This window comes from Bifidobacterium sp. M3-N-101 (assembly GCF_023656805.1).
In the GTDB taxonomy this organism is placed as follows: Bacteria; Actinomycetota; Actinomycetes; order Actinomycetales; family Bifidobacteriaceae; genus Bifidobacterium; species Bifidobacterium breve.
Genome location: NZ_JAMOKQ010000008.1, coordinates 57,672 through 115,342 on the forward strand (window position 1 = coordinate 57,672; position 57,671 = coordinate 115,342).

Below are 57,671 nucleotides of genomic sequence, written 5' to 3' on the forward strand. Positions count from 1 at the left end.
CCGTTGCGTCCGCAGAATGCCTTCAGCGCCGCGGAGGAGTTCATGTAGGTGACCGGGATAATCTGCTGACGACCATCGGAATCCGGCTCGGTGCCGCAGATCTCGCCGAGCTGATCCCAGCATTCCTGCACCTGGTCGATGTTTGCCATGTCGGCCATGGAGCAGCCGGCGGACAGGTTGGGCAGGGTCACACTCTGTTCGGGGGTGGAGAGGATATCGGCGGTTTCAGCCATGAAGTGCACGCCGCAGAACACGATATGGTCGGCGTCCGGGCGTTCGGTGGCGTTCTTGGCCAGCTGGAAGGAGTCGCCCACAAAGTCGGCATGCTTGATGATTTCGTCACGCTGGTAGAAGTGGCCGAGGATCAGCAGTTTGGAGCCGAGACGCTGCTTGGCGTCGGTGATGCGCTGCTGCAGTTCCTCGTCGGAGGCCTTGCGGTATTCGTCCGGCAGCACCTGCTGGCGCGGCGCGTTGGCGGGCAGATGGTCGAGCATCGAGGCACCGGGACCGTAGCTGGGTGTGGTGGTGTCGAAGTGCCACGGGTCCTGGGTCAGTCCTGCGTCGCAGGTGCTTTGCGCGCCCAGCTTGGCGATGATCTCGTCAACGGACGGCGCAGCGAATAGTGCGGTCATAGTGGTTCCTTTCCTATATACGTCTGTGATGTCGGCCCGAAGCGGGTCGGCGGGAAAAATCAGATGCGCGCGGATGGGATCAGCGCGTCGAGAGCGTCTTCACGCTCGCCTTGTCTGGACAGTTCCACGATGTCGTCGCCATCGGATTCGTGGGGCGTACCGTTCTCGACAGGTCGTTTGGGGATGTAGCGGTAGATGGTGGCCGGTCGTTGGCGGCCTTCGCGCACCTTCTCCCCGGTGTCTTCAAGATCGCCTGAGGCAAGCATTTTGCGGCGGAAGTTCGCCAAGTCGAGGGTTTCGCCGCCAATCGCCTCATAGACGCCGTGCAGTTGGCGCAGGGTGAACGTGGGGCCGAGCAGTCGGGTGGCCACGTCGGAGTATTCGATTTTGGAGCGCAGGCGGAGCAGCGCGTAGTCGATGATCTGGCGATGGTCGAACGCCAGCCCGGGCAGTTCGTCTTCGGGGAACCATCGTACGTTGTCGCCGTCCTCGAAGCCCGCGGCCTCGGTCTGGCCGACGAGCGCCCAGTACACGACGGATACCATGGGCAATCCGCCATGGGATCGGGTCGGGCCTCCAAAGGTGTACAGCTGTTCGAGGTAGCGCGGGTGCAGGTCTGTGGTCGATTCGAGGGCCGTGTAGGCGGACTGTTCCAACGACCGGTCGGAGCGCAGGTCACCGCCGGGCAATGCCCAGCAGCCCAGGAACGGCTGACGGACGCGCTTGACCAGGGGCAACCAGAGACGGGAATGGGCCGAGTTCGCGGCGTTGCCGGAATCGGCGGCACTGTTGCCGGTATCGCCTTTCGGGCCGAGTGCCAGAATCACCACTGACACACCGACCTGTGGCGGTGCGCTGCGGCGCTCGGACACATTGCCGAATCCCATGCCATGCCTCTTTCCATACCGGGTTGTTCTCCTTGTATTGAGAGCATAGCACTACTTATAGTCACAATGACCATAAATCACATATTGGATGGTCTAGCGCACGAATATTGGTCAGGTAGCGGGCCCCGATCGCTACGAAATCACGTCCGTGTCTTCCGATTTCGACTGTGTCATCTCGGCGACGGACGGGAGGAACGGCGCTAGGGAGGGTAGTTCGTCGAGACTCTTCAGGCCCATTTGGTCGAGGAAGAATTCGGAGGTGACCAAAAGGGCCGCGCGGGATTCGGGGTCCACGCCGTCTTCCTTGATAAGGCCGCGTACCATGAGCGAGCGAATCACGCCATCAGAGTTGACACCGCGGATCGCGGCCACTTGGGCTCGGGTGACGGGTTGGCGATAGGCCACGATGGCAAGCGCCTCCAGTGCGGCCTGACTGAGTCTCGCAGTCTGGCCGTCGGTGACGAATGATGAGACGACCGGCTCGAACGCGGCGCGACTGGAGAACTGCCAGCCACGAGCGGTGCGGCGCAGTTCGAAGCCGCGCGGGCGGATGTCACGGGATTCATCGCCCTCATAGTCATCGTGCAGGGCTTGCAATGCCTCTTCGACTGTGTTGCGGTCCAATGCCACAATACGGGCCAGCTCGGTGGCGGTCTGAGGCTGGTCGGCGACCATCAGAATCGCTTCCAGACATGCGGGCAGCCCGCCAGGAAAAACGTCTACTGTGAAATCCACGTATTCGGGGCGTGTCTCCTCCGCTCCCCTCACCGCGGCCTTTGCGGATCCAGCCGTCGATTCCGTATCCGCCATGTGCTCGGTTGCATTCGTTGTATCAATCCGTTCAGTCACCAGTCGCCGTCCTTACGCAAAATCACCTTCGGAAATGTTCACGTCGCCCATCGTTTCGTCTACGCTGGGTACCCACCTCAGATGCAGTTCGGCAAACGGACCATCTTGCTGATACTGCAGCACACCTTGTTTGAAGAACACGAGCACGGCCATGAACCGAGCCACCACCTCAATACGAGAGGTGCAGTCCCGGGTCAATTCGATGAACGACATCGACTGGTCGCCCTTGGATTCCCATGCCGCGATCAGCCGGTCGCGCACCACCAGCGATTGGGCCCGCAGATCGACCAGCGGCACGTGCAGCTGATGGATCGATACTTCGGAGGCGGGCGCGTTGGCGATGACCTGGGCGGCCAGTTGGGCGAGTTCGAGCGGAGTCAGCGTCCATACCAGCTCAGGCAGCATGGCGGCAATGCCCTCATCCATGGCCGCCGGATGTGGGAATCGGCCGGAGTTGGCGGCGATACGCGCCCGGAAGTCACCGGCGGCCTGCTTGTAGGCGCGGTATTGGAGGAGTCGGGCGAACAGCAAATCGCGTTCGCGCAGCGCTTCAAGGCTTTGCTCGTCGTGCTGGTTGTCTTCGCCGCCGGGCAGAATCGCCACACTTTTGGCCTCGACCAGAATAGAGGCGATATCGAGAAAGGCGCTGGCCTCATCCATGTTTTTTGTGAAATCGAGCCCGCGCACGTATGTCAGGAATTCCTCGGTGATCGAGGAGAGAGAAACTTCGGTCAGCTCGAGTTTGTTGTTGGCGATCATGCCGAGCAAGGCATCGAACGGACCGGAATAGGCTTCGAGGTTGACTTGGAAGCCGGAGGTGGTGGATCCCTCCGTGCTGATTTCGGCTTCCGCAGAGCTCCCCTCAGCCTCGCTACGCGAGCCAGCTTCTCTCAGAGAGGAGAGCCGAGAAAGGGAAGTCTCATTCATCGTTTATCGAAACAATCGTTACGCCACGATGCCGCGAGCAATGAGCTCACGTGCCACCTCACGGTATTCCTTTGATGTCTTGTGCTCAGGGGCATAAACCACCACGGGCGCGGCGGCAACCGTGGAATCAGGCAGTTTGATGGAGCGGGAGATGAACGTGTGGAACACCTTTTCGCTGAACGCCTCGTAAATGCGCTGGCAGACCTCTTCGCAGTGCAGTGTCTTGGTGTACATAGTGATGAGCACGCCGTCCACTTCCAATGCGGGATTGATGCGGGACTGCACTTTTTCGATGGACTGCATAAGTAGGGCCACACCACGCAAGGCAAAGAATTCGGCGGCCACGGGAATGATCACGCCATCAGCTGCGGCAAGCGCGTTCACGGTGAGAAGGCCGAGCGATGGCTGGCAGTCGACGATGATGAGATCGTATTCCGACTTGAGCTTGCGCAGCACGCTGTTCAGGATCTGCTCTCGGCCCACTTCGGTGACCAGTTGGACCTCGGCGGCGGACAAATCGATGTTCGCCGGAATCACATCGATGTTCTCGAATGCGGTGTGCTGCACCACATCATGTGGGTCCATGGAAATATCGAACAACGCGGTGTAAATCGTGTTCTCCACGGTATTCGCGTTGATGCCCAGTCCAACAGTGGCGGCACCCTGCGGATCGAAATCGACGATAAGCACACGGCGGCCATACTGGGCCAACGCGCCAGCAATATTGATGGAGCTGGTGGTCTTACCTACGCCACCCTTCTGGTTGCACATGGCAATGACGCGCGCCGGACCGTGCTGTTGCAGTGGTTCGGGTGCGGGGAAGGTTTCGTATTCACGTCCAAGCAAATCGGTAGGCATACCGTCTACCTTATCAATATCCATGTTCCGGGGTGGTGTAACGACATACGCTTCGTCCATGGGCAGCGTGCCTTGACGGAATGCGCCGTCTTGCCCGTGGTCGCCACGCCGATCTGCCATGCCTGAACCTCCGTCGAATCCTGATCTCACCTGACCAGCGTACTCTTATCCGTTCGCCAATATCGCCGCAAACACGTTGCTTCGACATATCGCGGACAACCCGTCTCATCACCTCGCCAGACATCGGTCATCGCGCCCGAGGATGGGCGGTGAGATAGGTTTCGATAAGCGCTTCGGGACTGACATGCGTATAAATCTGCGTGGTGGTGACGCTGGCATGCCCCAACAGTTCCTGCACGGTACGCACGTCCGCGCCACCCTGAATCAGATGGGTGGCGAACGAATGACGCAGGGTGTGCGGATGCAACGGCTTGGTGATACCGGCACGCTCCCCCGCCGTTTTGACCACCTCCCACACCGATTGCCGAGAGATTCGTCTGCCTCGCTTGTTCAGGAACAGCGCCCGACGCTCGGGAACCTTGACCGTCGACCTGTGTTCCAGCTCTTCTCGGCCCGCATTGAGATATGCCGTGACCGCTTTGCATGCAAAGCTGCCCAGCGGGACCAAACGCTGCTTGGACCCCTTGCCCATCAATCGGACGACTTTCTCATCGAGGTCGATATCGTCCATATTCGTGCCCACGGCCTCCGAGACGCGGCATCCGGTGGCGTACATGAATTCGAGAAGGGCCTTGTCCCGCAACACCACCGGGTCGGTGGAACCGCCGACGGCTGCGGCATCCAGCAGCCGGGACACCTCGTCAACGCTCAACACGTCCGGCAACACACTGGCCCCTTTGGGGGCTTTGACCGAAGCGGCCACATCCGCCGATACCGCATGCTGGGCCAAGGCAAAACGGTGAAATTCGTGGATGGAGGCCAATCGGCGGGCCTTGGTTCGCGCGGATTCCCCGTCCGCATCAAGTGCGGCGATATAGTCCTCGACATCCTGTTTGGCTATATCATCCGGCTTGGTGATGCCATGGGTCTGAAGCCAGGCGACATATGTATTGAGGTCGGATTCGTAGGCGGAGACGGTGGCGTTGGCGAGTCCCCGTTCGATGCCGATATGCACAAGGAACTGCTCCCGCAGTGTGCCGAATCCATCAACGCCCATAACGGCTCATATTACGCCATCGTTCTGTGCCGGCCTCAACGCCGTCCGAGACGTATCAGACGTCCGACGTTTTCCGCCGCGCGAATGAGATTCCTTGGCCCATCGGCAATGGCCTCGTTCAATGGCATGGCACCGGGAACAATGCCGAACACCGCATCGATGCCCACGTCATAGAGTTGGTCGATGCCTTCGCCCACATGTCCGGCAAAAGCGACCACACCGATATGCGGATTACGCTCTCGCACCGCCTTGGCCACTCCCATCGGCGTTTTGCCGAATTTCGTCTGAAAGTCAATGCCGCCTTCGCCGGTGAAGCAGTAGTCGGCACCTTCGGCGCGCTCGACAAGACGGACCGTGGAAGAGACGATATCCACGCCGGCACGCATCGTGGACTGGGTGAAGGCGAGCAGTCCCGCGCCAAGACCGCCTGCGCCGCCGGCTCCGGGCGTATGGGCCACATCGATGCCCAGTTGATCCTTGATCACCGCCGCATAATGGGCAAGATTATTGTCGAGTTGGGTGACCATCTGCGGCGTCGCGCCCTTCTGCGGACCGAATACCGCCGAGGCTCCGGTCGGCCCCACCAACGGGTTGGTCACATCGGAGGCGATCAGGATGCGCGTGTGCGCGATACGTGGATCGACGCCCGACACATCCACGGTGACAAGCCGGTCAAGGAATCCGCCACCACGAGGAATGGGATCGCCATGCGCGTCCAGAAAACGCACTCCCAGAGCTTCGGCCATGCCGGCTCCGCCATCATTGGTCGCCGACCCACCCACGCCGAGGATAATCGTGCGGGCCCCGTCATCCAGAGCATGCATCATAAGTTGGCCGGTTCCGTATGTGGTGGTGACAAGCGGGTTCCGGGTGCTTTCGGTAACGAACTGGATGCCGCTGGCAGCCGCCATCTCGATCACCGCGGTTTTGTCCTCATCTCCCGTGTTGCCAAGGATGCCATATTCCACCGTCGTCTCGAACTGCAACGGATTCAGCACCTTTGCGCTGCGCATATGACCTTGGGTGGCGTCCACCAAGGAACGAACCGTGCCTTCGCCGCCGTCGGCCATGGGCACCATCACATATTCGGCGTCCGGGAACACCCGCAGCAGTCCCGCGCGAATGGCCTCACCGGCCTGTTTTGCCGTCATGCACCCCTTGAAGGAATCCGGCGCGATCACGAATTTCATAGCTTCTCCTTTATTCATTACCATCCACGAACCAATACTCAGAACACCATGTATATCAAGGTCGCAACGCAGGTCATGGTCAGACCGACCAATGACTCGAACGGCACACTCTTCATGCGTTCGCCGACGGTCATCTTCATGGCCTGTGCCGTGACGTGGAAGTAGTTGCCGTGCGGCAGATGATCGATGACGGTTGCGCCGGCCTGCATCGTCACGGCGGCGGCCACCGGGGATACGCCAAAGCCGAGAATCGAGGATCCGAAGGAGCTGGAGCCGAGAATCACACCCGTGGAGGTCGAGGCGGTGGCGGCAGCCATCAGAATGCCGGCCAGAGGAGCGAGCAGCGAGCCGGAAACGCCCCAGGCCTTGATAAGGCCGACAATCTGCGTGGACAAGTCGGAATTCGTGATCAACCCGCCAATCGCGCCGGCGCCAATCAGGATGAGTACGACGTCGGTCATGCGTGCGAGCCCGGCCTTGGTGAAAGCCAGCAGGTTCTTCCCCTGCCTCATTGCGAACAGTCCGATCAGGGCGGCCAACGGGAGAATGTACATGGCATCGATCTGGAACATCGACAACACTTCGATGTGCAGCAGACTGCCGACCGGATTGATCAGCAGCAGTACCACGGCGACGACCGGGGCAACCAGAGCGCGGCCGATCGGCGGCAAATGGGCATCGTCGGTGTCGCCGGTATCCACCTCGGCAGCAGTAGGTGCCGCGCCATGCTTGCGCAATACCGTGGCCAGCAATACGGCCACCGCCAGACCACACAATGCCGGCACGACGCTGCCGATCATCACCTGGGAAGGCTGCACGCCGAACCCGGAAGCCGCGGCGATGGTGTTCGGGTTGGGAGACATGATGTTGCCCGCCTTGCCTCCGCCAGACAAGGCCACCAATAGCGCCAGCTTGGAGATGCCCAATCGATTGCCGACCTCAATGGCAATTGGCGCCACAATAAGCACCGCAACCGGGATGAACACACCTACCGCGCAGATAATCATCGTGGCGAACGCCAGCGAAAAGATCGCGAGGCTTTCGCCGAATTTGGAAACGATGGTTTTGGCGATGCGATTGGCGGCACCGGACTCCATCATCACACCAGCCAGAATGCCGGCAGCCAGCACACGCACGATGGTGCCCATAACGCTTTGGCCACCCGCCACAACGACGCTCACCGTCTGGGTCAGCGACGCTCCGCCGACCAGACATCCGACAATGGCCCCGAGCAACAGCGCATATGTGGCGTTGAGTTTTTTAAGAATCAGCACTATGGCCAATGCAAGGCCGAGCAACGCCGCCCACCATGCAATCGAAATGCCTTCTACCATCAGAATCTCCTTTGATTGTCTTACCGTTTCCGCACAGCGTCAGGGTGATGGACTCACGACGTCTCTTCATTGGAACGTAGTATAGAGACCATCAAAAAAAATCTATCTATACGGTCACGATTTATGTAATACACATTATTCTTGGAAAACACGAGCGTCACAATATTCCACAGAACGAACTTCCGTTTTCGCCAGCCATGCAATAATGTTACACAGAACATTTCGTGTATTGCCTAGAACAGACGAGGACGTCATGGACATAGACCCGCGCATAGCGCAGACCATTGTTGAGAACATCAAGGGCATTATCCGCTACGATATCAATTTCTTTGATGCGCACGGCAAAATGATCGCCAGCACCGACGCAACGCGCATCGGCACCTTCCACGATGCCGCGCGTCTTGCGGCGGAGCGGAAACGGACCGTGGCAGTGGATGGCGATAATCAGTTCATAGGCGCCCGCAACGGCATCAACGCACCGGTCATGTTCGGCGATTCGGTTGTCGCGGTCATCGGCATCACCGGCCAGCGGCACGAAGTCGAGCCATTCGGCATCATGATCACCAAAATGACGGAAATACTGATTCGGGAAAACGTCGAGCAGATCACACGTTTCGACCAACGCATGATGATGACGAATCTCATCAATTTACTGGTATCGCAGCACAACGATGAGGATCTCGTCTCCTATCTGTCTTCCACGCTCGATGTCGACCTGTCAATACCGCGATGCATCGTGCTCGGACGTTGCACCAATGCCGACGCCGACCACACCAAGCGTAACGCTCTGCTCAATGCGTTGGATAAGCGTTTTCCTTCAGGCAGCGAGTCGATATTCAGAACTTCGGCGCGTGGATTCTGCATATTATTCGCCATCACCGATCAAGTCGGCTCAATGGGTCAACTTGATGAACACCATATGGGAGTACTGTCCGATCTGCAAAAAGAGATAAGCCATGTCTTGGGACGCCCGATCAGCATTGGCATAGGAAGCATGGAAACGTCGGCGAATCAATATTGGCGCAGCTACCGACAGGCAACCGCAGCTGTGGAATGGCTCCGTTTCACCCATGGTGCACGAGTGGAGGAATACAGCAATATCGGGCTCGGCATGCTGCTGCCGGCGATGCAGCAATCCATAAGCGAACAGTTCGTGCAGAACATCTTCGCGGGTCTGGATGATCAACGAATCGACGCCTTCCAGACGGCGTTCAACGCGTACACCCGATACAACGGAAGCGTGAGCCGGGCCGCCGATAGCCTGTTCATCCACAAGAACACATTGCAGAACCATCTCAACGCCATCGCCGAGCAAACCGGCTACAATCCGCGCAAGCTCGATGACCACACCGTACTGGAACTGGCATTCCTTATCCGAAACTACCGCTCGTTCACCGGCGAAGACCCTAGCTGAGCATCGTCGCCGCGAATATGAAAAGTCCCGTCACCGATGGGTGACGGGACTTGACGTTCCATGACCGAAAGTCACGGAACAATGTCGTTCAGAGGCGGCAATCAGGCCTCAACCGGAGCGTTGACGTCCTCAGGCAGGGCGGCCTTGGCGGCGTCCACGATGGTCTTGAAGGTGTCCGGGTCGGAGACGGCGATCTCAGCCAGAGCGCGACGATCCAGCTCGATGCCGGCGAGACGCAGGCCCTGGATGAAGCGGTTGTAGGTGATGCCCTCAGCGCGGACGGCAGCGTTGATGCGCTGGATCCACAGCTTGCGGAAATCGCCCTTGCGAGCCTTACGGTCGCGGAAGTTGTAGTTAAAGGAGTGCAGCAGCTGTTCCTTAGCCTTGCGGTACAGGCGGGAGCGCTGGCCGCGGTAGCCGGAAGCCCTCTCGAGAACAACGCGACGCTTCTTGTGGGCGTTCACTGCGCGCTTGACACGTGCCATAATCTATTCCTCAGCTTTCTAAAGTCTTGTTTGTTCCTGTAAGCCCTAAGCTCACTTCTGCAGCAGCTGGTGCAGCTTCTTGGCCTGGCCACCGCGCAGCACGGCATCGGCGGACAGAGCGCGACGCTTGCGAGCGGACTTGTGCTCGAGGTTGTGGCGCATGGCGGAACCGGCCTGCATCACCTTGCCGGAGCCGGTGATACGAGCGCGCTTGGAAGCGGCGGAATTAGTTTTCATCTTCGGCATTGCTGCCCTCCTTGCTGGTTTGCTTCTTGTCGGAAGTCTTCTGAGAAATCGCGGTCTTCGCATCGGCCGCGGCCTGAGCCTGCGACTCCTGCTTGGCCGCCAGGCGAGCCGCCTGACGAGCCTGACGCTCGGCGCGGGACTCGGCGCCACGACGGCGCTGCTCGGACTGGGTATGCACCTTCTTGCCCTTCGGCGCGAGGGTCATGATGATGTTGCGACCCTCCTGCTTCGGCTTGGACTCAACGGTGCCGAATTCCTCGACATCGTCGGCCAGACGCTGCAGCAGTTCCACACCACCGATCGGGCGGGAGATCTCACGACCGCGCAACATGATGGTGACTTTGACCTTGTCGCCTCCGTTGAGGAAGCGGGTCACATGGCCCTTCTTCACGTCGAAATCGTGGTCGTCGATCTTCAGGCGGAAACGAATCTCCTTGATTTCCGCGGTGCTCTGGTTACGACGAGCTTCACGAGCCTTGATCTTCTCGTTGTACTTGAACTTGCCGTAATCGATGAGCTTGGCGACCGGAGGCTTCGCGTTCGGGGCCACCTCGACGAGATCGAGGTTTGCCTCCTTGGCCAGGTTCAGCGCGACGGTGGTCGCGATGACGCCCACCTGCTCGCCCTTCGGGCCGATCAGGCGTACCTGCGGGACGCGAATCTCGTCGTTAATGCGTGGTTCGTCGCTGATGATGACTCCAATCCTCTGCTTCAATTCCTTGGGCAGGGCTCCTTGATGAAATGCAATCAACGCTCGATGGTTCATGGCAAGCCGGAACATACGCATTCACGCACATGCACGCAGACATATCGTCATTCCTGATTGCGCTCATTCATCTGGCACAATCGCTAGGCTGTTTGCCTTGAACCCGAGGCCTTGAAAAGCTTCCAGGTGGGGGTGCCCCGCTTTCTTGATTTCTCAAGCCAAACGGAAAGTCTACCATATGCCCGGACATTGACGGGCCGTGTGTCGGGTTCCCTGCTGCACGGCGCGCAGCAGGCCGCCAATACCCTCATCTTTCAGAATCTGACGATACGGGCCGGCTTCCTCGGCGATGATTTGATCAATGGCATGCATGCCCAGCACTTCGACCGGCGCTTTGTCGTCTGTGAGAATGGTCGACGATGAGTCCGGTTCGCTCGTAAGTGGTCTCACGCAGGTTGAGTGCCTTGGAGGCCTGCTGCATGGAGTTCTCTTCGGAGCCGGAACCCGGCTTCTTGGCGAACAGTTCGCGGTTCGTGGTATTCGGCACGTCGGCCGTCAGCATGTTCCCATTGCCGAATTTTCTTCCCCGCAGGCCGCGCAACGGCTACAGTAGTCGGATATGAGTAAGGTATGCGTGATTTTCGGAGCCGGAGAATACTATGCCGGAACTCCCGTGGTGCCGGATGGCGCGTATGTGGTAGCGGCCGATGGCGGACTGGATCATACGCGCGAGCTGGGCATCGCCCCCGATGTGGTGGTGGGCGATTTCGACTCATTGGAAGGACGCCCGCCCCGCACCGACGTACGCACGATTACGCTGCCCTCGCTGAAGGATGACCCGGACATGCTCTCCGCCTTGAAAGTCGGCTGGGCGGCGGGCTGCCGAGAATTCCATGTCTATGGAGGTCTGGGCGGACGCATTGACCATACGATTTCCGGCATTCATCTCATGACCTTGCTGGCTGGGCACGGGGCAAGCGGATATCTGTATGGCGACGGACTGATAGTCACAGCAATCACGGATGGCAAGCTCTCCTTCCCCGCACACCCGGTACCCGAGGACGGACGAATGGTGTCGGCGTTCTCCCACTCCGATGTTTCAGTTGGCGTGAACGAACCAGGATTGAAATACGAACTCAAAGACGGCACGCTGACCAACACGATGGTGCAAGGCGTCAGCAATGAGTTCCGCGACGGCATAGATGCCGCCATCAGCGTGGAACATGGTACCTTGATCGTCACCTTCCCCATCGAAGTGGCATTGCCGCAGGTAAGCCGTTTCCATGAATTCAGTGGCGGCATCGGCAAGCTGGACACCGAAGTGTCCAAGCTGTTGGTTCGCTGACCGGACGTGAGCCCCAGCTTCCGTGGATTCACGCCGTCGGTTCAATACGGGAAACCGCATATCGGTTGCCGGCGATCCACAATGTGAGCGCTCACAAAAAATACGACGTTTTTGCTCAAAACGCACGCTCAGACATTGCCATGTGTACAGAGTCGGCATTACAGTAGCAACTGTTGGTAAACAATGGCCCGGTGTGCCAGAGCGCACCACGGGCACCCTACAAGGGAGAATTACATGACAGTTAAGATTGGTATCAACGGCTTCGGTCGCATCGGTCGTCTCGCCTTCCGTCGCATTTTCGAGCTGCAGGCTCGCGGCGGCCAGGCTGGTGACATCGAGGTTGCCGCCATCAACGATCTGACCACCCCGGCTACCCTGGCTTACCTGCTGAAGTACGACAGCACCCACGGCACCTTCCGTCATGACGACGGCACCCCGGTCGACGTCAAGGCCACCGAGGACTCCATCATCGTCGACGGCAAGGAATACAAGGTCTACGCCGAGAAGGACGCCAACAACATTCCGTGGGTCAAGAACGACGGTGTCGAGTACGTGCTCGAGTGCACCGGCTTCTACACCTCCGCTGAGAAGTCCCAGGCTCACATCAACGCTGGCGCCAAGAAGGTCCTGATCTCCGCCCCGGCCAAGGATGACACCACCCCGACCGTCGTGTTCGGCGTGAACCACGACATCCTCAAGGCTTCCGACGTGATTGTCTCCGCCGGCTCCTGCACCACCAACTCCATGGCCGCCATGGTCAAGCTGCTGGACGAGAAGTTCGGCATCAAGGCCGGCTTCATGACCACCATCCACGCCTACACCGGCACCCAGATGCTGCTCGATGGCCCGCGTGGCACCAAGACCGGCCGCAACCTGCGCGCCGCCGCCATCAACACCATCGCCCACTCCACCGGCGCTGCCAAGGCCATCGGCAAGGTCGTTCCGTCCGTGAACGGCAAGCTGCAGGGCCACGCCCAGCGCGTCCAGGTCCCGGACGGCTCCGTCACCGAGCTGACCACCGTTCTGAACACCGAGACCACCGCCGACGAGATCAACGAAGCCTTCAAGGCCGCCTTCTCCGACACCGACTACTACGGCTACAACGATGAGGGCATCGTTTCCTCCGACATCCTCGGCGACACCCACGGTGGCGTGTTCGACCCGACCCAGACCGACGTCAACACCATTGACGGCGTGACCCTGGCTCGCACCGTGTCCTTCTACGACAACGAGTACGGCTTCACCTCCAACATGATCCGTACCCTGCTGTACTTCGCTGAGATCTCCGAGTGAACCACTGCGGTCTAGGCCGCTACGGTTCGTTTGAGAACTAAGCTGTGAGACCCCCGCCTTGTGCGGGGGTCTCTTCGTAGTAGAACGGTAATCATGGCAAAGAAGAAGCACGATAAAGGCGCAGGATCCACTCCGGCGACCGTCCAGCTGGAAAAAGCGGGCGTCGAATTCCACGTCTATGAATATGAGCATTCCAACGATCACATGGACGATGGCTACGGCGTGGAAGCGGCCACCAAGCTCGGTTTCGACGAACACCAGGTGTTCAAGACGCTTATGGCGGACACCGGCTCGGAGCGTGTGGTGGGCGTGGTGCCGGTCAGCGGGCATATGGATTTGAAGGCTCTGGCCGCGGCAGCGGGCGCCAAGAAGGCTTCGATGGCCGACCCCAAAGTGGCTATGCGCGAATCCGGCTATGTGGTCGGCGGCATTTCGCCTTTGGGTCAGAAGACGCATCATAAAACCGTATTAGACGAAAGCGCATTGCAATTCGACCAGATTCTGGTCTCCGGCGGCAAGCGCGGCCTGTCCGTAGGCGTCAATCCGCAGGACCTGCTCAAGGTGTTGGACGCCGTCGCCGCGCCAATCGGCACGTGGTGACTTTGTCTTGGCTCCCCTCACAGAGGGGAGCCAAGGATGACTATTTCTTCCGGCGCAGCTCGGCAGGCAGCACGAAGTGCATGTTTTCCTTGATGGTTTCCACCGATTTCATGCCGGTGAAACCCTGATTGCGCAAAGTATCAATCACACCGGAAACCAACTCATCCGGCACGGAGGCGCCCGAGGAAATGCCCACGGATTCCACGCCCTCAAACCATGACGGATCAAGCTCGTTGGCATCATCCACGCGGTAGGCCTTGCCTCGCTCGCCCAAGCCCTCCTGAGCCACTTCCATCAGACGTACGGAGTTCGAAGAGTTGGCCGATCCGACAATCACCACACAATCGGACTGCTGGGCCACCAACTTCACCGCCGCCTGACGATTCGACGTAGCATAGCAAATATCAGAGCTCGGAGGCTCCTCAATCCACGGAAAACGAGCCTTCAACGCAGCAATGGTGCCGGCCGTTTCATCCACGCTCAATGTCGTCTGCGAAAGCAACACCAACTTGGTGTCGGGTGCAAAATCCAGCGAATCGACATCCGATTCATGCTCAATCAGATGCACATGCTCGGGGCTCTCCCCCACTACGCCAACCGCCTCATCGTGCCCTTTATGCCCGATGTAGACAATCTCATACCCCTCGCGCACAAAACGCAACACTTCACGATGCACCTTGCCTACCAGCGGGCAAGTAGCGTCCACCACGTGCATACCACGGCGCTGAGCCTCTGACTTCACCACCGGAGATACGCCATGAGCGGAAAACACCACCGGAATGCCAGCCGCAGCGGCCGCATCCGGAATCTCGCTCAACTCTTGGACGAATACCGCACCCTGGCCTGCCAAATCCTCGACCACATGCTTGTTATGCACGATTTGCCTACGCACATACACCGGTGGCAGACCATCCTCACGGTGGAGCTTCCCAGACGATTCCGCAGCCTTAAGAATCGTTTGCACGGTGAGAATCGCACGATCCACACCAGCGCAAAACCCGCGCGGGTCGGCGAGCACCACACTTTTGGTCATCGGAACCTCCTGAATGTCAACACTGTTCTCCAGTGTAAAGCAGGGACTACAGGAGGTTACTGCCAACCTCCTGTGCCAGAGCCCGTGCTCCGCCATCTTTTCAAAGAATCCCCGCGTTTTTCGCGTACGATGTGACACTCGCCACGTTCACCACCCGCAATGCTCTTTCCTGATACACGTGCCGACTCCATAGCCACCGCCAATCCCGCTTCGACAGCGGAAACGCGCTAGACTGAGGCCAGCGATAGCAGGAGCTACCGAACCATCCATCCTCACTACGGGAGTGATTCCATGACGAGCAAAACGCCACGCACCGGCAACCAGTATTCGATTCACCACGGCGACTACTCCGCTGTGATTTGCGAGCTAGGCGCGAAAATCCGCCGGTTCGACTTCAACGGCAAGGAAATCTTCTGTCCATTCGGGGTCAACGATCTGACCCCGACCTGCAACGGATACGTGCTGGCCCCTTGGCCAAACCGTATTGAAAACGGTGAATACGATTTCAACGGCAAGCACTACTGCGCTCCGGTCAACGAATATCACCCGGCTCCGCGCAACAACGCGAACCATGGATACGCCTACCACTACATGTGGAAGCTCGAATCGCTCACCGACAGCGCCGTGACGCTTTCACTGCGCTTCCCCAACCTGGACGGATACCCGTTCGATGTGACCGTGACCGTGACCTACGAATTGGGCGAAAATGGCATGACCGTGACCATCAATGCCCGCAATGATGGCGACGAGCCGGCACCTTGGGCTCTTGGCCTGCACCCGTGGCTTGCCAACGGCGAGCAGGGCGCGACTTCCGCCGAACGCGATGCCGACTCCGCCGCCTGCCATCTGCAGATCAAGGCCGCCAGTCATGTGACGGTGAACGAGGCGCTGATTCCCACCGGCACTGAACCTGTTGCCGGCATCTACGATCTGAACGATGGTCCGACGCTCGAAGGCCGCGCTTTCGATGACGCCTGGGTTGATGTGGAGCGCGCCGCCGATGGCACGACCACTACCACGTTCACCCGTCCTGATGGTATCGAAGTGAAGCTGATCGGCGACGAAACCATCAATGCCTGGCAGTGCTACACCGCCACGGGAGCTCCATTTGCCGAGCATCCGTACGGCATCGCCGTCGAACCGATGACCGCCCCGGCCAACGCCTTCCGCACCGGCAACCATCTGGTGACACTCGCACCCGATAGTGATTACACCACTGTGGTGCGTTATGAAGTAGCCCAGAAGTAATCCAGAAATAGCCCTATGAATTGGCTCTCCTCATTGAGGAGAGCCAATTTTGTTATCTATATACGCCGCGTCCCAACGCTGATGCGGTACGATTGCGAGCGGTAACAATACGCTTTCACAAAGGAGTGTGCACTATGGCTTTGAAGCCTCGCACCGGTAACCAATACGCCATCTCATCCGGCGAATGGAGTGCCGTTGTCACTGAGCTGGGCGCCAGCTTGCGCGAACTGAAATGGCGCGGCGAAGACATCATCGTCCCCTTCGACCCGGACAAGGTGATTCCCTGCTGCAACGGATGTGTGCTGGCACCGTACCCGAACCGCGTGACCAATGGACAGTATTCCTTCGACGGTGAAGACTATCAGATGCCGATCGACGAATTTGACCGTCAATCCTCCCTGCACGGCTATGCCTACCGTTATATGTGGGAGCTTGAGGACCTGCAGGAATCGCATGTGACGCTCTCATGGCGCTCCCCCGACATCGCCGGATATCCGTTCGACATCACCATCACCGCCACCTACGCGTTGGACGAGAACGGCCTTACGGAGACCTTCACCGTGCACAACAACGACGCCGTGAAGGCACCGTGGGCGTTCGGCATTCACCCGTGGCTTGCCAACGGCAAGCATGCCACTGGCCCGGCCATCACCGCCGACAACGAGCCATGCCGCCTCGAGCTGCATTGCGACACTCACGTGACTGTTGACGAGCATCTGCTGCCCACTGGCGAAGAGCCGGTCTCCGGCATCTTCGATCTGCGCGGCAACCCCACCCTTGAGGGGCGCGACTTCGATGACGCCTGGACCGACATCACCAACCGCAGTGCTGACGGCAGCACTTCTGCCGTATTCACCCGCCCCGATGGTATCAAGGTCACTCTGGCCGGCGACAAGACCATCAATTCCTGGCAGGTCTGCACCGGCAACGAGATTGGCGAGAAAGTCCGTCAGCCCGGTGTGGCCGTCGAACCGATGACTGCCTACGCCGATGCATTCCGTACCGGCAAGGATCTGGTCGTGCTCGAACCAGGCGCTGATTACACCACTGTGGTCACGTTCCAGGCCGAGCAGCTCTGAACCAATCAGCCGAATGTGCGCCATATGGGCGCGCGGTTTGAGAACGTCGCGCTCATGTGGCATAATTTCGAAGGCTTATTTTTTTACTGCAGCAAAGGAGTCCATCATGGGCATGCGCGGACGTAAGCGCAAGGATCGTCGTAAGAAGGCCGCCAACCACGGCAAGCGTCCAAACGCCTGATTCTTCGCGTTTGATATAAACGCAAAAGGCCCGTCTGAGCAATCAGACGGGCCTTTTCATATATATCTCTCACATCATTTGTCCTCGCCGCAGCAATGGTCGAGCGTGGCTTTCAGACGGGCCATGAGGCATTCAGGAGCCACATCCGGCCGCAGGTAGGCGCGCATCGCGGCAATCAGAGCCTGTTCGCGCGCATCGCAACACGTACTGGGGTCAAAACAGTCACCCTCGGCCACGATATGCACGTCAGCCGATGCCGTTCCAGTCTCATCATCACGATGATGTACTGCAGTAATGTGCACTTCCGTCTGGCTGACCGTGCCATCGGACGAAGTACGGGTTATGGAGATGTGACGGGTATGCTCTGTCGGCTGGTCGTTCATCGCATCTCATTTCCCTGAGGCTTACGAGACTGTCGAAGCATGCGAGCGCGTGCTACCGTATCCGTGATGGTTTGCGCGGCGTCATCGCTGTCAACAGTATGTTCACTAGTTCCATTATGGACGTGTTCCACGGTTTGACCAACGTTTTCGCCCAACTTCGCGGATGGTGAACCGGTAATGTATCCGCGATCCTTGGCATATGAGGCAAGTTCCCGTTTCAGTTGTGTACGTGCACGGTTCAACCGGCTCATCACCGTGCCTATTTTCACCCCTTGCTCGTCAGCCACCTGCTGATAGGACTTGCCGTCGATGGCGGCATCGATGAACACTTGCCGACGTTCTGGAGACAATTTGGCGAGCGCAGCCATGATCTCTTCCGGAGCAAAGGCATCCAGATATTCCTGTTCGGCAGATTTCAACCCATCTGAAGTATGTTCGGAAGCATCGTAGATGTCCCAGTCATCATATTCGCCGGTCGAATCGTTGGCGCGTTGCGGACGTCGTTTGGCCTTGGCGTACTGGTTGAAATACGCGTTTCGTTCGATGGTCGTCATCCATGCCTCGAAGTTCGATCCAGGCTGGAAGGAATCAAACGCCTTGAACCCGCGCTCGAACGTATCCTGCACCAGATCCTGCGCATCGTCGGGGTTGTTGGTCAGCCTCATGGCCTGACGATAGAGCGTGTTGACGGCGGGCATGGCGAGCTGCTCGAAACGAGCGCGCTTAGCCGCCATGGATTCCCCGGCTTCGGCCGGCATCCCGGTATGCACTGTTGCTTCGCTTGTCGTCACAATTCTCCATTCTAGCCAAATCTTGTGCCCATATCGTGGCTGATGACATGTGAGCCACGCCACGGCATGACCGCCCTGTAGAATGGCTAATCGGCTAGGAATAGGGAGAAAAGATTTATGGCTTTGACTTTGGCTGCGGCCGCCGAATTGCTCGACCGACATCATCTGCTCCGCGAAATCATCCAAGGCGATTGCTGGACCGACAACGCAGCGGATCTCGCCGGCGCCGACGAGCCGTTCACCGCCATCACCTATGACACCCGCAAAGTCACTCCCGGCACACTGCTATGCTGCAAGGGCCGGTTCAAGGCGGATTACTTGACGGACATCGATCAGGCCGGACTTGCCGCATACATGGCCGAAACCGAGTATTCCGCCGTCACCCGCGCCCCTGGACTGATCGTCAATGATGCGCGTAAGGCCATGAGCCTGCTGTCCGCTGAGTTCTATGGCCGCCCGCAGGATGAGCTGACCGTCATCGGCATCACCGGCACCAAGGGCAAGACGACCACCGCCTATTTTGTGCAGGCCGTGCTCAACGCCTATTCCGGCGGCAGGGCCGCACTGTTCTCTTCGGTGGACAATTGCTTGGACGGCCACACATATGCAGAATCCGACCTGACCACGCCCGAGTCGATGGACGCTTTCCGCATGATGCGCGAAGCCGCGAATAACGGCATGCGGTATCTGGTGATGGAAGTCTCCTCCCAGGCATACAAAGTGGAGCGCGTGTATGGCCTGACGTTCGATGCTGGGGCATTCCTCAATATTTCCCCTGACCACATCAGCGCCATCGAACACCCCACATTCGAGGATTATCTGTATTGCAAGCGGCAGATCACACACAATTGCCGCACACTGGTGCTCGGCGCCGACTGCGATCATGCCGATTTGATTCGGCAGGATGCTCAAGCCTCGAATGTACCGGTCACCACTTTTGCGCTGCATGCTGCGGACGGGCACGGCACGCATGCCGATTTCGTCGCGCTGCCGGATGCATCCTCAGGCTACCTGTTCCAGGAGCAGGGCAAGGCTATTGGCGATTTCTCGCTGGAACTGGAAGGCGAGTTCAATGCCGCCAACGCCGCTGCCGCCATTGCTTTGTCACGTGCAGTCGGCGTACCAGCTGGCTCAGAGGCTTTCCGCGCTCTGGAACATGTGCATATTCCCGGGCGTATGGAACATTATGAATCCGGCAATATGGTGGCGTACGTAGATTATGCGCACAACTATGTGAGCACGAAGACCCTGGCCGAGTTCGTGACACATAAATACGCGGATCGCAATCCGCGTGTCGTCGTGGTCACTGGCTCCGTGGGAGATAAAGCCGTGGACCGCCGTGAAGGCATCATCAAGGGTGCGCAGGATTATGCGGATCGCATTATTCTGACTGCGGAAGACACAGTGCACGAGCGCATGATCGATATTCTTCATGAGATGCAGGGTTATATCACCAATCCTCGAGTCGTCTCGGATATCGAGCTCGATCGTGCGAAGGCCATCGAAAAAGCAGTCGAGGATGCGCACGCCCATGCGGACAGGCTGACCATTCTGCTGGTCATCGGCAAGGGTGAAGAACGTTGGATCAAGGTCGATGGCAAGCACGCGCCTTACGAGGGCGATGACCATGTGGTCAAGCGCCTGTTCGGACTGTTGAACGACTGATCAGCCAGCCATCTGAACCCGCAATCGGAATAAGAAAAGCAAGAGGATAAGGAGCAATCATTGATTACGCTGGAACACGTCACGTTGCCGGCCATGGAACAGGCCGCGGCAGAGGCAGGCATCGTACTGCCGATTGAGCAGACGGAAGCCTGGGGCCGCTATCAGGCCAAGGTGCCGGGACGCCACCCGTGGGGCGCGTACCTTATTCGCCGCGATGGTGAGTTGGTGGCGGTCATCTCCCTGATCGATTACGAGACCCACGGCTACCACTATCTGCGTTCGCTGCATGGTCCGGTGTGGAAGACCAAGCCCTCCCAGGAGGAGGAGCACGAGGTAATGGACGCACTGGTCAAGGCCGTGCACTCCCACGACCGCAAGGTGGTGTTTCTGCGCGTGGATACATGGTTCGATGAAGGCTACTACCGCGTGCTGTCCACGGTACCGTATGACCAGACAGTGATCGTTGATCTGACCGGCGGCGACGACAAGATTCTTGAGCGTATGGTGGCGCGTGGCCGTCAGAACGTGCGCAAGGCCCTGCGCGAAAGCCCGGCCACCTGCGCCGACGAAACCGAGCAGGCTTCCAAATCGTTCGACGAGTATTACGGCGTGATGGTCGACACCGGCAAGCGCGACGGCTTTGCCCCTGCTCCGAAGCAGGACTACGAGGATATGATTCAGGAGCTTGGCCCTGAGCACTGCCGGCTGTTTGTCAGCCGTATCGACGGCAAGGTGGTCAACTGGTGCCTGATTACCTTGAACGACAATCGCGCCGTCTACTACTACGGCTGCATGAGCACCGCCGTACGCCGCCTGCGCGTGCCGGACAAGATGTTCTATCACATCTTCTGCACACTGGGCGCGCAGGGCGTGGAAAGCCTTGACATGATGGGCATCGGCTCTGACTTCGCACCGTCCTTGAAGGGACTGAACCAGTTCAAGACCAAGTTCGCCCGGGAGATTACTCCGGTGGCGGCAGGCCATGACATTCCGGTCAAGCGCGGTTTCTACAGCCTGCTGCGCTTCATTCAGAAGCTGCGTAAAGGCTCAAACGCGGACAAGCACTAAGCTCGCTTCCCCCTGATGACGAGCTATCGTCATCCAGAAAACATTCAGCACAGCTCCAGCTTCTAGGTGGGCAGATTCTAATCGTTCTGCCACGTGAGCGTCGCACAATAACCAATGGTTATCAATACATCGACGCATAGAGTCTGGAGTTATGCTTGCTGTCGCCAGAACGACATTTCGTGATATTGAAGAAGAAGCCGCTGGTTGCGATATCACGCTGCCCATTGAAGACTATCTCGACATGATTGGCGCATTGGGCGCGGAACACTGCCGCGTATTCGCCGCGCGCATCGATGGACAAGGGTGACCTGGTCCATCGTTACGGTGGAAGGCTCGTATGCGGTGCGTTATTATGCCGCCATGTGCGACGCCGCCATGCGTATTCATGTGACCGATCGACTGCTGTATGCCGAATGCTGCTGGGCTCGCATGATATCACCGATTACGATTTGATGAGTATCGGCTCTGCCTTCGCGCCATCGCTCAAGGGTCTGAACGAATTCAAGACCAAGTTCACCGAGACGATCACACCGGTGGCCCCGGCCCGTGACATGCTGCTCAAGAAGGTCTTCTACAAGACATTGCAGGCCGTGCAAGGTGTGCGCCGAGCGTTCCGCCAATAAACCCGGGAGCGGCTTATTTGTCCAGCTTCTGGCTCACTACAGCGGTGACGCCATCGGCTCGCATCGTCACGCCGTACAGCGCATCGGCGATTGACATCGTGCGCTGCTGATGCGTGATGATGATGAGCTGGGCATGGGCACGCAACTCGTTGAACGCGTCGATGAGACGGGTCAGGTTCACGTCGTCCAGCGCGGCCTCGACCTCATCCATCACATAGAACGGGCTTGGGCGCGCGGTGAAAATCGCGAACAACAGAGCCAATGCGGTCAGCGAGCGCTCGCCACCGGAGAGCAGGCTCAGCTGTTTGACGCGCTTGCCTGCCGGGCTGGCCTCGACCAGCACGCCCGTGGTGAGCAGATCCTCTGGATTCTCCAGACGCAACCGTCCTGTGCCACCCGGGAATAGTGTGGCGAACATCTTCTCAAAAGCTTCGGCGGTATCGTCAAACGCGGACTTGAACACCTCGACCATGGTGGAGTCAAGATCCTTGATGAGCTGCATGAGATCATCACGAGACTTGACCACATCGTTGCGCTGGTCGTTGAGGTACTTATTGCGTTCTTCCAGCGCCTCGAACTCCTCGGTTGCCAGCGGGTTGATCTTGCCAAGCGCAGCCAAGTCGCGGCGGGCCTTGTCGAGTCGCTTCTGCTGTTCCTGGCGGTTGTATGGCACGGTCTGGAAGCGGCTGGGGTCCGTAACGCTGTTCGCTGCGGCGTCGGGGGCATCGGTTGCCGCATCGTCGGCATTGCCGTCGCTCTCGCCATCCGTATGCTCCAGTGGCACAGGATCACCATCATCGTCAAATACCGGAACCGGCTGATCGGGGCCATACTCACGTACCAGTTCCTCCAAGGTGAGGCCAAGCTCATCAGACACTTTCTGCATGAGCTGACCGGCTTCGGCGGCCAGACGCTCACGATTCACGTCCAAGGCGTGTTCGCGGCCCGTCAGATCGGTGACCTTCGGCTCAATCTCATTGCGCTGGGCGCGCAAGGTTTTGAGCTCATCGTCATGACTGGACGCCGCTTCCTGCAGCTTGTCCCGCTCAGCGGCGACGCCCTGCAGCGTGCGTTCCACCATGGCGGCCACCTCGCGCGCATCATCAGCCACGCCTTGCAAATGGGCGGCCTGATCACGCCGACGCTCGTTCAACGATTCGATACGGGCGCGACGTTCAACGGCTTCCTTGGCATTATCGCGCAACAGCCCGGCCTGTCGGGTCAGGGACCCCCCCTTGCGACTGGCTTCAGTCCATGCAATCTTCGCGGCGACCTCATGCTCACGGGTCAGGTTCAAGTCACGTTCCAGTGTGCGCTCGCGTTCGTCAAGCTCATCGAAATCGGCATGCTCGTCAGTGGATTGCTGCGCCGATTCCAAAGCGCGGTTGAGATCATCGAGCTTCAGCTGATGTTCGTTACGATTCTCTTGCGTGTCCGCGATTTTCTTGTCCAACTGTTCAAGCTGACGCGCGAACGACGCAACCCTATCCTCGGCGGATTTCAGCGACTTTTCCGCTTGCTGAGCCTTGAGTCGGACTTCCGTGCGCTTGGCGGATTCCTGATCGACCAGACGGGCGGCCTCGTCACGCTTGGATTTGGCCTCGCTCACCTGCTCGGCCAATTCATTGGCCTCGACATCAAGCTGCTTGACTTGGGCCAGCGCCTTGTCCCTGCGGGCGGCAAGCGACAGGTCGGACTGGGAAATCGATGATCCGCCGACCGCGGCCACACCGTGGGCAAAGGTCTCGCCATGCTTGGTGACGGCGCGTGGGGCCTTTCCGGAAGCGACGAGACGCTGCGCTTCATCAGCCGTCTCGGCTGCGGCCACATCGGCCAGCAGCAGCTGCACGGTGCGCACGCAGGCCGCGGCCTGTATCTTATCTGCAGCTTCGGGATTAGCCGTCACGAGGTTCGCCAAGCATATATCGGTATCGGCAAGAGCGGCGAATGGTTCGTCGGCCGGCATTGCGGTCAGCACCACGGCTTTGCCGAGCTTGTCTTCACGGGCACGCTCGAGGGCATGAAGCATATTGCCGGTTTCCGGCACCACGATGGCACTGGCATATTGGTCAAGCGCGTGGGCCACGGCCTCTTCCCAACCATCAGCCACATGGATAAAGTCGGTGAGACGCCCGAGGGATGCCACCTGCTCGTCCCGTTCCAGCGATCCGGAGGCGTTGCGGCTGTCCAACGTGTCGGACAGCGCATCGGCTTTGGCCTGCAACGAGATGATATTGGACTGTACGTCACGCTGACGATCGGTCAGCTCATTCAACACATCGCGACGCTCTGCCAGGGCGGCACGGGCCTTGTCCAATGCGGCACCGTCATCATCGGCCACGGATTGCGCCTCACTGCGCAGCGATTCCAACTGATGCTGCGCATCATCATGCTGCTTGGCGAGCGTCTCCCGCTGCCCGGTATGATCCTTGGCGCGGCTGTCCGCCAGTTGTACGGCGGATTCCTCTCGGGCTATCAATTCACGCAGACTGGCGATATGGGCGTCACGCTCTTGCGCGGTTTTACGGAGCTCGGTCAAGGTCTGACGGATGGAAGCGAGCTTCTTTTCATCGTCGGCGCGCTCTTCGGTGGCCTTATCAAGTGCGATGCGGGCGTCCGCCACGGCTTTGGTCTGCGCTGCAGCCTGAGTCTCCAGCTCTTCGGCCCTCTTGAGCAGCATGTCCGGATCTTCTCCGAAATTGCTGACGATCTGGCCGGTGAGCGAACGTCCGCGTTCCTCGGCCAACTGGGCAAGCGCATGCAGACGCTCCCGGATCTGGGAAAATTCATGCCAATACTGATTGGTCTTGGCAATGGCCGGGCTGGATTCGGAACTCAGCGCCTCGACTTGTTCGATGCGCACCTTGACCTGGGCAAGCTCGCGTTGGGCAACGGACAGCTGACTGCGCACATCGCCGAGTTCCTTGCGCACCGTCTCGCGGCGAGCCATCGAACGCTGGGCATCCTCGGCATAGATGCGAGCCTGGGCGTCACGTACGGAAACCTGAATGGCATCGGCCCGGCGAGAAATGCGCGCCTGACGGCCCAACGGGCCAAGCTGCCTGTGAATCTCTCGCAGTAAGTCATCGAGTCGGTTGAGATTTGACTCCGTATTGGCCAGCTTGCGCAGGGCACGTTCCTTACGCTTGCGATGCTTGAGGATTCCCGCCGCCTCCTCGATAAACGCACGGTGGCCGGACGGGTCGGCCTTAAGAATCGCATCCAGACGGCCCTGCCCCACGATGACGTGCATCTGCTGGCCCAAGCCAGTATCCGAAAGCAATTCCTGAATATCAAGTAGGCGGCACTGAGAACCGTTGATGGCGTATTCGGACCCACCGTTGCGGAAGATAGTGCGGGAGATAGTGACTTCCGTGTAATCGATGTCAAGCGTGTGATCGGAATTGTCGATGGTCAGACTCACCTGCGCGCGGCCCAGTGGAGGGCGGGAGGAGGTGCCGGCAAAAATCACGTCCTCCATCGACGTGCCCCTCAGGTTCTTGGCTCCCTGCTCACCCATCACCCAAGTCAGCGCGTCGACGATATTCGATTTGCCTGAACCATTGGGACCCACAACCGCCGTGATGCCAGGCTCAAAACGCAGCGCGGTGGCGGAGGCAAAGGACTTGAATCCGCGGAGGGTGAGTTCCTTGAGATACATAACTTGACCGTTTTTCGTTGATGGGTGTTACGGACTACTGTATGTCAGGCGTCCGAGCCCGCACTGGAGTCCTGGTCAGATGAACCGTCGACATTGTTGTTCTTCGCCGCATCGCCGAGGCCGAGCACGTCAAATGCGTCGAAATCATCGGGGCTGACGTTATCCTCAAGCGTATCGGCGCCGGACTGATCCCCGTGACCATCTGTGGCATCATCGGGATCGACCTCCGGCTGATGGATGGCCATAGCCTGCTGCATCATAGGGCTGGCATGCTCGGCAAGCATGGTACGTGCATCACCGGCAGTCACGAAGCTGCCGCAAACGAGTACGCCATGGCCATAGCCGACACCCAGCTCATCTTCCGCATCGACCATATTGACGGCTGTCTGGATGGCATCAGGCAGATTCGGCTCCTTGATGACTCGATCACGGCCGAACACCTCAACGGCGATCTTCTCCAGCTCATCGGCCGGCATCACGCGCTCGCGCCATGAATTCTCAGTGACTACCACGGAGCTGAGAATCGGCTCCAACACACCAAGATACTCTTCGACCTGCTTGTCTCGCATCATGGCGACTACACCGACCAGTTGCTTGAAGTCGTAGCTTTCCTCGATGGCCTTACGCAGGGCTTCGGCGGCGTTGACGTTATGGCCGCCGTCCAAAATGATGGTCGGCGAGGTACGAATCTGCTCGATGCGGCCCGGAATCTTCACCGAGCCCAGCGCCTCTGCCACCAGATCGCCGTCCAGTGGCCCGTTGACCGGAATCACCACTTCGGCGGCAGCGAGCGCGGCAAGCGCATTGTGCGCCTGATGCTCGCCGAACTTGGCAATCGGCACGCCCTCGTACGTGCCATTGGGCGTGGTGAGAGTGGCCACCTGGCCACCGACCGCGGCCATGCGATCGGACACGGTCATCTCGTAACCGTCACGCACCACAGTGGCATGGTTGCGTTCGGCGGCCTCCTCAAGAATCGGCATGACCGCTTCCTCGTGCGGCTGACGCCCGATGATGGCGGTGCAGTTCGGCTTGATGATGCCGGCCTTCTCGCCTGCGATCTGCTCGACGGTGTCCCCCAGCCATTGCATGTGGTCCATGTCGACAGGGCCGATGACCGCGGCATCCGCGTTCAACACATTGGTGGCGTCCCACAGGCCGCCCATGCCGACCTCGACAACGGCCACGTCCACGGGAGCGTCGGCGAATTTCCAGATGGCCATGGCGGTGAGTACTTCGAAGAAGCTCATCTTCGGCTTGCCCTGTTCCTCCATTTTGGCATCCACCAAGGCCACGAGGTCCTTGGTCTGGTCCCATACGTCGATGAAATCGTCATCGGAAAGCTGCTGGCCGTCGATGGCGATACGCTCGTTGACCTTCTCCAGATGCGGCGAGGTGTACAGGCCGGTACGCATGCCGTACGCACGGCAGATGGCTTCGGCCATGCGCGCGGTGGAGCCCTTGCCGTTGGTGCCGGTCACATGGATCACACGGAACGACTGCTCCGGGTGGCCCAAAATATCGAGCATCAGATTCATCCGGTCAAGATCCAGATTGGTGGTGTTGTGCTCCGGAGGACGGCTCATGATATCCAGTTCGACGTCCCGCATGCTCTCGTTGTTCCGATTCGGATGCTCGAATGACATGTACTCTTCTGACCTCTGCGCTCAATTGATGCTCATATTGATCCGTACGTTCCCATTATGCGTTCGTACGAATTTATGCGTGTCCGTATGAGCTCGTATGTGTCCACACGAGTTCGTACATATCCGCATGTGTTGCTTTGTGTAACTCGGTTGCGCGCGACCTTTCTTCATGCCTTCGCATGCGCAAAACCGCACTCTCCCAAGCTCCTCCATCTTAGCCGCCGGGGTAGTTTATCGTGCGCGCTCAGTGAAACCGCCTCGCATATTGTGTCCGGAAAACTGAAATAGTCCATTTCACATATACCGATGTCATGGAATGCAATCTTTTGCGCATCAAGCTGTTCAAGGCCGGAATCCCGAAAACGGATGCCGCCGGATAATCCGGATATACAGGGACGAGCAGATTGCAATAGACGGTTGCGCCCATAGTATGGCCCATGTCCACAAGTCTGTCCACATTCCGCGCCGAGTTCCGCTTCCATTCCACAATCATGCCAGGAATGCAATCATGCCAGGAATGCATATGTCCGACTAGTATGAGGTTGGAAATCGATGATTCGATAACAACTACATATAGGAGAGTGGCAATGGGTGAAGTGATCACCGCCAAGGACAAGGAATATGAGGCCGAAGAGCGCAAGAGCGCGCCCGGCGACAACCAGTCGATGAGTGACCGCGTGAACAATCGATCGCTGCGTCCGCAATCGCCCGCATTCAAGGATTTCATGAAGTCCGGCTGGGCCGACGACGACCCGGAAATCAAGCCGCTCGAATCCTCCAAGTACATTCCCGCCCGCCTTGAGGCGCTAGGCAAGGCATTCCCCGGCGAGCGTCTGGTCATTCCGGCCGGCCAGCCGAAGGTACGCAACAATGATTGCGATTACGCCTTCCGCCCGGATACCACCTTCGCCTATTACACGGGCCTGGGCTCCGACTACGAAGCCGGTGCCGTGCTGGTGCTGAACCCGGTCGACCCTGACTCCCCCGAAGCCGGAGCCGGTAAGACCCATACGCCGGAACTGTTCGTGGCTCCGCGCGCAGATAACTCCACCGAGGACTTCTTCATGTCCGCACACTATGGCGAGTACTGGGTGGGACCGCGCGCAGGCCTCAAGGAAATGCAGTCGATGACCGGCATCGAAACCCATGACATCGCCCAGCTGGCCGACTCGCTCGGCAAGGATGTCGGAGCCGAGGCCGGAGCCGTTCGTGTACGCGTGGTCAGCGAAACCGACCCGCAGGTCACCTCGATGGTCGAATCCATTCGTGAGGCAAACGGCTTCGCCGACCCGGACAAGAATTCCGCCGCCGATGACAAGCTGCACGAGTTCGCCGCCGAGGCCCGTATGGTCAAGGACGACTACGAGATCAACGAGATGCGCAAAGCCGTGGATGCCACCAAGCATGGCTTTGACCGTCTGCTCGCATCGCTGCCGTCTGCGCTCGACAAGCCGCGTTCCGAGCGCATCCTCGAAGGTGCGTTCAACGCCGTCTCCCGCGAACTGGGCAACGCCGTCGGCTACGACTCCATCGTGGCTTCCGGCCCCCACGCCCCGATCCTGCACTGGATGCGCAACACCGGCGTGGTGAAGAACGGCGATATGCTGCTCGTGGACGCCGGCGTCGAGGTCGATTCCCTGTACACGGCCGACATCACCCGTACCTTCCCGACCAATGGCAAGTTCACCGACTTCCAGAAGCGCCTGTATCAGGCAGTGCTGGACTCGCAACAGGCCGGCTTCGAGGCTGCCAAGCCGGGTGCCACCTACTCTGACATCCATCACGCCTGCATGCGCGTGATCGCCGAGCGTCTGCACGACTGGGGTCTGCTGCCGGTGAGCGTTGAGGAGTCGCTCTCCCCGCAAGGACAGCAGCACCGTCGTTGGCTCGCCTGTGGTGTGGCTCACCATCTGGGTCTTGATGTGCATGACTGCGCACAGGCTCGATTCGAGTCCTATCAGGGAGCCCCGATTCGCCCGGGCATGATTTTCACCATCGAGCCCGGTCTGTACTTCCGCGAGGATGATTTGCTGATTCCGCCGGAATATCGCGGCATCGGCATCCGCATCGAGGATGACGTGCTCATGACCGAGAACGGCCCCGAATGGATTTCCGCCGGCATCCCGAAGCAAATCGATGATGTCGAGCAGTGGATGGCCGATCAGGCCGCACAGGCGAAGTAATCAAACCAGCTCCCTCTTTGAGGGGAGCTGTCACCGTAGGTGACTGAGGAGGGTCAGCTCACGTAAACTCCCCTCAGTCTGCTTCGCAGACAGCTCCCTTCGGAGAGGGAGCCAATTATTGTGAAAAGGGAGGCAACATGCCTACTCCAGAATTCGTGTTGGAACTTCGCAAGAAAATCGGCCATGATCTGCTTTGGCTGATCGGTGTGACCGGCTGCGTGCTCAACGACCAGGGCCAACTATTGCTCGGCCGCCGTTCCGACACCGGCGAATGGGCGATGATCTACGGCATCAATGAGCCGGGTGAGCAGCCGGCTGACACCGTGGTTCGTGAAATCAAAGAAGAGACCGGGGTCGATGCCATCGTCACCGATCTGGTGGCCGTTACTTCGTCCAACAAGGTAATCACATACGCCAATGGCGACAACACCATGTACATGGATCATTCGTTCCTGTGCGCTTTGAAGCCGGGAGGCAATGTCAAGCCATTTGTCGGTGATGAGGAAAGCCTCAATGTGGGCTGGTTCGACCTGGATGACCTGCCCTCTCCCCTGGCGGCAAGTACCACGGAACGACTCGGACTGTTCCACCAGTATTTGGAGAACAAAAAGCATGGCGACGCTCATGCCCTCTTCCAATTTGACGGGCAACAGCACTAGTAAAATCCTGCTACAGCATGAATGTGGGGAGCTCCGGTATCACACCGGAAGCTCCCCACATTGTTAATCGGTCAGGAACGAAGCCTTGCCATTGCAGCTATTTCAACTTACGCCCCGCACACCAAACCTGTTCGACCGTCCAGTCGGCGGGATTGATAAGATTGAAGTCGGCGGCAAAACCGGGCGCAATCAGGCCGATTGGAGCACCAGTCACCTCATTTGGCCGATTGAAGCCAAAGGCCTTTGCCGGTGTCAACGTCGCAGCCTCGACCGCATCGACAGCACTGATGCCGAGCTCGTTAACCGCACGACGCACAGCCACCTCCAGCAATAATGTGGAGCCGGCAATGGCGCCGTTGGACACCAGACGAGCATGACCATCGACCACATTCACGTCCAGCGCACCGAGTTTGTATGCGCCATCCGGGCAATCGGTGGCGGCCATGGCGTCAGTGACAAAGGCGGTACGATGCGGCGCGAAACGGAACGAAAGCTTCACCATGGGATTCTGCACGTGGAAACCATCGTTGATCAGCTCGATGGTCACGCGAGGATCCTCCACTGCGGCCGGAATCGGGCCCGGCTCACGATGGTGCAGGCCGTTCATCGCGTTGAACATGTGCGTCATGATGCCGGCCCCTGCATCAAAACCAGCCTTGGCGGTCTCGTAGTCGGCATCACAATGCCCCACCGCAGGCACCACGCCGGCGGCGCGGAACTGGCGGATGGCGGAAATGCCATGCGGCAATTCAGGGGCAATGGTTATCTGCCGGATGCAGCCCAGCTTGCCATTGACAGCACCTGAGGCCTCCAGCATCTCATCCACGATTTCAGGAACCGGATCCTTGAGGCATTCCGGGTCATGAGCACCCTTGCGGGCCAAGGCCAGGAAAGGCCCCTCCAGATGGCATCCCAAAATATCGGGGCGTCCGGCTTCCATTTTGGCGCGCACATTGCGGATATTGCCGCAGATGACGTCCACGGGATTGGTAATCAGCGACAGCACCTGACGAGTCGTGCCATGCACGGCATGCCCGGCACGAGCCACATCGATGCCATCCGGGCCGTCATCGAAGCTCTTCTCCCATGCACCGTGCGAGTGAATGTCCACATAGCCAGGAGTCAGGATTCGCCCTTCGGCATCCACCACTGCATTACGGTCAGCGGGGTCGATGCCCACCGTGCCGCAATACTGTTCGAAAGCCTCATCGCCCACACCGGATGCCACGATGGCACCGGATGCGTTGGACACGACCCAATACCCGCTCTGTTCGCCGCGCGCATCCACCTTGCGGGCATTGCGAATGGCCACCGGAGCCGGTGCGCCTTCCAATGCCGCCGTCACACGGGAGACAATTTCTTCCCTATCAGACATATGCAATTCCTCCACGTGGTTGCCCCCCTTGAGAGGGGAGCCAACCAATAACTCAGATGCCCTGCCAGGCCGGCTTGTGGGTGTATGCGTAGCGGTAGTAGTCCTTGTGACGCAGGCGGCTCGCAGCCTCCTCGTCCACGATAATCGTGGCGTGCGGATGCATCTGCAGCGCGGAGGCCGGGCAGAATGCGGAGACGCCGCCTTCGACGGTCTCCTCGATGGCCTCGGCCTTGCCGGCGCCGAAGGCAAGTAGCACCAGATGGCGGGCCTTCATAATCGTGCCGATGCCCTGCGTAATGCAGTGGGTCGGCACCTGGTTGATGTCGTTGTCAAAGAAGCGCGCGTTATCCACACGGGTCTGCTCCGCCAGAGTCTTGACGCGAGTACCGGAAGCCAGCGAAGAGCCCGGCTCGTTGAAGCCCACATGGCCGTCCGTGCCAATACCCAGAATCTGCACGTCGATGCCGCCCGCGGCCTCGATGGCGCGATCGTAGGCAGGGCCGGCAAGCGCCACCTTGTCGCCATCCTCAAGCGGCGTGCCATTGAGCACGTCACCGGGCACGTGGACCTTGGACGGATCCAGGCCAAGAGGCTCCACCACGGTACGGTGGATGGTGGCATGGTAGGACTCGGGATGGGTCAGCGGCAGCCCGATATATTCGTCGAGCGCGTAGCCACTCACCTGGGAGACGTCGATCGACTCGTCATGTACGATCTTGGCAAGCGCCTGATAGGCTGCCAGCGGGCTGGAGCCAGTGGCCAGGCCCAGCACTGCGTTCGGCTTGGCTTTGATGAGATCGGCCACGCAACGGCCATAAATCTCGCCTGCTTCGGTTTCGTTCTTGACAATGATGATTTCCGGCATAGGTATCTTCCTCCGTTCATGAGGCCCGCTAGACACGGGCTTCTGCCCAAAGCCGCCCATCATGGTTCATGGCAACTTCTTTGTCACTTTCCACAATGCGCGATCCGATTATGTCGATGTTCGCATCAACCTAACCAGTTATTTGTTAATGCTACTTACAATTATGGACGTACGGACATTCGGCGTTCCCAAACCAGAACAATCGAGTACACTGGAATGTATTAGTGAAGTTCCATAACAGATTCAACGCCGAGCGGAATCTCACATACCGTGTGGTTATATAGACATACAGCCGCCACGGCACATGCGCAGTCATCGTTCAGGCAGGAGGAATGTATGTCGTATCCCGGTCTCGCCATCGCGACGGATGACCGTACCACCAAAGCCTCCCCCGCCGACGTACGCCGCAAAAACCGTCAGCTTATTTTCGCCCTGCTGTTTCCCACCAAACAGTATTCACGCGCCGAACTTGGCCGCCGCACCGGACTGAGCCGCGTGGCCGTGTCTGACGTGGTCGGCCAGATGCTCGAAGAAGGCCTATTGCGCGAAACCGGCCAGGCGCCCAGCGGCGGCAAGGGCAAACGAGGCACGCTGCTGAGCATAGACACCAACCGGCTGCGCATAATCAGCATTGATTTGACGCAGGAGCATCTGTTGCATGGCACGGTCACCAATCTGCTTGGACAACCGCTGCGCCACGCCGAAGTCACCTTGAATGCCGGAGCATATGTTTCCGTGGACATCATCATCGAACTCATCGAGAAGATGCTCGGCATGTCCGACGGCGAGGTCATCGGCATCGGCGTGTCCTCCCCCGGTGTGGTCGATGGCGGCGTAGTGCGATCCTCCACGATGCGCGGATGGCGCAATCTCGATTTGGCCACACCCATCAACGAGCATTTCGGCATCGACACCACCGTCAGCAATGACGCCACCAGTGCCATGCTCACCGAACGCTTCTTCGGCCAGGGCGGGCCGAATATGCTGTTCGTGCGGATGGACAGCGGCCTCGGTTCGGCGATTCTGCTGAGCGACACCCCAGTCATCGGCGAACTGCATGCGGCGGGCGAAATCGGCCACATCTCCATCGACTTGAATGGTCCACTATGCCCATGCGGCAAACGTGGATGCCTGGAGACCATGATTTCCGCCGATGCGCTGAGAAAACAGATGGCCAACGTCGACGATGACGAGCGGCAGGCAATACTCGCCCGCGCCGGACGGTACCTCGGCCAGGCCTTGGCCATGCCCGTGGGCCTGTTGGATATGTCCGACGTCTGCATATTCGGACAACCGGACATCATCAACACGACCTTCATCGACGCCGCCCAGGCCTATCTCGATGCCAGCACGTCATCGTCCTTCCACAAGCACACCGTGATCAGGCGCTGCGAATGCGGGCCGGACATCACCGTGCAGGGAGAAGCCATCGCCGTGCTGCTCCAGTATCTGGCCAAATAGTCAGATAGCCAGCACCGGGTGGCAGCACTATGCGGCCATAGCCGCTCCGATGGCCCCCACCGGCTGCCCCGCCGGGGCCAGACGAAGCCGAGCCGGCAAATCCAGCGACTCCAAAAAGCGGCACTGTGATTCTCGACGACGCAGCTCAGCGGTAATTACCTCAACCAACGGTTCGCCGGTTTTGGCCATACCGCCACCCAACACGATCAATCGGGGATCGACCGACTGAGCCAGAATCTGGATGGTGTCGCCAATGGCCCTCACCACCATATCCAGCACATCCACGGCCTTCGCCTCACGTCTGCTGGCGCAGCGAATCAAGTCGGGCATCGGCGGATCGGCGTTCGGCCACAACCTGCCCACCGCAGCCCCCGAGCACACGGTTTCCAGACACCCATACTGGCCGCAGGGGCACTTCAAACGATGCGGCTCAACCGGAATATGACCGATTTCGCCTGCGGCCCCACTGTATCCATGCAGCAGCACCCCGTTCTGCACGATGCCCGCAGCCAGTCCGGTACCGAAATTCAGGAACGCGATGGTGCCGTCCAAGCCATCCGCACCTCCCAACAGCACTGCAGCACCCACTGCGGCAGCGTTGACATCGTTTTCCACATGCACCGGCACGCCTGCCAGTCTGGAGACTTCGGGGCCCATATCCAACGAAACCACATCAAGATTCACGATGTTGCCCACGTGTCCGGTGGCGGAGTCGACCGTGCCCGGTGTGCCGATGCCGATTGCCGAGACCTCGTCAAAGCGGGTTCCCGCGGCCTGACGCGCGACCGATACAATGTCCTCGACCACCGCAGCGTTACCATGACGTGCAGGGATTCTGGCGGAGTTCAGCACCGCGCCCGTTGCATCGACAAGCGCCGCCTCGATTTTGGTGCCACCCACATCAACACCAATCCTGAAATTGTTCACGGTGTTATCAGTCATTGCCCATCCCCCGTTCTTCGTCGAACAATATGCTTGGAATCAGTATGCATTTATGTATTGACAACTATCTTAACAAATTACAGAAAACCATGCGCCTCATACGCGACACGCCGAGACATAAGTTGATTGCGCGAATAGATTAACTACGTTAATATCTTAATCAAGTTCAGATTCAAAGACGAGCGGACGTTACCCAGGCAACGACGCGGGACAAAGGAGAATGATATGGCAGACGATACTGCACGCGCCACTTCTCAGGCCAGCGTTTCCGAATCCAACCGCTCCCGCATCGTCAAGCATCTCTACCACAACGGCATCAGCTCCCGCGCACAAATCGCCAAGGCCTTGGAACTCACGCCGGCCGCCATCACCAAGATCACCGCACGGCTTATCGAAGCCGGCATGATTGAAGAGACCGGCGACCTGGAAGGCTCCAAGAACCGCCGTTCCATCGGGCTGAAAATTGACACCGCTCGCTTCCGCGTCATTGGTGTCAAGTTCGCCCGTCCCCTCGTGCAAATCGGCGTGTTCGACCTGTGCGGCAATGCGCTCAGCACCGAAAACCTGCCCCCGGTGTACGACCACACCATCAGCGACACCATCACGGCCATCCACCAACGCATCAGCGAGCTGCTTGATGACGATCCGTCCATCGTGGCCATCGGCATGGCCGTTCCCGGCCCTTACCTGCGCAACGTCGGCCGCACCGCTGTGGTCTCCAGCATGCAAAGCTGGCGCAAAATCAACTTCATCAACGAATTTTCCACCGCGTTCCGAGTGCCCGTCTTCATCGAGCAGGATGCCCGCGCCGGCGCGCTGGCCCACTACCTGTTCGACCCCGCATTCCACACCAACGATTACCTCGCCTACTATCTGGTCGGCGAAGGCGTGGGACTTGGCGTCATCGACAATGGCCACCTCGTCAACGGCGCGCAAGGCGCAGCCACCGAAATCGGCCATATCTCCGTTGATGTCAACGGCAAGCCCTGCGATTGCGGCAACGTCGGCTGCCTGGAACGTTACTGCTCCGCCCCGGTCATCCATGACATGCTTATCGAGGACGGCTCGGTTATCCCGGACGCCTCAGACATGACCCATGCCGAAGCCGCCCGAGCCTTGTTCGCCAAAGCCAACGAAGGCAACGCCGCGGCCCAGTCCATGGTTCGCGAAGTGGCGCGGTATATCGGCTACGGCTGCATCACCATCTTCAACGCTTTCAATCCCGAACACATCATCATCGGCGACATCGTATCCGAGGCTGGCCCTCTCCTGCTGGACACGGTTCGCGCCACGGTGGCCGAACGAGCCATCCCCGAAATCAACGATTTCACCTCCATAACACTCTCCACCCTACCGATTGACTCCACCGTCTGCGGAGCGGCGGCTGTGGCGGTCACCCAGTTTTTGGAACACCCCTCGGTGTTCTTCGACGTTTCCTGACCGAAGCGCCGACCAGAGATTTCCATACGAAATCAGCAATCAGAGAAACCATAAGGAAAGGAAACCAACCATGACTACCCCGATCGTTCTGAGCCTCGGTGAACTGCTGTGGGATATGCTGCCGAGCGGCAAGCGAGCCGGCGGCGCCCCCGTCAACTTCGCCTACCACGCGATGAAGAACGGCACCGAAGGCTGGGCTATCAGCGCGGTCGGCGAGGATGAGCTCGGCGACGAACTGATTGCCAAGGCCAACGAGGCCGGCATCAACACCGTCATCCAGCGCAACGCCTGGCCGACCTCCACCGTCGAGGTCGCGCTGAAGAACGGCATCCCGGAGTACACCATCGTCAAGGGCGTGGCTTGGGACCACATCCTGTACACCCGCCAGCTCATCGACGTGGTCTCCAAGGCTGACGCCGTCTGCTTCGGCACCCTGGCCCTGCGCTCCCCCGAATCGCACGCCACCATCACGGAGCTACTCAAGCACACCAAGCCGGGCGCGATGAAGTTCTTCGACATCAACCTGCGTGGCGACCACTACTCCAAGGACCTCATCGAGGAGCTGCTCAAGGCCGCCACCGTATTCAAGATCAACGACGAAGAGCTCCTGCTGCTGCGCGACATGTTCGACATTCGCGGCACCTCCGGCGAGGATGCCTCCCGCTGGTTCCTGGACGAGTTCGACCTCGATTACGTGATTCTGACCGCTGGCTCCGCCTACTCCACCATCATGTCCCGCAAGGGCGAGGTCTCCACTCTGGACACCCCGCATGTCGAGGTGGTCGACACCGTCGGCGCCGGCGACTCCTTCTCCGGCACGTTCACCGCTCGCACTCTGCTCGGCGACTCGCTTGCCGACGCTCACCGCAAGGCCGTCAACACCGCCGCCTTCGTGTGCACTCAGGCCGGCGCTTGGCCGGAATATCCGGCTGAGATGCCTGACTACCTCGTTGCCGCAGGCAAGTAAGCCTTCGGCAACACCGGCCAATAGGCCATACTTTTCCAGCCTTTTTCGGCTCATGCTCACGCTGGGACAATGACGTTCCGGCACTCGCCAGACCCTGTCTCCCGGCGTGAGCCATGCCCAAAAACAGGTGATTGATAACTGAATACCGCCCGGAGCGCCAGAACGAGATTTCCGGCCTGATGCTCATGGGCCTGATCGGCGGCGCCATCTTCCCGCCCATCATGGATGCCCTGGCTGATGCCATGAACGCCCAGCTCGGGCGGTTGCCTTTGTGCACATCGGCAAACAATGTGAACTGCGAGATGGAGAGAATCTCACCGCCGATGTCCTGAATCGAGCGGTTCATTTTGCCCTGCTCATCTTCGAATACCCGCAGATTGAGGATCTTGTGAGTCAACCACGCAATCTGCTGGTCACCATCCTCATCGGTCACACCCACCAGAATCATGAATCCCGGACTAATCTGCTGGGGCTCAAATGTAGGGTCCAATGTGCCCAACTCATTGATCACGTCCACGGATGCTTCAGATACTCGTTGCACTACAACTCTCATGACTCCCTACAGCAGCAACAAAAAAGCGCCGTTCCCTTACGGAAACGACGCTTGTCTTGGTGGAGTCGCGGGGAATTGAACCCCGGTCCGATGACCGAGCCCACAGTCTTCTACGTGCGTAGTCTGCTGGCCAAGTTGGCGGTTTTTCTGCCCCCATCGCTGTCGCAGACAACTGATGGCGAGCATATCCGCAGTAAAAGTCCCGATGGAGCCCTGAGGCTCAACTCCATCAGCAAGTCTTCTTAACGACGCTCAGCATCCTCCCAAAGACGAAGAGGAGTGAACGGAGCGGCTGCTCACTGGTTAATCCTGACTAAAAATCAGGCAGCGAGAGCGAACTCAGTGCGGTTAGATTTAGCACTTATTCTTTTGCCGGGGTCATCCACGAGCGGACCCGGCGTTCTCGGCACGCTTCCCTGCAGCGAACAGGTCACCGTCGAAACCGATCGACCCCAATCTTGAATTATCAAGCTTCCAGCCTTTCGGCCGGACGTTTCACCATACACCTGTATCTATGCATTTGCAAATCAGCTCACAGCAGACCACGAACAAGCCCGCTCACGTCAGTCAGCCCAAACGACCAGGAACATCACTTCATGATAGGTTTCAACGGCGCGGATACATCGACCTGATGACGGTCGCCAATCACATTGGAGTCATTGATAATCTTATCGACCACTGCCATTTTCAGCTTGAGCTGAGAGGAATTGCCCCACACGATCACACGGTCGCCGTCATTGAGTGTGGTGGTCACGGAATCCTGCGTTTCCGCAGTGACCTGGGTGATTGCCGAACGCATTGATTCCGGTAGCGCACCCAGAATGGTCAGGGCTTCCTTGATCGAACGATTCTTCAGGCTCTTATCGACATCCTTGACTTCAATAACGGGAATGCCGTCCACATTCGCGTCCGTCACCGAATTCAATACGCGAGCCTGTGAATCGACCGCAGTCAACGTATCCCCGTTTTTCAGCATGGCGGCGGGCCGTTGCGCTTTGACCTCAACGCTCATCGATTTCGGGAATTGCTTGGAGACGTTGGCCTCACTCACGCCGGGAATATCCCCGAGCTGTTTGGACACGTCGTTCGTGGATACCAAAAACAGCGATTTACCCGCCTGCTTATCGGCAATAGAGCGAATGGTCTGCTCACTGACCCATTCGTTGGCTCCAGATACGCTGATCGCACCCACTTCCAGGCGGAACACCGAAGAGAAGAACAGCAACCATACCAGCCCAATCAGCACCGCCACACTGGTTACCATGGCTACCACTCGCAGCGCGATGACGCGCATGCCCGCACGCTTGCGCTCCTTGGCTCGTTCGGTGAAATCCACCACTTTCGGACGGGAAATCACTCCCAGCGTACCGGTGGTCTGATGCAGCGTCTCAGCAACATAATCCTCACTATGCAGCTCGCGCGCGTCTACAAACGCACCTTCCCGCCCGATGGCACGCGTCACTTCCTGAGGCCGAGACTCGTCCACGATTTCCGGACGGGAGGCCACGGAACGGGCTTTACGCGACTTTCCAGCCTTGCCCGGACCTCGCTGGTGCGATTCCACCGAACGGGGTTTGCGACGCTCTCCTTTCGCGCCGCCAGAACTGACGGTACGACCTGCCATTACTCACAACTTTCGCGATGGGCCTCGAGCGCGGTGAGCAGCACCTGATCCATATCAGTGATGTCGCCGGCGCCCACGGTAAAGATCACATCCCCATGGTGGGCTCGCATGGCCATCATCCTGGCGGCAAGACCCATGTCTTCAACCGGTTGAATCCACTCGCCGGCAGCCGCATCCTTGATGCCAGCAGCAGCATCCACGATGGTGGCCGCGGTAATCTCCGGGAAGTCCTCCTGCTTTTCACGGGCAGGGAAAATGCCGGTGACGATGACATCATCGGCCTTGGCCAGCGCCTCGGCGAATTCGCGCGCAAAGAACTTGGTACGGGAGAACAGATGAGGTTGGAAAATCACGCGAATGGTCGACTGCGGATAACGGCGCCGTGCTGCATCCAGCAGAGCCGCGATCTCCGTAGGGTGGTGCGCGTAATCGTCCACCACCGTGACCTGCTTAACGGTTCCGTGCACCTGAAAACGGCGTGCAGCTCCCAGGAACGTACTGACAGCCTGTGCGGCGTCGGTGGGAGAGACTCCCAACAGCACCGCGGCGGTGATTGCCGCGGCGGCATTACGCGCATTATGGATGCCGGGAACCTTGAGTTCCACACGCTGGGCCACAGCATCTGCAGAGGTCACCGCGGCGGGAAGGTGCAAGGTAAGCCGTTCAACGCCGGTGCCGGCGGTCTCCTGTTCAGAGGAAATCCACACATGCGCGGCACCCCCTAAATCAGGCAGCTGCTCAATGGGCGTGGTGCCATAGACGACGGTATGGGCCTTGACGTCGGCAGGCAGCGCCTGGAACACGGCCAGCGCATCCGGATCATCAGCGCAGATCACCACATGGCCGGTTGCATGGCCGGCATGATTCACGAATGCGGCACGGTAATGCGCTTCATCGCCGTAATGGTCAAGATGGTCGGCCTCGGCATTGGTAATGATGGCGATGGTGGGGTGGTATTTGGCGAAGCTGCCGTCGGACTCATCGGCCTCAGCCACCAACACGTCACCTTGACCGGCATGGCCACCGTCCAAGGTGGTACCGTCCGGCCCTTGGATGGAACCGCCGATGGCATAGCTGGGATCAGATCCGGTATGCACCAAAATGTGCGCAAGCATGGAACTGGTAGTGGTTTTGCCGTGCGCACCAGCCACGGTCACGGCTCGCTTGCCGTTCATCAGTAAAGCGAGAATATCGCTGCGATGCACGATGTGCAGGCCAACCTCGTTCGCGGCAACGATTTCCGGATTGCTGGGCTTGATGGCACTGGAATAGACAACGGTCGAAGCCGAAACCACATTTTCCGCCCGTTGCCCGAATTCAACGGTGATACCCAATGATTCCAGTCGATCGGTTTTTGCACTACGCTCACGGTCAGAGCCGTCCACCGGCACGCCCTCGGCGTTCAGCATCTCGGCCAGGACGCTCATACCGGCACCCCCGATACCGATGAAATGCGTAGGGCCAAGATCTGCGGGACGGGCCGCAGCATCGAACGAAGCATGGGTAGGGTCAAGCACAATGGGCTGATTCTGGGACAATTGACGCTCCTTGAGGGATTTCCAGCACCTCTATTATGGCTGTACCCCGTGCCAACGCAACGAGGTATGGCCGATTCTGATCAAACGTGAATTTACCGGTTCCTATTGAGCAAGCTGCAGGACACGGCGCGCCATGATGCGCGCGGCATCACGTATGCCGTATTCCCATGCTTTGCGTCCGAGCTCGGCGAGCATTTCGTGGTCGGCAAGCATGCCCGGCACATGATCATGCACCCATGCCGGCGTCAGGTCCTTATCCGCTACCAGCAGACCGCCACCAGCGTTCACCACCGGCTCCGCATTAAAGCGCTGTTCGCCGTTGCCAATGGGCAGAGGCACATAAATGGCCGGCAATCCCAGCGCCGCCAGCTCCGATACCGAACCGGCTCCAGCACGGCATATCACCAGATCGGCGCAGGCAAAGGCCAAGTCAATCCGCTCCAGATATTCAGCCACGTGATAATCGCCTTGACCTGCCGAATCGGGGCCGATTCCAGTAAGCACATCAGCCTTCACCGACTTGCTGACCATACTGCGCACCTCATCGCTTTTGCCACGTCCGGTCAGATGAATGATCTGAGCATGGGCCAGCAAATCAGCGGCGGACGAGGCAATGGCTCGATTCAGGCTCTGCGCTCCCAGGGAACCTCCGGTGACCACAACCACAGGACGGTTTGGATCGATGCCGAGCTCAGCGGCCGATTCCTTTCTCACACCCTCGCGGTCGACTTCCAGTCGCTGGGAAAGCGCGGCAATGGCCGGACGCAACGGCAGACCGACACGCTCGAGTGCAGCGCCTTTTCTGGGTTTCAGACCGGTTTCGTCATACACCGTACCGATGAAGTCGGCCCATCGCGCTCCCAACTTGTTGGCCATGCCGGCACGCGCATTTTGCTCGTGTATGGCGATGGGGATGTCCATCTTATGCGCCGTGGCATACACGGGGGCCGATGCATAACCGCCAAAGCCAGCGACCACGTCGGCATGCCTGCTCTCCAAAATGGTGCGCACTTTGGCCGTTTCGCGCTTCCACTTGGCCGGGAATTGCAGCAAATACGCATTGGGGCGGCGTGGGAACGGCACTTTCTCGATAGTGTCGAGTTCGTATCCCGCTTGAGGCACCAAATCTTTTTCCAGGCCGACCGCAGTGCCGATAACAGTGACCTGCGCCGCGGGTTCAAGTTCGCGAATCGCCCCGGCGACGGCGAGTAATGGATTGACGTGTCCAGCGGTTCCGCCGCCGGCAAGAACGATATGAGGTGCTCCTTGGGTCATGACTACCGAGTGTACTCTACACGCTCTGGCGAGACTGCTTAATCTGCGGTTGGCATCGCATAAGTCCCACAACTAGTCCTGCGGCCGCCAAACACATCACCATTGAGGAGCCGCCTGCCGACACGAATGGCATAGGCACGCCAAGCACCGGGAACACTCCTACGACCACGCCGATATTGACCATGGCCTGTCCCACAATCCAGATGGTCACACACATCAGCACCATTGATACGTACCGATCAGCGACCTGCAGCGCAACGACGATCATGCACCATCCCAGAATCGCGAAGAACAGGAGCACTATGGCACATCCCACGAAGCCGGTTTCCTCTCCGATGATAGCGAAGATGAAATCGTTATGCGCCGCTGGAAGATAATTCCACTTCTCACGCGAATTGCCAATGCCCACACCAAGGAAGCCACCCGAAGCAATGGCGTACTTCGCATGCATGGACTGATAGCACACCGTCTGTGCGTCGGCCGCAGAACAATCCCCGTACGTGGCGAGAATACGCCGCATACGGTTCGGGCTGGAAATCGCCAGCACCGCCACCATCGCCGCCATCACCAGCACGCCTATGCCCATCCATTTGCCCGGAAAACCCGCAATCAGGAAAGCCACAATGCCGATGAAAATCAGAATCATGGCAGTGCCAAGATCCTTACCGCCAATAACGGTCAACAATCCGACCGCAGAAACGCCAAGAGGAACTGTATAGGCTTTCATGCCTTGTTTGCGATAGAGCTTTTTGGCGGCTCTCAGCGCGGTGGGAAGCCACACGCACAGCGCGAATTTCATGAACTCGGCCGGCTGTATGGTGGTGAATCCCAGATTCAACCATCCTCGGTTGCCGTACACGTCAATACCCAACGGTGTGAAGGTCAACGCCTGTACGAGTATCGAGCAGAGCATCAGCGGCAGACCGATGCGTTTCCAGAACCCGACCGGCATCACCATGGCAAAAAAACCCACAATCAGGCCAAGGATGCAGAACACTCCCTGATTGAGCAATTGAACAAATGGCGATTTGCCTTGCGCCGCCATGGTGACCGTGGAACTGGAGAACACCATAATCAGGCCAAAGCAGGTCAGTCCCACCACCGCCATGCGGAAACCGTTATAGCACCACAGCGGATTGAGCAGGCTTCGCCAGCCGGTGTAATCGGTAATGACCAGAGCCGGCTTATTTGCATTCCCGTGCGATTTGCGAACCGAAGAATTATCGGAGACCATGCACCTCGCTCCATGCCTTGGCTGCGGCTGCAAAACGATTGCCTCGATCGGCATAAGACACGAATTGATCCATGGACGCGCACGCAGGCGCCATCAGCACCACGTCTCCGGCTGCCGCATAGTCTCCGCAGGCAGCCACCGCACGATCCATCACCGTATCGTTGTCCTGCGGATCGATGACGGTCACCGGAATGTCCGGTGCTTGGCTGCGGAAGGCTTCAATCATCGGCTGCTGATCTTTGCCGATAATGACGGCGGCCTTAATGGTATGAGCCTGATTGCTGACCAAATCCTCAAAACGGCTGCCTTTGGCCAAGCCTCCGGCAATCCAGACCACGGACTTGGCCGAGAAGCTGGACAACGAAGCGTTGGCGGCATGGCCATTGGTGGCCTTGGAATCGTCCACGAATCGAATAACGCCGCCGTTCACACGTGCTTCGGCCACGGTTTCGATACGATGCCCGCCCGGTTTGAATGTCTGCAACGCCTCAAGAGCGGTTTCCCGGTCGGCGCCAAGGCCCAAAACCAACACCAGCGCGGTCAGGGCGTCGGCAACCAGGTGTGGGTACAACGAGCCATCCGGCTCCATCAAATGGGTGAAATCGGCGATGGCGGCGAGCTTGATAGGCTCCCCCACTTTGCCGCCGGCAACGCCGCTGCGATCCACAATCCAGCCGTCCGCGATGCCAATCTGGCCGGCTTCAGGCTCGTTCAACGTAAATCCTACTTTGCGGCATCCTGCGGCAACGGGTGCGGCTTGAGCCAGTTCGCTGACTTTGGCGTCCTGCGCGTTATAGGCGATGACGCGCCGGGCGGCGCGGAATACCTTGGATTTATCGGCCGCGTAGTTCTCGCGCCCGCCATGCCAGTCAAGATGATCGTCGGCGATATTGGTGATGGCTGCACAGTCAAGTTCCAAGGAATCGGTGAAATGCAGCTGGAAGGAGCTCAACTCCACGCAGAGCACATCATGCTTGGGGTTGGTGGCGCAGCGGGACAGGCTCATGCTCATGTCTCCAGAGGCAATGTTGCCGGCGGTGGGTGCATCCAGACCACACGCGGTAAGCATCTCCGAGGTCATTTCGGTGGTGGAGGTCTTGCCGTTGGTTCCAGTGATGCCGATCCAAGGCGCAGGCTTGCCGGTCCTCGCATTATCCGCGCGCAGACACCACGCAAATTCCACCTCGCTCATCACGGGAATACCACGACGCTGCGCTTCGAGAATGAACGGAGTACGCGGATTGAACACCGGCGAGGCCATCACATAATCGACCTGATCCCAATCCACCTCGTCGAAGGAATGCAAATCAGCATCGCTTTTTCGTTCGTCTACACCAATGACATGGGCGCCGCGCTCCCGCAGCACCTCGGCCAACGAAGTGCCGGACACTCCCAGTCCGGCAATCACCACTGTCTTATCCGCTACTTGCATGATTCCTCCCAAATTTAGGAATACCGTGGGCGAGCTTAGGCCCTTCAGATTTCCGCTAGCTGAACAGCAGTCCGGATCGGGTGACCCAGTCACAGTAGAAAATGGTCAGGGCGAGCAGCACGAAGATGAGTTCAATCATCCAGAAACGCACTACCACCTTGGTCTCCGTCCAGCCTTCAAGTTCAAAATGATGGTGAATCGGCGCCATCTTGAATACACGCTTATGCGTCATTTTGAAGTATCCCACTTGAATGACGTCGCTCATGGCCTCCATGACGTATAGGCCGCCGAGGATCACAGTCAGGAACTCGGTGTGCGTGGCAATGGACAGAGCCGCGAACAGGCCGCCAAGTGCCAGGGAACCGGTATCGCCCATGAAGATGGACGCAGGGTTCGAGTTGTACCACAGGAAGCCGAAGCACGCCACCGCAGCGCAAATCGCGATGATGGTCAGATCCAGCGGATCGGACACGGCATAGGAATAGCCGCCATGATCGCCACCCTTGATGTGGTAGCTTTCCCAAAACGCGATGACGGCGAATCCCACGAAGGAGATCATCGACGATCCGGCGGCCAGCCCGTCCAGACCGTCGGTGAGGTTCACTGCGTTGGTCCATGCGGTCATCAGGAAGTTCACCCAGATAACGAACAGGATGATGGCCACTGCACGGCCCGCAAAATCAAAGCTGAAAAACGGCTGTTCAATGAAGCTCATACCAGGCTGTGCGCTGGGGAACCCGGATTTGGTGGGGATAATCAGCGCCAGCACCGCATAGATAGTGGAAAGAATGAATTGGCCGATGAACTTACCGCCCACCGTCAGGCCTTCATTCTGCTTCTTGCGGACTTTGGCAAAATCGTCGATGAATCCCAACACGCCCATGGACAGCATGGCGAACAGCACCAGCACAGCAGACCATGAGGGCACATCACCCGATCGCAGGTATCGATACAACGCCGAGGCGCCCCATCCCAGCACAATCGCAAAATTGATAACCACACCGCCAAGCGTGGGGGTACCGCGCTTGACCAGATGCGATTGAGGACCGTCCTGACGGATGTACTGGCCATAGTGCAGCTTGTGCACCAGACGTATCAGCAACGGCGTGCCGACCAAGGTGACAATCAGCGACACCAGCATTCCAATAATCAGAGCAATCACGTGTGGCTTCTCTCCTCTTGTCGGTCTTCTTGTCGGTTCAGCGTCAGGCCCACCGCTCAGCCAATGCGCTGAGTCCGGAGGCGTGCGAGCCCTTGAGCAGTACCACGGTATCCGTATGATTCTTGGCCAAGTCAAGGACTATGCGCTCGGCCTCATCAATGGTCTGCACACAGTCTACCGAAGCCGCACGCCCACGTGTTGCGCCTTCGGCCAAAGATTCGGCCAACACGTTCAGATGCGCGTCTGAGGGCGATCCGACCGTGATGATGGCATCCAGTCCCAGACCGGCCGCATATTCGCCGACCGAAGCGTGCAATTCACGCTCATCCGCACCAAGCTCGAGCATCGCGCCCAGCAATGCCACACGGAATGGCTGGCGACCATCATTCGCATTCCATGCTCGCAGGCCGTCCAATCCGGCTTTCATGGAATCCGGGTTCGCGTTGAAGGAATCATCAATCAGCTCGAACGAAGCTCCTTGACGGCTCACCGTGGATAGAGCCATACGATGCGGGCTGATGGTGTGCTGCGCGGCCAACGTCTGTGCAATAGCAGTCAGCGGCATGCCATATCGTAATGCGACGGTTGCCGCGGCAAGCGCGTTCATCACATTATGACGGCCTGGAATACCCAGATGTACGGCAACCTGCTCGCCGTGCGCGTCGGTCATGGTGAATTCGGCGTGATCAGCGGCATCTGCAGCAATATGATCGGCATGCACCTCGGAGTCACGGGTGTGCCCCTGACCAAACCACAGTACGTCGCCGGAAGCAAACTGTGCCATGGGCACGACGTAATCGTCATCGGCATTCAGCACGGCGGTGCCGCCGGGCAGCAGCCCCTGCACGATCTCGCTTTTCGCCTGGGCAATGCGCTCCCTGGAACCGAATTCGCCGAGATGCGCGACTCCGACCCTGAGCACAATAACCGTATTCGGCGGTGCGATACGGGTCAGCCGCGCGATCTCACCGATATGGTTGGCGCCCATTTCCGCTACGAAAAAACGGGTGTCGGCATTGACTCGCAATGCGGTCAACGGCAAGCCGATCTCATTATTGAAAGAACCGATCGGTGCCACGGTGGGACCCAACGTGCTCAGCAGCGCGGAGAGCAAATCTTTGGTGGTGGTTTTGCCCACCGAACCGGTCAATCCGATCAGGTCAAAGGCACCGGGCAGCTGGCGCCGACGATCGATATTATGCTTGGCCAGCAATCCCAATGCTGCGACGGTGTCTTCGACCACGATCTGCGGCATCGTTGTGCACGCTACTTCATGGTCGACAATGGCGGCTGCGGCTCCTTGGTCAGCGACCTTATCCACGAAGCCATGGCCATCGACCCGCTCGCCCTTAATGGCCACGAACACTGCTCCGGAGCCAGCCTGACGAGAATCAGTCACCGTTTCGGTGGCTTCAATGGCGGGACCGTCGCCTGCTACCAACCGACCATCAACGGCCTTGGCGATTTCCTCCACGCTCATCGGGACCATGGTGTCTTGAACTCCTTCAGTGTGTCGTATATTGCTGTATTGTATTGCATCCGCCGCACGTCATCTGAGATTATTGGCCACTCGCAGAGCACTACGCACGTTGTTCCTGCGCACGCCTGCCGCGAGCACCATGGCAACAGCAAGAGACATATGGCCGAGCCTATCCTGGTCAAACATGGCGGGCGATTCGGCCGCCAGTTCGTCAGACTCCCCAGTAGGTACGGTCAGAGCCAGGGCACGGTCGGATACAAACGCATATCGGGTTTTTAAGGAGGCCACATCCTCCCCTTGCGCGACTCGCTCGGAGCCCAGCACGTCCACGTTCACTGATTCCAACGCTTCACGTTGCAGTGTGGCGTTATTCATCGCGATGATAACGGCGGCAACGCCGTCCTCCGCGCAGACCGCGAGGGTGCGCTGCACATCGAGGATGCCCAACGGATACGAAAGGTTCAAAGAACGCGTCATCGACGTGGAACCAGTGGAATCGATCACGGCAACGGGGTTGCCCAGCATGTGCAGGAAATCGGCAAGATGCTTCACACCGGCATGGATGATGTCATCATCATCGCCGGCCACGGCAAATACCGCCATAGCATTGGATGGGGTTCCTGCCAGAGAACTGGCCAAATCACCGAGCATATGGTTGCCGCAATCGCCGAACACCAGCGGGATGCCAGACTGGATATCCCGGCCACGGCACGTTCTGGGCAGCAGAGCCGCATAGGCACCGGATTGCTCGGCACGGGGCAGATCGGCAAGATGATTGCTGTCGCAGATATACATCGCGCCAGGCGAAATGGTGTCTACAGCATCGCTGAGCGATGTGATGGTGACATTGGATGCAAATTCCGGATCAATATCGAAGCCATACCGCTCGGCCAGCATGCCCAAAGTCATTCGCTGGGCGATGGATTCGCTCACTGCGCTCATGGGTCAACGCCTTTCTTTTCGATATATCACCAAGTGACCGGAATAGCATCTTTACGCGGCGTCGAGATAGGCACCTCGTATTTCTGCATAAGGAACGCACAAATCTGCGCGGATACCGGGCCTGCGGTCAGGCCACCGAAACCAGTCGGGTCCTTGAGCACCACAGTCACGACGAAACGCGGATTGTCGGCGGGAATGGCCACCGAGTAATCGGAGATGATGGAGGACAGCTTGCCATCGGCGCCCTGTACCTCAGCGGTACTGGACTTCGCGGCCATGCGGTAGCCATCAACCTTGACGAAGGCGCTGTAGCTATCCGAAACGGACTCCATGGCATCCATCATCTGAGCGGCCACCTGCTCATCGACCACGCGAGTGGCCTTGCTCTTGTTTTCGGTGTTGCCGTCATCCGACTTGATGATGGACTGCTGCTGCTTCACTCCCTTATTGGCAATGGTGGCCACGATGTTGCTCAGCTGCAAGGCATTGACCGTGTATCCCTGACCGAACAGCACGGTGTTGCGAGTTCGCGCATCCCATGCCGAGGGAGAGGTCAGCACGCCACTGGACTCGCCAGGCAGATCCAATCCCGTGGACTGTCCGATGCCGAACTTGGTCAGGTATTCGTACCGCTGCTCATCCGTGTAGCCATCGCCGGCCATGACCATGCCGATATTCGATGATTTCTGGAGAATGCCAGCCAGAGTCCAATGCTCATCACCATGCTCGAAGGCGTCCTTATAGGTCTGGCCATCCACAGTGAGCCGGCCTGGCACGGTGTACTGATCCGTCGGTTTGCGCAACCCGGTCTGCAAATAACCGGACATGGAAATAACCTTGCCGACCGAGCCCGGTTCAAAGGTCTGGGACACGGCTCGCGAAACGTTCATCTTCGCTTCGTCACTGCCGGCCGCTATCTCATCGCTGTCCGCCAGAGCCAGTATTTCGCCGTTCTGCACGTTCTGCACCACGGCGATACCCCACTGGGCGCTGTACTGGGCTGTCGCTTCCTTCATGATCTTCTTGGCATACCACTGCACATCACGATCAATGGTCAGCGTAACGTCTTTGCCGTCCTTGGCGGCCACGGCTTCGGTCATGGTGCCGGGAATCTCTTCGCCACCGTAGTTGCCACGCTGGTAAATCTGGTGTCCATCGGTGCCGGTGAGCGTTTTGTTCTCCATTTGCTCGAATCCGGCCACGCCTACGCCTTCGTCGTTGACTCCGCCGAGCAGCGATCCCATCAGTTCTCCATCAGGGTACAGGCGTTCGCTGCTGAGTTCGCCCCAGACGATGCCGCCAAGGTTCAAATCGTCGATGGTGCGCTTGACCTGTGGCGTGACATCCTTCTTCAGCACGACGTATTGGCCGCTGATCGACAGATCCGCGCCCAGCTCCATCGCATTCATGTCAAGAGCCTTGGCCAGCAGACGGCCCACTGCGGCAGCGCCCGTGGCACCCACCGGCTTGCCGTCGATCTCGTCGCAGTAGTCTTTGGTCTTCTCGTTGCAATCGGTGGGAACGAATTCCTGGGCAGCCTCGGGGTTGGCCACAATGGTATAGCGTTCCACGCTCTGGGCGAGCACAGTGCCATTGGTGTCAAGGATGCGTCCGCGCTTGGCGCTGAGCGTCACGCGCGAAGTACGGCTGGCCGTCGCGGCCTGTGCGGTTTGACGTCCGCCAATCAATTGGGTGGAGGCCAGCTGGGCAAGGCACATTGTTGCCACGATGCCCAATGCCACGCCCACGGCGATGCATTTGAAGGCAAAGGTCTTCACCTTGTACAAGTGAACGATACGTGCGATGGTGGCTTTCACTGTGCTCCACTTTCTCCGGACTGCTGGTATCCGTTCAAATCAATAGTCACCGATCCGCCTTGCGACACCATGCCCATTTCATCGGCCTTATCCGGCAGCGATGCGACCAACTGGTCAAGCTTGGCCTGATCGTCTTCGATGTCCTGGGTCAGCGTGCTGATATGCTGCTTGACTTCTGCCGCCTCAAACGAGTTTTGCACCATTTGGGTGCGCAGTACCAGCGCACCGAGCAACGTGGCCATGAGGAACACGATGGCAATCACCACATGCATCAGCGGGGCGCTGCGTGTACGGGTCCATTCAATAACCCGTTCAATCATGTTTCCTTCTGCTTGAACCCGCTGACCGGAAATCACCTTCAGTTCAGGGCGCGAAGGAGCCTGAGGCCTGGACTGCGGCCTGGACTGCGTTGAAGCACTGGATCGAATGCTGCGTGCCGTTGCTGCCATGGTCAGCCCCTCCTTCCGTGTTTGCCATTGTTACGTGTGGTGTTCGATTCCTTTGGGTTTGCCGCTGTTTGTGCGAAGCGTTCTCGCCACCTCTCAGGAATCCGTCTGCTCAACTCAACCGCCCTGAGCCTCACTGAAGCGGATCGCGGGTTGCGTTGCCGCTCCTCATCATCGGCCTTGATTGCGCCTCGGGTCAGTTCCCGGAAGAACGGCTGGGCATCATCCGGCACGATTGGCAGGTTTGCCGGCGCATCAATCTTCAGGCCCTGTGCCATAAAGGATTTGACTGTCTTGTCTTCCAACGAGTGGTAGGACTCCACCACCAAACGGCCTCCGACCTGAAGACGATTCGCGGCCTGAGGCAGAATGGATGACAGTTTGTCCAACTCGCCGTTGACTTCAATGCGCAGCGCCTGGAACACACGCTTTGCCGGATTGCCGGCCGGACGGTGAGCTTTGGGCACCACATCTTCGACTAGAGCGTTGAGCTGGCCGGTTGTGGTAAATGGCGTCTGCGTGCGGCGCGACACGATCTCACGCGCGATCTGACGAGCGAACCGCTCCTCACCGTATTCCCGGAAGACGCGAATCAGCGATGCCATATCGTAATCAGCGAGAATCCGCTCGGCCGTGAGATTCTGGCTCACGTCCATGCGCATATCCAACGGGGCATCATGGGAGTACGAGAATCCACGATCCGTTTCATCAATCTGCAAACTCGACAGGCCCAGATCCATGAACACGGCATCCACTCGTTCCACGCCTTGATCGGCAAGCACCTGATCAAGCTGATCAAAGGCCGCATGAACCGGCGTGAATCGGTCGGAAAGCCCCTCCTGAACCATACGCTCAGTCGCCAAGGCCAACGCCTCACTATCACGGTCAATACCGATAAGACGAGCTTGCGGCGCCGCTTTCAGGAAAGCGGTGGAATGACCGGCAAGACCCAGCGTGCAGTCCACGGCCACGGCACCTTCGTGTTGTAATGCCGGCGCCACAAGATTCACACAGTCATCAAGCAGCACTGGCTGGTGGATATTCGTCACATCAATCATCAGAACTCCACCTCAGGCAGTACATCATCGGCGATATCGGAGTATCCCTCTTCCTTTTGTGCGAGGTAGGACTCCCATGCATCCTTGTTCCACAGTTCGGCGCGCGTACCCACACCGATCACCACAATGTCGGACCCGAGATTGGCGTAGTCACGCAGCATTTGCGGCACCACAACTCGCCCCTGCTTGTCGGGTTCCTGATCGACTGCGCCAGACAGGAACACACGCAAGTATTCGCGGGCGGCTTTGTTGCCCACCGAAGTGCGCTGAATCTGGGAGGCAATACGACGAAATTCGTCAAACGGCAACAGGTACACGCAACGTTCCTGGCCTCGGGCCATTACCAGCCCCTGGCCAAGCTGGGAACGAAATTTCGCGGGAAGTGCCATACGACCCTTGGCATCGATTTTCGGCGTGTACGTGCCCAGCAGCAGCGGAGGCAGGCCGGCCATGAGGCCGTCGATTCCGGCGGAGCCTTGCTGATCAGCATCGGTTTCACGCGAGTGCTTGCTCTCGACCATGGCTCCACCTCCTTTGTACTCGCCGGGTATACTTCGGCCAACTGATTCACCACTTTACCCCACCGTTCACCATTTTTCCCCACTACAACACGTTTTACTCACCTTTTTGGAAAAACCGTCACGATTGCACACGGCCGCGAAGCGGAACTCACCGACCATCGCAAAACGCAAAAACCCGTCACCGATTTGGAAACGCATCGCGCGCGGCGTGGGCAGGCACATCACCAGAGCAGCCGCACCACTGCCCTTCCCCGACGTAGGGGGCGTGCGGTAAATTTGAATGCCTTAAAGTTTGTGACCATTACGAGCGGAGACGAAGAGAAGCATGTCGAGTTACGCCTCACAGCTGCACGAGGAGCAGCAGGCCGTCGATCGCGCCTATGGACGTCTGGATGACCTGCGCGCCGAAATGTGGCAGCGACTGAGCACCGTACGAGCAGCCGGTTCGCACGGCTCCCCCACCCAACGCACCGAGCGCGATTCTTTTGCCACCATGTACGAAGATCGCCTCACTCAGCTGCGCAGCGTGGAAGACAGGCTCGTGTTCGGACGACTTGACTCGCAAGACGGCACTCGTCATTACATCGGTCGCATCGGTCTGTCGAGCACCGACCATGAACCCATTCTGACCGATTGGCGAGCCGAAGCGGCCCGCCCCTTCTACGAGGCGACGCCCTCCAACCATGGCGACATCGTGATGCGCCGCCATATCACGTTGAGTTTCCGCGAAGTGGTAGGCGTCGAAGACGAAGTACTGGACGTGCATTCTGACCAAGTGGGCCAAGCCTCCACTGCCGGTACCCTGACCGGCGAAGGTGCACTGCTCGCTTCGCTCAGCTCGCGTCGCACGGGCAAAATGACCGACATCGTGGCCACCATCCAAGCCGAGCAGGACCGCATTATCCGCTCTGACATGAACCGTGCCGTGGTGGTACAGGGCGGCCCAGGCACCGGCAAAACCGCTGTGGCCTTGCACCGTGCCGCTTACTTGCTCTACACGCATCGACGCACACTGGAACGTTCCGGCGTACTGGTGGTGGGCCCCAGCTCCGCGTTCCTGCATTACATCGATCAGGTGCTTCCCTCGTTGGGCGAGACCGGTGTCGTCTCCCGTACAATCAGCGACCTGATTCCGGGAATCACCGCATCGGCAATCGACACTCCGCAAGCCGCCAAACTCAAGGGCGACCGTCGCATGGCACAGGTGATCGCCAACGCCATCGCCTCCCGCATCCGTGTGCCCGGCAATCTGCCAACCGTCACCATCAGCGGCATTCAGATACCGATGCTTGCCGTCGATATCGAACAGGCGCAGTCCGACGCCAAACGCACAAGGCAACCGCATAACAAGGCCCGAGAGACCTTTATCCGCTGCATGCTGCGCAGCATGCAGACCCGGTACGCGGAGCAACTCGACTACACCCCCGATCAGGCGGAGCTCAATCGCGCCATGTCGCTGCTGCGCATGAACGAACAGGTGCGCAAAACGTTGAATCTATGCTGGCTGCCGATGACCGCCCCCTGGCTTATCGACCAGCTCTTCGCTCACCCGGAACGCCTGAAGTCCTTGGCCGGATGGATGACCGATGACGATCTGGACACTCTCGCACGGCCGAAAGGTTCACCTCTGACCCGGTCGGATATTCCGCTGCTTGACGAGGCGATGGATCTGCTGGGACCCGATCCCAAAACCGTGGCCAAGCAGTCCGCCGCCAATGCCAGACGCGCCGCCGAAGAGCAGTACGCCAAAGACACGTTGGCCGCAACCGGCCTCGGTCAGGGCATCGTATCGAGCCAGATGCTGCTCGATCAGATGAACGGCGACGACGGCGAGCTCACCGCCCAGCGCGCAGCAGCCGATCGAGAATGGACCTATGGTCACATCGTGGTGGATGAGGCGCAGGAATTGACCGCAATGGATTGGCGAATGCTCATTCGTCGCTGTCCGTCACGATCGTTCACCATTGTGGGTGATGTGGCACAGACCTCGGCACTGGCCGGCACCCGCCGTTGGGACAAGACGATGAACCGACTGTTCGGCGAAGGCCATTGGGACCTCAATGAGCTGACCATCAATTACCGCAATCCGCAGGAGGTCTCCGACCTCGCCTCCCGTTTTGCGCAGAACGAAGGACTCTATATTTCCACGGTGAACGCGGTCCGCGCCTTGCCGGATTCCGTGTCTCGACACGTGGTAGACGACATGAAGGCTCTGCTTACCGTTACTTCCAACCAGGCGGCACAGCTGGCCAATCATTTTGTTTCGGCGGACGGCACTGGACGCATCGCCATCATTTGCCCGGACGACCTCATTAAGCCGGTGCGCGAAGCAGTAAGGCATCGCCTATCCAGTCTGATGGCCCCATCCGAATATCAGCGTCTTATCGACCAGCCCGAATGGGATGAGCAGATCAGCGTATGCGGCACCGAAATGGTCAAAGGCCTGGAATTCGACGCTGTTATCGTCATTGAACCCGGGCGCATTGAAGATGACGCCCCAAGCCGTTTGGTCGCCGCATCCGACCTCTACGTGGCAACGACCAGACCAACACAGAAACTGGTTATAGTTCGGACAAAAGAGGACGAGCGTTCCCTGAACATCTAAGGTGAAAGACATGCCTAAAGCACTGTTACTGGAAAACATCCATCCTGACGCAGCCAAATCGCTGCGAGATCACGGCTTCGAAGTCGAAACCATGAAGGGAGCCCTGAACGAGGACGAGCTCATCGACGCGCTAGAGGGCGTGGATCTCGTCGGCGTGCGCTCCAAGACCAATGTCACTGCACGCGTACTGAATGCCCGCCCGACCCTCAGCGCCATCGGATGCTTCTGCATCGGCACCAACCAAGTGGATCTTGATTATGCCGGCAAGCACGGCATCGCCGTGTTCAATGCACCGTATTCAAACACCCGTTCCGTTGTGGAACTGGTGATTTGCGACATCATCTGCCTGATGCGTCGCATCCCTGCGCATACGCATCACATCAAGCACGGCTTGTGGGACAAGTCGGCCTCCGGTTCTCATGAGGTACGCGGCAAGACGCTGGGCATCATCGGATACGGCAACATCGGTTCCCAACTGTCCGTACTGGCGGAAGCGCTGGGCATGCGCGTGGTGTTCTACGACATCGAGGAGAAGCTCGCACTGGGCAACGCCCATCGTTGCTCGACGCTGAACGAACTACTTGAGCAGTCTGATGCAGTGACTTTGCACGTAGACGGGCGCAAGTCGAACACCGGCTTCTTCGGCGAGGATCAGTTCGCGCACATGAAGCAGGACGCCATCTTCATCAATCTGTCTCGTGGATTCGTTGCTGATTTGGGCGCGCTGAAGCAGCATCTCGACTCCGGCCATCTGTCCGGTGCCGCCGTTGACGTGTTCCCGGTCGAGCCCAAGAAGAGCGGCGACCCGTTTGAGACGGCGCTTGCCAACGAAGATAATATGATTCTGACCCCGCACATCGGCGGTTCGACGCTGGAAGCGCAGGAGTCCATCGGTCACTTTGTCTCCCAACGCCTGGAGGATTACTGGTCGAAGGGTTCGACGTCACTGTCGGTGAACTTGCCACAAATCAATCTCACCGATTGCAAGGGTGTATGCCGCATCGCGCATTTGCATGACAATCTGCCCGGCGTACTCGCCCGTGTGAACCGCGTGCTTGGCGAGGAGAACATCAATATCTCCTTCCAGTCATTGGCCACTGAAGGTGAGCTGGGATATGTGGTCACCGACGTGGCTCAAAAGCCCAGCCCCGCCACACTGGAGGCATTGCGTAGCATCGAAGGCACCATCCGCATGCGTGTCATCGGCTGATACCGCATCGACATAAACTGCATCAGCACGACAGAAGGCCCGTCATCAGACGGGCCTTTTTCTTGGTATCGAACCATTATTCGCGCAATTCATCGATGGCGCTCTGGAAATCTTCCAGGCCGGAGAAATTCTGATACACGCTCGCAAAACGTAGGTACGCGACCACATCAAGATCACGCAGTGGCTTGAGGATTGCCTTGCCGACCTCGCCGGAAGTCACTTCGGCCAGTCCTCGAGAGCGAAGATCCTCCTCGACCTTCTGCCCCAGCAGCTTCAGATCCTCCTCCTTGACAGGTCTGCCTTGACAAGCCTTACGCACACCGGAGATAACCTTATCCCGGCTGAACGGTTCAGCGCCGCCGGAACGTTTGGTGACCAGCAACATGCTGGTTTCCACGGTGGTGAAACGCTTATTGCATTTCGGGCAAACACGACGTCTACGAATGGAATAGCCGTCGTCACTAATACGGGTATCAATGACTTTGGTGTCAGGATTCTGGCAAAAAGGGCAATGCATGTCCCCAGAATAACGTGAACACACGGAAAAACAATACTTATCGAGTGTTCCTTTACTCAGCAGGAACAATTAGACGCTGTCCCGCACGAAGAGCCCCTGACTCCAGATTGTTCAACGAGATCAGCTCATCCACCGTCTCCGAGACATCTTGCCCGGCGGGCGTGATGGAGGATGCATACGACCACAGTGTGTCCCCCGGACGCACTATATAGCTGATCACCTGCGTGGCACCGGTATCGGAGCGCGCCGGCTCAGCCGTCAGCATGGCGAATCCGCCCCACGCCAGGGCTGCCGCCAACACGACCGCCATCACCTTACCGCGACGATCGCTTCGCACGGCGTTGGTCCTACGCACCGCACCACGACGCGCAGCACGATATGCGTTGCTGCGCTTCCCCGCCATACGACCCGTTGCCATCACCATCGAACCAGTCATCACGACCACCTCTCTCGAACAAGTGTTCTATCGAACATCCGTTCTTAGAGTGGCACAAATGTTCGAACTCGTCAAGCCAACACTCGAACAGATGTTTGATTTCACATGAATATCACGTTATGCTGATGGGGTAACGAAAGGAGCCCCGACGTGAGCAGCATTCCCCTCCCCCCTCAGCAGGAGCCGGACGAATCCACTTTGACCGAGCGCCAGCGCAAAGTTTTGGATGCCATTCGACTCCACATCGACGAACAGGGCTTTGCGCCATCATTCCGAGAAATAGGTGAAGCTGCCGGGCTCAAAAGCCCTTCCTCAGTCAAACATCAACTGCAAGTGCTGGAGGACAAGGGCTTTATTCGCATGAACGCCAATAAAGGGCGCGCCATCGAGGTGGTCGCTCCACCCCCGGAAAACACTGCAGCAGTCACCGCGAACACCGTAGAAGAGCACGCCGCGGATATCTACGCATTCCCCAGTGAGTCAATCGCCGAATCACAGGATGTTCCGCTGGTCGGGCGTATAGCCGCCGGCGTACCCATCACCGCCGAACAGCACGTCGACGATGTCATGCGTCTACCGGAACGACTGACCGGCTCCGGCAATCTGTT

Annotated in this window: 52 protein-coding genes, 1 other RNA gene and 3 pseudogenes (2 of these 56 cut by a window edge); 19 read left to right on the forward strand and 37 right to left on the reverse strand. The window is 58.7% G+C overall.

Translation table 11 applies throughout. The annotated features are described in order from the left end of the window. From nadA to NBH12_RS07745, 8 genes are all read right to left on the reverse strand, one after another. Positions 1-632 carry the start of a quinolinate synthase NadA gene (gene nadA, locus NBH12_RS07710; RefSeq protein ID WP_052788040.1) on the reverse strand. 649 nt of this gene lie to the left of the window's left edge, so 632 of the gene's 1,281 nt are visible here — the first part of the coding sequence; it begins with the start codon at positions 630-632; its stop codon lies beyond the left edge, outside the window. Positions 633-691: 59 nt separating this feature from the next. Beyond that, positions 692-1,519 (reverse strand): NUDIX hydrolase, encoded by an 828-nt coding sequence (locus NBH12_RS07715; RefSeq protein WP_014483618.1) that lies wholly within the window; start codon positions 1,517-1,519, stop codon positions 692-694. A gap of 132 nt (positions 1,520-1,651) precedes the next feature. Further along, positions 1,652-2,368 carry an SMC-Scp complex subunit ScpB gene (scpB, locus tag NBH12_RS07720; protein ID WP_065457167.1) on the reverse strand — a complete coding sequence of 239 codons (717 nt, stop codon included), beginning with the start codon at positions 2,366-2,368 and terminating at the stop codon, positions 1,652-1,654. 12 nt (positions 2,369-2,380) lie between these two features. After that, positions 2,381-3,295 carry a segregation and condensation protein A gene (locus NBH12_RS07725; RefSeq protein ID WP_250819338.1) on the reverse strand — a complete coding sequence of 305 codons (915 nt, stop codon included), beginning with the start codon at positions 3,293-3,295 and terminating at the stop codon, positions 2,381-2,383. An 18-nt stretch (positions 3,296-3,313) separates the two neighbouring features. Next, positions 3,314-4,153, reverse strand: coding sequence for a ParA family protein (locus tag NBH12_RS07730; protein ID WP_052787587.1), 840 nt, complete (start codon positions 4,151-4,153; stop codon positions 3,314-3,316). Positions 4,154-4,400: 247 nt separating this feature from the next. Continuing rightward, positions 4,401-5,330 (reverse strand): site-specific tyrosine recombinase XerD, encoded by a 930-nt coding sequence (xerD, locus tag NBH12_RS07735; RefSeq protein WP_250819339.1) that lies wholly within the window; start codon positions 5,328-5,330, stop codon positions 4,401-4,403. 35 nt (positions 5,331-5,365) lie between these two features. Further along, positions 5,366-6,520: a glycerate kinase gene (locus tag NBH12_RS07740; protein ID WP_065465791.1), complete on the reverse strand. Its 1,155-nt coding sequence runs from the start codon at positions 6,518-6,520 to the stop codon at positions 5,366-5,368. A 38-nt stretch (positions 6,521-6,558) separates the two neighbouring features. Continuing rightward, positions 6,559-7,854: a GntP family permease gene (locus tag NBH12_RS07745; RefSeq protein WP_014483612.1), complete on the reverse strand. Its 1,296-nt coding sequence runs from the start codon at positions 7,852-7,854 to the stop codon at positions 6,559-6,561. A gap of 253 nt (positions 7,855-8,107) precedes the next feature. Here NBH12_RS07745 and NBH12_RS07750 point away from each other — a divergent pair, with 253 nt between their 5' ends. Then, a complete protein-coding gene (locus NBH12_RS07750; protein WP_014483611.1) occupies positions 8,108-9,268 on the forward strand; it encodes a CdaR family transcriptional regulator in 1,161 nt (386 codons plus the stop codon). Between the two features lie 101 nt (positions 9,269-9,369). Here the strand turns inward: NBH12_RS07750 and rplT are convergent, their stop codons facing one another. The 5 genes from rplT to NBH12_RS07775 all read right to left on the reverse strand — a co-directional run bounded on the left by rplT (position 9,370) and on the right by NBH12_RS07775 (position 11,267). Further along, positions 9,370-9,753: a 50S ribosomal protein L20 gene (gene rplT / locus NBH12_RS07755; protein ID WP_007052594.1), complete on the reverse strand. Its 384-nt coding sequence runs from the start codon at positions 9,751-9,753 to the stop codon at positions 9,370-9,372. 51 nt (positions 9,754-9,804) lie between these two features. Then, a complete protein-coding gene (gene rpmI / locus NBH12_RS07760; protein ID WP_014483610.1) occupies positions 9,805-9,999 on the reverse strand; it encodes a 50S ribosomal protein L35 in 195 nt (64 codons plus the stop codon). After that, on the reverse strand, positions 9,980-10,765 hold the full coding sequence (infC, locus tag NBH12_RS07765; RefSeq protein ID WP_044051872.1) for a translation initiation factor IF-3: 786 nt from the start codon (positions 10,763-10,765) through the stop codon (positions 9,980-9,982). Before infC ends, rpmI begins: the two co-directional genes overlap by 20 nt. 171 nt (positions 10,766-10,936) lie before the next feature. Beyond that, entirely contained in the window at positions 10,937-11,077 is a 141-nt protein-coding gene (locus NBH12_RS07770; RefSeq protein WP_230846495.1) for a hypothetical protein, read from the reverse strand. Beyond that, positions 11,064-11,267, reverse strand: a complete 204-nt coding sequence (locus tag NBH12_RS07775) for a hypothetical protein (protein ID WP_224743756.1) — start codon at positions 11,265-11,267, stop codon at positions 11,064-11,066. Before NBH12_RS07775 ends, NBH12_RS07770 begins: the two co-directional genes overlap by 14 nt. A 57-nt stretch (positions 11,268-11,324) precedes the next feature. Between NBH12_RS07775 and NBH12_RS07780 the strand changes: the two genes are divergently transcribed. From NBH12_RS07780 to ybaK, 3 genes are all read left to right on the forward strand, one after another. Further along, complete coding sequence (locus NBH12_RS07780) at positions 11,325-12,050, forward strand: thiamine diphosphokinase (protein ID WP_124880125.1); 726 nt, start codon at positions 11,325-11,327, stop codon at positions 12,048-12,050. A gap of 234 nt (positions 12,051-12,284) precedes the next feature. Next, entirely contained in the window at positions 12,285-13,343 is a 1,059-nt protein-coding gene (gene gap, locus NBH12_RS07785; RefSeq protein WP_003830594.1) for a type I glyceraldehyde-3-phosphate dehydrogenase, read from the forward strand. A 93-nt stretch (positions 13,344-13,436) separates the two neighbouring features. Beyond that, complete coding sequence (gene ybaK / locus NBH12_RS07790; RefSeq protein ID WP_003830593.1) at positions 13,437-13,943, forward strand: Cys-tRNA(Pro) deacylase; 507 nt, start codon at positions 13,437-13,439, stop codon at positions 13,941-13,943. A gap of 40 nt (positions 13,944-13,983) precedes the next feature. Here ybaK and NBH12_RS07795 read toward each other — a convergent pair whose 3' ends face one another. Beyond that, positions 13,984-15,072 carry a 4-hydroxy-3-methylbut-2-enyl diphosphate reductase gene (locus NBH12_RS07795; RefSeq protein ID WP_003830592.1) on the reverse strand — a complete coding sequence of 363 codons (1,089 nt, stop codon included), beginning with the start codon at positions 15,070-15,072 and terminating at the stop codon, positions 13,984-13,986. A gap of 195 nt (positions 15,073-15,267) precedes the next feature. Between NBH12_RS07795 and NBH12_RS07800 the strand changes: the two genes are divergently transcribed. The 3 genes from NBH12_RS07800 to NBH12_RS11145 all read left to right on the forward strand — a co-directional run bounded on the left by NBH12_RS07800 (position 15,268) and on the right by NBH12_RS11145 (position 17,484). Continuing rightward, positions 15,268-16,224 carry an aldose 1-epimerase family protein gene (locus tag NBH12_RS07800; protein ID WP_003832094.1) on the forward strand — a complete coding sequence of 319 codons (957 nt, stop codon included), beginning with the start codon at positions 15,268-15,270 and terminating at the stop codon, positions 16,222-16,224. A gap of 134 nt (positions 16,225-16,358) precedes the next feature. Further along, a complete protein-coding gene (locus NBH12_RS07805) occupies positions 16,359-17,303 on the forward strand; it encodes an aldose 1-epimerase family protein (protein ID WP_052828970.1) in 945 nt (314 codons plus the stop codon). Positions 17,304-17,409: 106 nt separating this feature from the next. After that, a complete protein-coding gene (locus tag NBH12_RS11145) occupies positions 17,410-17,484 on the forward strand; it encodes a 50S ribosomal protein bL37 (protein WP_003817083.1) in 75 nt (24 codons plus the stop codon). Between the two features lie 74 nt (positions 17,485-17,558). Here the strand turns inward: NBH12_RS11145 and NBH12_RS07810 are convergent, their stop codons facing one another. Continuing rightward, a complete protein-coding gene (locus NBH12_RS07810) occupies positions 17,559-17,867 on the reverse strand; it encodes a hypothetical protein (protein WP_003830588.1) in 309 nt (102 codons plus the stop codon). Beyond that, on the reverse strand, positions 17,864-18,625 hold the full coding sequence (locus tag NBH12_RS07815) for a sigma-70 family RNA polymerase sigma factor (protein ID WP_038426821.1): 762 nt from the start codon (positions 18,623-18,625) through the stop codon (positions 17,864-17,866). Before NBH12_RS07815 ends, NBH12_RS07810 begins: the two co-directional genes overlap by 4 nt. Positions 18,626-18,775: 150 nt before the next feature. On the opposite strand from NBH12_RS07815, the gene NBH12_RS07820 reads away from it, so the two are divergent. The 3 genes and pseudogenes from NBH12_RS07820 to NBH12_RS11000 all read left to right on the forward strand — a co-directional run. Further along, a complete protein-coding gene (locus tag NBH12_RS07820; RefSeq protein WP_003830586.1) occupies positions 18,776-20,323 on the forward strand; it encodes a UDP-N-acetylmuramoyl-L-alanyl-D-glutamate--2,6-diaminopimelate ligase in 1,548 nt (515 codons plus the stop codon). Positions 20,324-20,383: 60 nt separating this feature from the next. Beyond that, the gene (locus NBH12_RS07825; protein ID WP_052790269.1) at positions 20,384-21,391 is read left to right on the forward strand and encodes a lipid II:glycine glycyltransferase FemX; all 1,008 of its coding nucleotides are present in this window, start codon (positions 20,384-20,386) and stop codon (positions 21,389-21,391) included. A gap of 220 nt (positions 21,392-21,611) precedes the next feature. Then, positions 21,612-22,014: pseudogene (locus NBH12_RS11000) on the forward strand (GNAT family N-acetyltransferase); the annotation flags it as partial. A 13-nt stretch (positions 22,015-22,027) separates the two neighbouring features. Here the strand turns inward: NBH12_RS11000 and smc are convergent. Together smc and NBH12_RS07850 are read right to left on the reverse strand one after the other, a co-directional pair. After that, positions 22,028-25,675, reverse strand: a complete 3,648-nt coding sequence (gene smc / locus NBH12_RS07845; RefSeq protein WP_250819342.1) for a chromosome segregation protein SMC — start codon at positions 25,673-25,675, stop codon at positions 22,028-22,030. A gap of 44 nt (positions 25,676-25,719) precedes the next feature. Next, positions 25,720-27,321 (reverse strand): bifunctional folylpolyglutamate synthase/dihydrofolate synthase, encoded by a 1,602-nt coding sequence (locus NBH12_RS07850; protein WP_052828592.1) that lies wholly within the window; start codon positions 27,319-27,321, stop codon positions 25,720-25,722. 587 nt (positions 27,322-27,908) lie between these two features. On the opposite strand from NBH12_RS07850, the gene NBH12_RS07855 reads away from it, so the two are divergent. Both NBH12_RS07855 and NBH12_RS07860 read left to right on the forward strand, forming a co-directional pair. Further along, on the forward strand, positions 27,909-29,504 hold the full coding sequence (locus tag NBH12_RS07855; RefSeq protein WP_052787570.1) for an aminopeptidase P family protein: 1,596 nt from the start codon (positions 27,909-27,911) through the stop codon (positions 29,502-29,504). A 137-nt stretch (positions 29,505-29,641) separates the two neighbouring features. Then, positions 29,642-30,163, forward strand: coding sequence for an NUDIX hydrolase (locus NBH12_RS07860; protein WP_003830579.1), 522 nt, complete (start codon positions 29,642-29,644; stop codon positions 30,161-30,163). Positions 30,164-30,260: 97 nt separating this feature from the next. Here NBH12_RS07860 and NBH12_RS07865 read toward each other — a convergent pair whose 3' ends face one another. Then, the gene (locus NBH12_RS07865) at positions 30,261-31,538 is read right to left on the reverse strand and encodes an N-acetylglucosamine-6-phosphate deacetylase (RefSeq protein ID WP_003830578.1); all 1,278 of its coding nucleotides are present in this window, start codon (positions 31,536-31,538) and stop codon (positions 30,261-30,263) included. 52 nt (positions 31,539-31,590) lie between these two features. Beyond that, positions 31,591-32,403: a glucosamine-6-phosphate deaminase gene (gene nagB, locus NBH12_RS07870; protein WP_052788052.1), complete on the reverse strand. Its 813-nt coding sequence runs from the start codon at positions 32,401-32,403 to the stop codon at positions 31,591-31,593. Between the two features lie 336 nt (positions 32,404-32,739). Between nagB and NBH12_RS07875 the strand changes: the two genes are divergently transcribed. Further along, positions 32,740-33,864, forward strand: coding sequence for an ROK family transcriptional regulator (locus tag NBH12_RS07875; protein WP_025221867.1), 1,125 nt, complete (start codon positions 32,740-32,742; stop codon positions 33,862-33,864). 27 nt (positions 33,865-33,891) lie between these two features. On the opposite strand, the gene NBH12_RS07880 is transcribed toward NBH12_RS07875, so the two are convergent. Continuing rightward, positions 33,892-34,806, reverse strand: coding sequence for an ROK family protein (locus NBH12_RS07880; protein WP_003830573.1), 915 nt, complete (start codon positions 34,804-34,806; stop codon positions 33,892-33,894). 225 nt (positions 34,807-35,031) lie between these two features. Between NBH12_RS07880 and NBH12_RS07885 the strand changes: the two genes are divergently transcribed. The 3 genes and pseudogenes from NBH12_RS07885 to NBH12_RS11150 form a co-directional block, all read left to right on the forward strand. Next, positions 35,032-36,246 (forward strand): ROK family transcriptional regulator, encoded by a 1,215-nt coding sequence (locus tag NBH12_RS07885; protein WP_060618458.1) that lies wholly within the window; start codon positions 35,032-35,034, stop codon positions 36,244-36,246. 70 nt (positions 36,247-36,316) lie between these two features. After that, on the forward strand, positions 36,317-37,213 hold the full coding sequence (locus NBH12_RS07890) for a carbohydrate kinase family protein (RefSeq protein WP_060618457.1): 897 nt from the start codon (positions 36,317-36,319) through the stop codon (positions 37,211-37,213). 143 nt (positions 37,214-37,356) lie between these two features. Next, a pseudogene (locus NBH12_RS11150) lies at positions 37,357-37,452 on the forward strand (MFS transporter); the annotation flags it as partial. An 11-nt stretch (positions 37,453-37,463) separates the two neighbouring features. Here NBH12_RS11150 and dtd read toward each other — a convergent pair. The 14 genes and pseudogenes from dtd to mraZ form a co-directional block, all read right to left on the reverse strand. After that, positions 37,464-37,766, reverse strand: a pseudogene (gene dtd / locus NBH12_RS07900) (D-aminoacyl-tRNA deacylase); the annotation flags it as partial. A gap of 57 nt (positions 37,767-37,823) precedes the next feature. Continuing rightward, positions 37,824-38,220, reverse strand: a transfer-messenger RNA (tmRNA) gene (gene ssrA / locus NBH12_RS07905). Between the two features lie 135 nt (positions 38,221-38,355). Then, on the reverse strand, positions 38,356-39,390 hold the full coding sequence (locus NBH12_RS07910) for a cell division protein FtsQ/DivIB (RefSeq protein WP_003832074.1): 1,035 nt from the start codon (positions 39,388-39,390) through the stop codon (positions 38,356-38,358). Further along, complete coding sequence (murC, locus tag NBH12_RS07915) at positions 39,390-40,928, reverse strand: UDP-N-acetylmuramate--L-alanine ligase (RefSeq protein ID WP_052828972.1); 1,539 nt, start codon at positions 40,926-40,928, stop codon at positions 39,390-39,392. The genes NBH12_RS07910 and murC overlap by 1 nt, the downstream gene beginning before the upstream one ends. Before the next feature lie 102 nt (positions 40,929-41,030). Continuing rightward, the gene (locus tag NBH12_RS07920) at positions 41,031-42,203 is read right to left on the reverse strand and encodes a UDP-N-acetylglucosamine--N-acetylmuramyl-(pentapeptide) pyrophosphoryl-undecaprenol N-acetylglucosamine transferase (protein ID WP_003832069.1); all 1,173 of its coding nucleotides are present in this window, start codon (positions 42,201-42,203) and stop codon (positions 41,031-41,033) included. 16 nt (positions 42,204-42,219) lie between these two features. After that, a complete protein-coding gene (ftsW, locus tag NBH12_RS07925; protein WP_015438967.1) occupies positions 42,220-43,437 on the reverse strand; it encodes a putative lipid II flippase FtsW in 1,218 nt (405 codons plus the stop codon). Beyond that, the gene (gene murD / locus NBH12_RS07930) at positions 43,424-44,869 is read right to left on the reverse strand and encodes a UDP-N-acetylmuramoyl-L-alanine--D-glutamate ligase (RefSeq protein ID WP_003830457.1); all 1,446 of its coding nucleotides are present in this window, start codon (positions 44,867-44,869) and stop codon (positions 43,424-43,426) included. Before murD ends, ftsW begins: the two co-directional genes overlap by 14 nt. 55 nt (positions 44,870-44,924) lie before the next feature. Next, a complete protein-coding gene (gene mraY / locus NBH12_RS07935) occupies positions 44,925-46,031 on the reverse strand; it encodes a phospho-N-acetylmuramoyl-pentapeptide-transferase (protein WP_014483592.1) in 1,107 nt (368 codons plus the stop codon). Between the two features lie 43 nt (positions 46,032-46,074). Further along, entirely contained in the window at positions 46,075-47,520 is a 1,446-nt protein-coding gene (locus NBH12_RS07940; protein WP_065505262.1) for a UDP-N-acetylmuramoyl-tripeptide--D-alanyl-D-alanine ligase, read from the reverse strand. Positions 47,521-47,580: 60 nt separating this feature from the next. Then, positions 47,581-48,453 carry a hypothetical protein gene (locus NBH12_RS07945; protein WP_003830451.1) on the reverse strand — a complete coding sequence of 291 codons (873 nt, stop codon included), beginning with the start codon at positions 48,451-48,453 and terminating at the stop codon, positions 47,581-47,583. 26 nt (positions 48,454-48,479) lie between these two features. Further along, positions 48,480-50,270: a peptidoglycan D,D-transpeptidase FtsI family protein gene (locus NBH12_RS07950; protein ID WP_250819343.1), complete on the reverse strand. Its 1,791-nt coding sequence runs from the start codon at positions 50,268-50,270 to the stop codon at positions 48,480-48,482. Continuing rightward, entirely contained in the window at positions 50,267-50,719 is a 453-nt protein-coding gene (gene ftsL, locus NBH12_RS07955) for a cell division protein FtsL (protein WP_016462733.1), read from the reverse strand. The genes NBH12_RS07950 and ftsL overlap by 4 nt, the downstream gene beginning before the upstream one ends. Positions 50,720-50,721: 2 nt before the next feature. Continuing rightward, positions 50,722-51,774 (reverse strand): 16S rRNA (cytosine(1402)-N(4))-methyltransferase RsmH, encoded by a 1,053-nt coding sequence (gene rsmH / locus NBH12_RS07960; RefSeq protein WP_003830446.1) that lies wholly within the window; start codon positions 51,772-51,774, stop codon positions 50,722-50,724. After that, positions 51,774-52,295 carry a division/cell wall cluster transcriptional repressor MraZ gene (gene mraZ / locus NBH12_RS07965; RefSeq protein WP_016462731.1) on the reverse strand — a complete coding sequence of 174 codons (522 nt, stop codon included), beginning with the start codon at positions 52,293-52,295 and terminating at the stop codon, positions 51,774-51,776. The genes rsmH and mraZ overlap by 1 nt, the downstream gene beginning before the upstream one ends. Positions 52,296-52,620: 325 nt before the next feature. On the opposite strand from mraZ, the gene NBH12_RS07970 reads away from it, so the two are divergent. After that, positions 52,621-54,900, forward strand: a complete 2,280-nt coding sequence (locus NBH12_RS07970; RefSeq protein WP_025221880.1) for a HelD family protein — start codon at positions 52,621-52,623, stop codon at positions 54,898-54,900. Between the two features lie 10 nt (positions 54,901-54,910). Further along, positions 54,911-56,110 (forward strand): phosphoglycerate dehydrogenase, encoded by a 1,200-nt coding sequence (gene serA / locus NBH12_RS07975; RefSeq protein WP_003830440.1) that lies wholly within the window; start codon positions 54,911-54,913, stop codon positions 56,108-56,110. Between the two features lie 76 nt (positions 56,111-56,186). Here serA and nrdR read toward each other — a convergent pair whose 3' ends face one another. Both nrdR and NBH12_RS07985 read right to left on the reverse strand, forming a co-directional pair. Beyond that, entirely contained in the window at positions 56,187-56,627 is a 441-nt protein-coding gene (gene nrdR / locus NBH12_RS07980; RefSeq protein ID WP_015438975.1) for a transcriptional regulator NrdR, read from the reverse strand. Between the two features lie 52 nt (positions 56,628-56,679). Then, positions 56,680-57,063 (reverse strand): LysM peptidoglycan-binding domain-containing protein, encoded by a 384-nt coding sequence (locus NBH12_RS07985; RefSeq protein WP_025221881.1) that lies wholly within the window; start codon positions 57,061-57,063, stop codon positions 56,680-56,682. 150 nt (positions 57,064-57,213) lie between these two features. Between NBH12_RS07985 and lexA the strand changes: the two genes are divergently transcribed. Then, positions 57,214-57,671, forward strand: the 5' portion of a protein-coding gene (lexA, locus tag NBH12_RS07990) for a transcriptional repressor LexA (protein WP_025221882.1). The gene runs 256 nt beyond the window's last position; the window shows 458 of its 714 coding nt (coding positions 1-458); the start codon lies at positions 57,214-57,216; its stop codon lies beyond the right edge, outside the window.

Coding starts and splice junctions, on each gene's coding strand:
- NBH12_RS07875 (WP_025221867.1), top strand. CDS start 32,740: ATGTCGTATCCCGGTCTCGCCATCGCGACGGATGACCGTACCACCAAA.
- NBH12_RS07730 (WP_052787587.1), bottom strand. CDS start 4,153: ATGCCTACCGATTTGCTTGGACGTGAATACGAAACCTTCCCCGCACCC.
- xerD (WP_250819339.1), bottom strand. CDS start 5,330: ATGGGCGTTGATGGATTCGGCACACTGCGGGAGCAGTTCCTTGTGCAT.
- ftsW (WP_015438967.1), bottom strand. CDS start 43,437: ATGGTCTCCGATAATTCTTCGGTTCGCAAATCGCACGGGAATGCAAAT.
- gap (WP_003830594.1), top strand. CDS start 12,285: ATGACAGTTAAGATTGGTATCAACGGCTTCGGTCGCATCGGTCGTCTC.
- NBH12_RS07810 (WP_003830588.1), bottom strand. CDS start 17,867: ATGAACGACCAGCCGACAGAGCATACCCGTCACATCTCCATAACCCGT.
- NBH12_RS07850 (WP_052828592.1), bottom strand. CDS start 27,321: ATGTCATTCGAGCATCCGAATCGGAACAACGAGAGCATGCGGGACGTC.
- NBH12_RS07860 (WP_003830579.1), top strand. CDS start 29,642: ATGCCTACTCCAGAATTCGTGTTGGAACTTCGCAAGAAAATCGGCCAT.
- rplT (WP_007052594.1), bottom strand. CDS start 9,753: ATGGCACGTGTCAAGCGCGCAGTGAACGCCCACAAGAAGCGTCGCGTT.
- mraZ (WP_016462731.1), bottom strand. CDS start 52,295: ATGGTCGAGAGCAAGCACTCGCGTGAAACCGATGCTGATCAGCAAGGC.
- NBH12_RS07780 (WP_124880125.1), top strand. CDS start 11,325: ATGAGTAAGGTATGCGTGATTTTCGGAGCCGGAGAATACTATGCCGGA.
- NBH12_RS07865 (WP_003830578.1), bottom strand. CDS start 31,538: ATGTCTGATAGGGAAGAAATTGTCTCCCGTGTGACGGCGGCATTGGAA.
- NBH12_RS07770 (WP_230846495.1), bottom strand. CDS start 11,077: ATGCATGCCATTGATCAAATCATCGCCGAGGAAGCCGGCCCGTATCGT.
- infC (WP_044051872.1), bottom strand. CDS start 10,765: ATGAACCATCGAGCGTTGATTGCATTTCATCAAGGAGCCCTGCCCAAG.
- serA (WP_003830440.1), top strand. CDS start 54,911: ATGCCTAAAGCACTGTTACTGGAAAACATCCATCCTGACGCAGCCAAA.
- NBH12_RS07890 (WP_060618457.1), top strand. CDS start 36,317: ATGACTACCCCGATCGTTCTGAGCCTCGGTGAACTGCTGTGGGATATG.
- NBH12_RS07795 (WP_003830592.1), bottom strand. CDS start 15,072: ATGGCGGAGCACGGGCTCTGGCACAGGAGGTTGGCAGTAACCTCCTGT.
- NBH12_RS07805 (WP_052828970.1), top strand. CDS start 16,359: ATGGCTTTGAAGCCTCGCACCGGTAACCAATACGCCATCTCATCCGGC.
- NBH12_RS07985 (WP_025221881.1), bottom strand. CDS start 57,063: ATGACTGGTTCGATGGTGATGGCAACGGGTCGTATGGCGGGGAAGCGC.
- NBH12_RS07945 (WP_003830451.1), bottom strand. CDS start 48,453: ATGAGCGCAGTGAGCGAATCCATCGCCCAGCGAATGACTTTGGGCATG.
- ybaK (WP_003830593.1), top strand. CDS start 13,437: ATGGCAAAGAAGAAGCACGATAAAGGCGCAGGATCCACTCCGGCGACC.
- NBH12_RS07885 (WP_060618458.1), top strand. CDS start 35,032: ATGGCAGACGATACTGCACGCGCCACTTCTCAGGCCAGCGTTTCCGAA.
- NBH12_RS07725 (WP_250819338.1), bottom strand. CDS start 3,295: ATGAATGAGACTTCCCTTTCTCGGCTCTCCTCTCTGAGAGAAGCTGGC.
- NBH12_RS07910 (WP_003832074.1), bottom strand. CDS start 39,390: ATGGCAGGTCGTACCGTCAGTTCTGGCGGCGCGAAAGGAGAGCGTCGC.
- NBH12_RS07750 (WP_014483611.1), top strand. CDS start 8,108: ATGGACATAGACCCGCGCATAGCGCAGACCATTGTTGAGAACATCAAG.
- NBH12_RS07820 (WP_003830586.1), top strand. CDS start 18,776: ATGGCTTTGACTTTGGCTGCGGCCGCCGAATTGCTCGACCGACATCAT.
- rsmH (WP_003830446.1), bottom strand. CDS start 51,774: ATGATTGATGTGACGAATATCCACCAGCCAGTGCTGCTTGATGACTGT.
- NBH12_RS07920 (WP_003832069.1), bottom strand. CDS start 42,203: ATGACCCAAGGAGCACCTCATATCGTTCTTGCCGGCGGCGGAACCGCT.
- NBH12_RS07740 (WP_065465791.1), bottom strand. CDS start 6,520: ATGAAATTCGTGATCGCGCCGGATTCCTTCAAGGGGTGCATGACGGCA.
- smc (WP_250819342.1), bottom strand. CDS start 25,675: ATGTATCTCAAGGAACTCACCCTCCGCGGATTCAAGTCCTTTGCCTCC.
- murD (WP_003830457.1), bottom strand. CDS start 44,869: ATGCAAGTAGCGGATAAGACAGTGGTGATTGCCGGACTGGGAGTGTCC.
- NBH12_RS07715 (WP_014483618.1), bottom strand. CDS start 1,519: ATGGGATTCGGCAATGTGTCCGAGCGCCGCAGCGCACCGCCACAGGTC.
- rpmI (WP_014483610.1), bottom strand. CDS start 9,999: ATGCCGAAGATGAAAACTAATTCCGCCGCTTCCAAGCGCGCTCGTATC.
- NBH12_RS07940 (WP_065505262.1), bottom strand. CDS start 47,520: ATGGTCCCGATGAGCGTGGAGGAAATCGCCAAGGCCGTTGATGGTCGG.
- NBH12_RS07815 (WP_038426821.1), bottom strand. CDS start 18,625: ATGCCGGCCGAAGCCGGGGAATCCATGGCGGCTAAGCGCGCTCGTTTC.
- NBH12_RS07970 (WP_025221880.1), top strand. CDS start 52,621: ATGTCGAGTTACGCCTCACAGCTGCACGAGGAGCAGCAGGCCGTCGAT.
- NBH12_RS07855 (WP_052787570.1), top strand. CDS start 27,909: ATGGGTGAAGTGATCACCGCCAAGGACAAGGAATATGAGGCCGAAGAG.
- NBH12_RS07800 (WP_003832094.1), top strand. CDS start 15,268: ATGACGAGCAAAACGCCACGCACCGGCAACCAGTATTCGATTCACCAC.
- NBH12_RS07745 (WP_014483612.1), bottom strand. CDS start 7,854: ATGGTAGAAGGCATTTCGATTGCATGGTGGGCGGCGTTGCTCGGCCTT.
- ftsL (WP_016462733.1), bottom strand. CDS start 50,719: ATGGCAGCAACGGCACGCAGCATTCGATCCAGTGCTTCAACGCAGTCC.
- nrdR (WP_015438975.1), bottom strand. CDS start 56,627: ATGCATTGCCCTTTTTGCCAGAATCCTGACACCAAAGTCATTGATACC.
- nagB (WP_052788052.1), bottom strand. CDS start 32,403: ATGCCGGAAATCATCATTGTCAAGAACGAAACCGAAGCAGGCGAGATT.
- NBH12_RS07775 (WP_224743756.1), bottom strand. CDS start 11,267: ATGCTGACGGCCGACGTGCCGAATACCACGAACCGCGAACTGTTCGCC.
- NBH12_RS07880 (WP_003830573.1), bottom strand. CDS start 34,806: ATGACTGATAACACCGTGAACAATTTCAGGATTGGTGTTGATGTGGGT.